The organism is Micromonospora sp. LOL_021, from assembly GCF_048060215.1.
GTDB lineage: Bacteria > Actinomycetota > Actinomycetes > Mycobacteriales > Micromonosporaceae > Micromonospora_E.
In genome coordinates, this window is record NZ_JBHMIN010000021.1 from 56,280 (window position 1) to 100,871 (window position 44,592).

Genomic DNA, 44,592 nt, shown 5'->3' on the forward strand with positions numbered 1-44,592 from the left:
TCGGCATCGCCACCACGGTCACTACCCCGGTGCTGATCGCGGTGCTCGCCACCATCGCCGGCGTGCTGATCGTCGGTGTCGGCGGTGGCCTGGTCCGACCCATGCAGCAACGGTGGGAGGGCTGGCTTACCCGGATGGCGGAGGAGTCGCAGGCGATGCGGGACAGTGCCCAGGCGTACCAGGCCGGCCGGGACGACGCCGGTGGCCGGACGAACGAACCGACGCAGGTGATCCCGCAGACTCAGCAGGCACCGGCGATGTCCGGTGGTCGGGAGGCGGCCAGCGGCCGGGGCACGGCCGGGCCGGGTGCCAACCGGCCCGGTGGCATGACCGGGCCGGGCGGGACGTCCCGCGGCTGATCCGTCCGGTCAGTTCGGGGAAGCCGCCAGTACGGGGCCGGGGTCAGCGCGGGGCCGCGCCGCTGATCCCGGCCAGCTGGCAGACGGCGACCAGCCGCAATGTCACCCAGTCGACCGTCGTCCACTGGGTGGCTGGCCCGACCACCGGGGGGCACCAGCCGGCCTCGGTGGCCGCGTCGCGTACCCCGTCGGCGTATCGGGCCAACGTCACCGGGCTGAGCGGACGCAGATCCGCGAACAGTCGGTCCCGGACCGCGGCGGCGTGCTGATCGAGCTCAGCCAGCAGGCCGGGCAGAACTGCGGCGGCGGCCAGGCCGGCGGCGCCGAGCGAGGCGTACAGATCGGCCAACGAGGTCTGCGCCGCTCTGCGTGCGGCCGGGGCGGCCAGCAGGCCGTGCGGGGCGGCGGGGAACGGACTCATGTGCGGTGCCTGCCCGGCTACTCGACGCGTCGGTTATCGGCCGGAGCCGGGCGGCGGCGGGCCGCGTCATCGGCGATGATCACGGTGGCCACCATCAGCGCCACGCAGACGCTGAACAACCAGGAGTCGTCCGGCAGCAGGTAGGCGGATACCGGCGCCTGGATCGCGGTCAGCAGGAAGCCGAGCCAGGCCCAGCGTCGCTGGCGCGGCGTGAGGAATCCGGAGGCGGTGGGGCGCATCCGAAAAGTCTCGCTCGGATGATCCCCACCGCCGTCAGCCGATCGGACGAGGATGGCTGACCGATGCGTCAGCGACCGAACTGGTCCGGTCCACCGTCAGTGCGGACCGGTCCGGCCGGTGGTCGATGGCCGGTACGGCCGCTCGGGGTCCGTCGTCGCCGGTCCGCCTGGGCGGCCTGCGGTACGGTCCACCGCTTCAGCGCCGTGGCCGAATTCCTCCTCGGCTGCGGCGTCGTTGCCGGTCATGTCGTCGACCTCACCGTCGCCCGCCGGTGCGGCGACAGCCCGCTCCAGCTCACGGACCGGCAGCCGGTCCTCGTCGCGCCAGACATCGTCCGCGGAATCAGTCATGTCGGTCGTTTTACCCGCCCGAGCCGCCGCCAAACAGAGACCTGCCGCCGAACGCGGCGTGGGGCCGAACGGTCCCCGGGCCGCGGCCGCGGCCCGGGGCGGGTGGGCCGAAACCGGCCCACCCGCCCCGGCCGTCAGGCCCACCGGTCGGCCGGCTCGGGAGGATTCACCGCCGGCCGGTGGGCGCTGTTCGAGATGCGGTGGTCGATCGAATCGTCACGGCTGCGGTCGGGGGACCTCGCCACGCCAGGCGCCGGTCTCTACGCCGTGCCGGCTCTCGATAAAGTCCTTGAAACGCTTCATGTCGCCCTTCACCCGGCGGTCCACGATGCCGAGCTTGTCGCCGGCCTGCTCCGCTGCCCCTTCCGGGTCGAACTCCAACTGCGCGGTCACCCGGGTGTGGTGGTCGTCCAGGCGGTGGAACGTGATCACACCGGCCTGCTTCACCCCACCGGTCGCGGTCCAGGCGACCCGCTCGTCCGGAATCTGCTCGGTGATCTTCGCGTCGAACTCGCGCGACACCCCGGCGATCTCGGTCGTCCAGTGCGTCAGCGTGTCAGACACCTGGGTCACCTCGGAGACGCCCTCCATGAACTGGGGGAACTCCTCGAACTGCGTCCACTGGTTGTACGCGGCGCGTACCGGCACCGCGACGTCGACGTACTCGGTCACTGCTCCCATCTGAGTCCCTCCTCTACTTCCGCTGGGCCACGGGCGGCGCGGTCACCAGCGGGTCGTCTCGTTGGCATGGCCGAGCTCGGCCCACACCTCGGACACCGTCTGGAACGTGCGACCCGGCGGCAGTTGATCGATCTCGTCGAGCACGTCGTCGGGCGCCTCGTTCTCCAGCGCGCTGTTGCGCAGCGTGCTGCGGTCCCCGGGCAGCGCCGAGAGGTTGATGTAGCGGCCCAGCCTGCTCCGCTGCTCAACCTCCTCGCTGGTCATGCCCTGCGGCGTACCGGAGCGGTTGTCGCCGGCCGGAACCGCGGCCGGCTCCGGCTGGTCCTCGCCCGGGGGCTCCGCCTCGTGCCACTCCTCGGCCCGGCCTCCGGTGGTGCCCTGCGTGGTCCCACGGGTGTCGTGGGCCATGCTGTCGTCCACCCGGGGACTGTGCTTGCTGTTGCCGCGTTCCATAGCTGTTCGACTACCCGTGACCGGCGTGGCTAAACCGGCGTCCGGGGCGGCAGCACCGGGTCGGCCGGTTCCGACTCACCGGCCTGGGCGGCCCGGCCGCGCTGTACCTCCGCGTTGATCTCGACGCCCAGCATCACTGCCAGGTTGGTCAGGTAGAGCCAGACCAGGAACGCGATCACCGCGCCGAGGCTGCCGTAGGTCACGTCGTATGAACCGAAGTACGCGACGTAGGTGCCGAACCCGGCGGAAGCCAGCGCCGCCAGCAGCAGGGTCACCACACCGCCGATGGCCAGCCAGCGGAGCTCCGGTTGGCGAACGTTGGGAGCGAACCAGTACAGAAGAGACAAGAGCGCCGTGACGATAGCGATCAGCACCGGCCACTTGAGCAGGCTCCAGGCGGTACGCGGGGCCTGGCCCAGGCCGAGGAGGTCACCGAGCGCGTCGGTGACCGGGCCGCTGACGATCAGCATCACGGCGACCAGCGCGAGCAGTACCAGCCCGGCGGCGGTCAGCCCGAGCTGCTGCGGCTGCAACCGGTAGAACGGGCGACCTTCGGCCACCCCATAGATGGCGTTCGCAGCTCGGGTGAACGCCCGTATGTAGCCCGACGCCGACCACAGCGCGGCCACCAGACCGAAGCTGAGCAGCACACCGGCGGAACTGCGCTGGTCGACCACCCCGTCGATGATGTCGACGAGACCCTCGTCGCCCACCACCGCCCCGGCTCCGAGCTCCTCGGCCAGGCCGACCACGGTGTCCACCGTGCGCTCACCGTCGGAGACCAGACCGACCAGCGCGACGACCACGATCAACGAGGGGAAGAGCGCGAGTACGCCGTAGTAGGTCAACGCGGCGGCCCAGTCCACGCAGTTGTCCCGGACGAACCGGCGTCCGCTGCCGACCAGCACGGTACGCCACGTCGTCCACCGGATCTCGCGTAACCGCGCCGGCCGGGCCGGACTGTTCACCAGCGGCCGTCCGGTCCGCCCGGAGCCTGCAGATGCAACACCTTGACGACGGTCATCTCGTCGAGTAGCTCCGGTCCGAATCCGAGGCCCTCCCCACTGCCGCGCCGGGGGTGTGCGGCACCGCCCGGCGCTCCGCCGAACACCGAGTTGATCTTCACTGTGCCCACCGGCAGTTCACGCCAGGCCCGCTGCGCGTGACCCATCGACCGGGTCAGCACGGTCGCCGACAGGCCGTACGGGGAAGCCGCCGCCCGGGACAGCGCCTCGTCGAACGACCCCACCGTCATCACCGGGGCGACCGGGCCGAACGTCTCCTGCCGCATCACCGCCATGTCGTCGGTGCACCCGGTCAGCACCGTCGGCGGATAGAAGGCACCGGGCCCGTCCGGGATCCGGCCCCCGCACCGCGCCGTCGCCCCGGCCGCCAGCGCCGCCGAGACCTGGGCATGCACGTGATCGCGGTGCCGGCGGTCCACCAACGGACCCAGCTCGGTGTACGGGTCACGGGCCGGCCCCAACCGCATCCCCGAGCAGCGCCCGGTGAGCGCCTCGACGAACGGCTCCGCCACCGTGCTGTGCACGTAGATCCGCTCCACGCTGACACACACCTGGCCCGAGTTGGCCAACGCGCCGGCCGCCGCCTGCTGCGCGGCCCACCGCGGGTCGACGCCCTCGTCGACGATCAACGCGTCGCTGCCGCCGTTCTCCCGCAGCACCTTGGCCCCGGTCCGCGCACACGCCTCGGCGACCGCCCGCCCGGCCTCGGTCGACCCGACATGGGCGACCAGGTCCACCCCGTCGGAGGCGGCGATCCGGGCGCCGACGCCCCCGTCTCCGGTCAGCAGGGCGAAGACCCCGTCGGGAACCTCGTCGGCGACTATCCGGGCGAGCAACGCGCCCGTCGCCGGGCAGCGTTCACTCGGCTTGTGCACCACCGTGTTTCCGGTGACCAGCGCCGCGCCGAGCAGCCCGCAGGCCACCGCCACCGGGTCGTTCCACGGGGTCAGCACCGCCACCACCCCACGCGGCACGTACGCCATCAGATCCAGCGCGGCGGGGTCGCCGGCCAGCGCCTGACCCCGGTGCACCGGACCCAGTTCGGCGTACTGCCGCAGGGTCGCGACGCCGGCGGCGATCCCGGCCCGCGCCCCGGCCAACGGCTTGCCCATCTCCGCGCTCTGCGCCTCGGCCACCTGGTCGGTGGCACCGGCCAGAGCGTCTGCGATCCGCCGCAGCGCGGCGGCCCGGTCCGCCGCCGGTGTCGCAGCCCACCCCGGTGCCGCCTCGCGGGCCGACTTCACCGCAGTGCCGATGTTCGCCTCGGTGGCGACCGGACTGCGGCTGACCGGGGTGCCCTCGGACGGGTCCTCGACGACGATCTCGGCACCGTCGCCGAACCGCCCCCACACGCCGTCGATGAACTGCTCCACGTCGTACATCCGGCAGTCGTTCCCGAAGGCCGCGCCGGTAAACGTTTGACCGCGCCCGGCCGGGGTAGCCGCCCGGAGATGGCAGAAACGGATGTGGAGACGGCGGACGCGGTCGTCATCGGCGCCGGACACAACGGCCTGGTCGCCGCCAACCTGCTCGCCGACGCCGGCTGGGACGTGCTGGTGCTGGAGGCGACCGGGGCGCCGGGCGGTGCGGTCCGGTCCGCCGAGGTGACCGCTCCCGGGTACCTGAGCGACCTGTACAGCTCGTTCTACCCCCTCGGATTCGCCTCGCCGGTGCTGCGGGAGCTGCGGCTGGCCGAGTTCGGGCTGCGCTGGCGGCACGCCCCGGACGTCTTCGCCCATCTGCTGCCGGACGACCGCGCGGCAGTGGTCAACCTGGACCCCCGGCGGACCGCCGAGTCGTTGGAGACGTTCGCCGACGGCGACGGCGAACGCTGGCTGTCGGCGTACGCCGAGTGGCGGGCCGTGTCGGCGCCGCTGATCGACGCGCTGTTCACCCCGTTCCCGCCGGTGCGGGCCGGCGCCGCGCTGCTGCGCCGGCTCCGGACCGCCGGATCACTGCGGCTGGCCCGGCGCCTGGTGCTGCCGGTCCGCCAGCTCGGCCGGGAGACCTTCGCCGGCGCCGGCGGTCCGGCGCTGCTCGCCGGTTGCGCGCTGCACACCGACCTGGCCCCCGACGATGTCGCGTCCGGCGTGTACGGCTGGCTGCTGACCATGCTCGGTCAGGAGATCGGCTGGCCGGTGCCGGCGGGCGGCGCGCAACGAATCACCGACGCGCTGGTCGGCCGGCTGCGTTCCCGGGGCGGCCGGTTGGTCACCGGTGCCGCCGTCGACCGGGTGCTGATCGCCCGCAGCCGGGCGGTCGGGGCGCGTACCGTCGACGGCCGGCTGTGGCAGGCCCGGCGGGCGGTGCTCGCCGACGTTCCCGCTCCGGCGCTGCTGCTCGACCTGGTCGGCGACCGGTGGCTGCCCACCAGGATGGTCGACGACCTGCGGCGGTTCCGGTGGGACGGGTCGACGGTGAAGGTCGACTGGGCGCTCGCCGGCCCGATGCCGTGGCGCAATCCGGCGGTCGCCGGGGCCGGTACCGTGCACCTCGGGGCCGACCTGGACGGCCTGACCCGGTACGCCGCCGCGCTGGCCTGCGACGAGGTGCCCCGCGATCCGTTCCTGCTGCTCGGTCAGCTCACCGCCGCCGATCCGCAGCGGTCACCGGCGGGCACCGAGTCGCTGTGGGCGTACACGCACCTGCCGCACCGTACCCGGTGGCACCCCGAAGAGATCGTCGAACACGTCGCGCGGATGGAGGCGGTGCTGCACCGGCAGGCGCCGGGCTTCGGCGCCCTGGTCCAAGCCCGGCACGTGGCCGGTCCGGTGGACCTGCAGGAGCACAATCCGAGCCTGGTCGGGGGAGCGGTCGGTGGCGGCACCTCGGCCGCGTACCAGCAGCTGTTCTTCCGGCCGGTGCCCGGCCTGGGCCGCGCGGACACCCCGGTCGACCGGCTCTTTCTCGCCTCGGCGTCGGCGCACCCCGGCGGTGGGGTGCACGGCGCGCCCGGGTCGAACGCCGCGCGGGCGGCGCTGGCCCGCGACCGCGCGGCGACCGGGCGGATGTACGGGGCCGTGGTGTCGGCGGCGCAGCGCGCGGTCTTCCGCTGAGCCGGTGGCCGGACCGGGTCGCCGGACCGATCAGTCGATGACCATCCGGGCCCGTCGACGCCGGGGCGGTTGTGCCGGCACCGGTGGGGGACCGGGTGGGGCCGGTGCCGGCGGTACCGGGTCGACCGAGCCGGGCAGCAGACCCCACCCGGTGGTGTCCTGCTCCGCGGCGGCGCTCTGCCGGATCGACAGGTGGACGTGCCCGGTGTGCGGGTTGCTCCCGGTGTACGGCCGACGGCTCCAACCGGTGGCCCGGTTGGCGATCAACCGATCGAAGATCCAATACTGGGCGGCGGGGTGTGCCTGGAACGCGGCCAGCAGCGTCGGTACGTCGATGCCGTCGCGGTCGACGTCGATCGCGTCGACACTGCCCCGTGCGTTGGGATTGTGGTCCGAGGTGCGGGCCGCGTGCGCGGCGTCGCCGATCCAGCCGTCGGATCGGCGGTCCCGGTCCGGCCACCGAGCGTCGATCTCACTCCGCAGTACCCGCAGCGACGGTGCCAGGTAGTACGCCATCTGACCTCCCGCTCACCGGCGGTCGGTGGGGCCGACCCCCGTCCGTGTCTAACTACTCAGAGTAACTGTGATGGTTGCCCTGCGCGACACGGACAGGTCCCGGGACGGGTGTCGGATCTCCGGCTGGAACCGCCGGGTCACTGGCCGGGGGGACGCGGCCAGGACTCTTCGACCGGCGTCGGTGCCGGCGGCTGGGCGGCCGGCGTCGCCCGTGTCGCCGGTGGTGGTGGCGGTGGTGGCGGTGGCGATTCTGCTGCTGTTGTCGGTGCCGGTGGGGCTGTTGTCGTCGGTGGCGTCGGCGGCAGTGACGCCGGATCGGTCACCGGTGCGACAGCGGGCGTGGCGGAATGGCCCCTATCGGTCGGCGCGCCATCGGTAGTCGGCGCGACCCACAGCGGGGCCTTTGGCAGCAGCGACCGGAAGTCGAACGAGCACTTGCTGCAGGACCGCAGCGCTGACTCCGTACGCCGGTCGCCGCACTGCCGGCAGAAGGTCACCACCGACTCGTCGGCCGACAGCCCCTGGCAGCGTGGGCAGGCGAAGGCCGGACCCTTGGTCTGGGCCAGCCGCCCGGCCAGCACGAACGGGCTGATCACCGCGCTCACCGTGGTCGCCAGGTCGCGGGTACGGCGGTTGCGTTCCTGCAGTCGCTCCAGCTCAGGGTTGACGATCTTCTCCAGCTTGCAGGTCGTGCAGATCAACAGCGTCCGAACCGGCAGCATCTCCCGTAGCTGGGCCTGCTGATGCAGGAACGTCACCACCGGTACGTCGGCCGGGTCCACGGTGAATCGGAACGGCGTCGACGTGCCGGCCGGGGCGGCTGCCGCCGCGATGTACTCCTCGACCCGGTACACCAGCCCCTGGATCTGGGTGACCAGGTTCGGCGGCATCTGTCCGGGCCGGCTGGTGATCAGAGTGCCGACGGTGAGCATCCCGTCGGCGAGCTGGGTCGGCACCTCGGCGACCGTATCCGCAGCCACGAAGGTGAACGTGCCCGCCCCGGTCCGGCTCACCGGGGCACCCTTTGCCGGGTCGGATCCGTCGAGGAGCCGGGTGGTGTGGCGGGAAATCAACGAGCCGGCCTGGGCCGCCCACCCGGCGGCGTTCTGCATGGCGGCGACGTCTCCGGTCCCGGTGTTGCGCCACCAGCCGGCGAAGCCGGCGGCCGCCGCCGGGTCGAGCCGGGCCAGAGCGGCGTCGACGGCGGCCAGGACGGACCCGAAGACGTCCTGGTAGACACTGGTCGCGCCCCAGTTACGGCCGACCTTGGCCGGCCAGCGGTCGCTCACCTGGACGGTGACCCGGCAGGCGGCCGGGTCGGCCTCAAGACCGATCTGCAACTGCACCGGCATCCGGGCGGGTTGCAGGGTGACCGCGCCGAGCTTGGAACCGCGTACCGCCTGGATGACGGTGAGCTGCTCGGCGGTGAGCTGGAAACCCAGGTTCCGTACGGCGGCGATTAGATGCTGCCGCACGACGGTGAGTGGAGCGGCGACGGTCCGCTCCGCTCCGGCGGCGAGCTGACCTGCCTGCCGATCCTCACCGGTGCCGATGCCGTTGGCCGGCGCCCTGCCGTTGCCGTCTGCCCAGGTCATTCCGCGCCGAATCCGGTGTCGAAGCTGCTGCCGGTGTCGTAACCGCTGGTACTGTCGTACGCGCTGATCTCGGCGGCCGCGGCGTCGACGCTGTAATCCGTGGCGGCCGCGTAGTCACTCGCCGTGCCGGCCTCGTCGGCGGCCAGCGAGTACTGCCGGTCGGCCGCCTCGAGCGAGGCGGCCGGGTCGAAGCCGGCGGCGACGCTGTCCGCCGCGTCCTGCAGGTGACCGTCAGCGGACTGGGTCCACGAGTCGCTCACGTCGCCGTGCCAGTCCGACCATTCCTGGTCGGCCACGGCCTGGTCCAGATGGGTTTCCACCGCGTCGGCGACCGGCTCGGGCAGGGTGGTCGAGCTACCCGCGAAATCCGTCGTGCCGGCGTCGGCGCTGGTGTCGCTGGTCAGGTAGTCGTCCCAGCTCGAATCGGTTGTCATCGACCGCCACCTCCTGGTCGGGGCGCGACGGTCGCCGCCGCCCCCATGATCGTCATCTGCGGTCGATGATGCATTGGTGGGCGGGTGGGCTGTATCCCCCTTGTGTGCCACGGCCGCCGGTTCGACGGCGGCGACCGGCGGCCCAACGGCGGCGGTGGTGTCAGACGGTCACGCCGCCCGCCCGACCGGTCGACGGACCGCTGCCCGCAGCCGGGCCGGCCCGTTGCCGACCATCGCCCGGGCGGTGCCGAGCGCGGCGGCCAGGACCGCGGCGGTGGCGGTCTGCTTGTGCGTCACGGCCCACAGCGCCAGCGACCGCCGACGTGCCTGGTCGTCGAAGGCGCCGTGCGCGCCGTGATCGACCTCGGCATCGACCGGAGCGTCCACGTTGTCCCGCCAGTGGGTCCGGTCGATGACCTCGTCGGTCTGCTGGGAGTCGAAGCCGACCTGCCGGATCGCCAGCAGCCGGTCGAGCAGCCCGGGCGCGATGACGTCGGCGAGCCGAGCCCGAAGGGTGGGGCCACCGACGTTGACCTCCCGCTTGCCGTTGTCGGCGGCCCAGCAGATCGCCGCCGCGGCTACCTCGGGCTGGAAGATCGGCGGTACCGGCTGCGGGTGTCGGGGCAGGTGGGTGCGCACCCAGGAGAACTGTGGCGTGTTCACCGCCGGCAGTTGGACCATCGACAGCTTGATCTCGGGGCTGGCCTGGAGCAACTCGGCCCGTAGCGAGTCGTTGAATCCCTGGATGGCGTGCTTGCTGGCACAGTACGCCGATTGCAGCGGAATGCCCCGGTACGCCAGCGCCGACCCGACCTGCACGATCGTGCCGATCCCGGCCGGGCGCATCTGTCGCAGCGCCGCCAGCGTGCCGTGCACGGTGCCGAGGTAGTTGACCTCGGTGACCCGTCGGAACTCGTCGGCGCTGATCTCCCAGGTCGGGGCGAAGACCGACACCATCGCGTTGTTGATCCACACGTCCAGGCCGCCGTTGCGTCGGTGCAGGTCGTCGGCGGCCTCGTCGACCGCTGCGGCGTCGGCGACGTCCACCTGGTACGTGGCCACCGCCTCGGCACCCAGCTCACGGCACTGCGCGGCGGCTGCGGCCAGGCCGGCCGCTCCCCGGGCGAGCAACCCGAGCCGGGCGCCACGGCGTGCGTACCGCTGGGCGGTGGCGCGTCCGATGCCGGCGCTCGCGCCAGTGATCATCACGGTCTGGCTCATCCCGATCACCTCCCTGCGGGTGCCGTCCGGCACCCGTCCACTGACCTGCCCTGACTGGGTCTGCCCCGACTGGACCCTGCTGCCGTGGGCCCGTCCCTCGGTCCCGGGCCGTGGCGTGCCGGCGTCACCCGACGGTCTGCCGGGTGGCGATGTCGGACAGCCGGCGCAGCGTCTCCCGGTTGCGGTGGTGCAGGACCAGATCGTCGAGCTTCGTACGGATCCAGTGCAGCGGCCCTCCGGTGAACGACTCGGCGATGGTGACCCGGGTGCCGTTGCCCGGGGTCGACGCGAGCCGGAACACGATCGTCGCCTCGCCGAGCGGCCACAGTCCGGCCCGTAACGTCAGCTCGTCATCCGGCCGGCAGGAAATCACCGTGGTGGTGTCGGACAACGACAGCGGCCAGGGACCGGCCGTGTGGTGCAGCCGGGCCCCGGGCTGCGGCCAGTGCTCGTCGACGTCGCGGATGTGCACGGTGCCGACCACCCAGTCGCTGTACGACCAGCCGTTCGCCAGCACGGCGAACACCTGGTCCGGCGGGGCGGGGATCACCCGCTGCACGACAGCCACGATCAGCTGGGTACCCCGCGGGCGGCACGCTAACCCGACTGCTGGCGAAATGGTGCGGACCGGACGAACGCCGTGGTTGGTTTACTCGCCCCGCACCCGGGAAACGGAGCCAGGTGCGAAGCGAACTGATCAGTCGGGGCCGCGGGCTGTTCGACGCGGTGCTCTTCGACCGTGACGGGACGCTCGTGCACGACGTGCCGTACAACGGCGACCCGGACCTGGTCCGCCCGGTGCGCGGTGCCCGCGCCGCGCTTGACCGGCTCCGCGCCGCCGGCCTGCGGCTCGGTGTCGTCACCAACCAGTCCGGCCTGGCCCGCGGCCACTTCACCGCCCACGACATGCGTCGGGTGCACGACCGGATCGAAGAACTGCTCGGCCCGTTCGACACCTGGCAGATCTGCCCGCATGACGACGGCGACGGCTGCCGTTGCCGCAAACCGGCACCGGGCATGGTCCTGGCCGCCGCCGGGGAACTGGGCACTACCGCCGCGCGGTGCGTCGTGGTCGGCGATATCGGCCGGGACATCGTCGCCGCCGGCGCCGCCGGCGCCGCCGGCATCCTGGTGCCCACCGAGACGACCCGGCCGCAGGAGACGGCCGCCGCTCCCGCCGTCGCCGGCGACCTGGCCAGCGCCGCCGATCTCATCCTGCGTCGCCACCGGGCGACCGCCCCTGACGGGCCCGGCCCGCGCGGCGGCCGGGTCCTGGTAGCACGCTCCGACTCGGTCGGCGACGTGCTGGTCACCGGGCCGGCGATCCGCGCCGTGGCGGCCGGGGCGGACGAGGTGGTCATGCTCTGTGGGCCGCGGGGTCGGGCCGCCGCCGAACTGCTGCCCGGCGTCGGAGAGCTGATCGAGTGGCCACTGCCGTGGATCGACCCGAATCCCGGTCCGGTGGATCCGGCCGATCTGACCCGGTTGACGGACCGGCTGGCCGAGGTCGGTGCCGACGAGGCGATCATCTTCACCTCCTTCCACCAGTCGCCGCTGCCGCTGGCGCTGCTCCTGCGGCAGGCCGGGGTGGACCGGATCGCGGCGATCAGCGACGACTACCCTGGCTCCCTGCTCGATGTGCGCCACCGCGTGCCAGCCGGCGTACCGGAGCCGGAACGCGCGTTGTCGCTGGCCGCCGCCGCCGGGTTCGCGCTGCCCGGCGACGACGAACCGGTGCTGCGGCTACACCCGGGCTGTCTGCGGCCGGCCGCCGGGCCCGCACCGCTGGAGTCCGACGCGGGTGTTCGCCACCGGAGGCTGGAGCCGGACCGGGCCGGACCACCGGGCTATGTCGTCGTGCACCCGGGATCCTCCGTCGAGTCCCGCGCCTGCCCGCCGGAGCAGTGCGCCGCGTTCGTCGACGCGCTGCACGCCGCCGGGTACCGGGTGGTGGTCACCGGCGGCCCCGGTGAGCAGGCGCTGAGCCGCCGGGTCGCCGGCCGGTCCGGTGTGGACCTCGGCGGTCAGACCTCGCTGGCCCGGCTCGCCGCGATCATCGCGCAGGCCGGCGCGCTGGTCGTCGGCAACACCGGGCCGGCACACCTCGCGGCGGCGGTCGGCACCCCCGTGGTCAGCCTGTTCGCGCCGACGGTGCCGTTCGGCCAGTGGGGCCCCTACCGGGTGCCCTGGGTCCGGCTCGGCGACCCGGTCGCCGGGTGCCGCAACACCCGGGCCGCCCGCTGCCCGGTGCCGGGCCATCCGTGTCTGTCGACGGTCTCCCCGGACAGCGTGGTCGAGGCCGTCGACCTGATCTGTGGGACGGCCGGATGAACATCTTCCTCTGGCACGTCCACGGATCGTGGACCACCGCGTTCGTCCACGGCAAGCATCACTACCTGGTACCGGTCACCCCGGACCGGGGACCGTACGGGCTGGGCCGGGCGCGCACCTACCCGTGGCCGGACGGCGTCACCGAGATCCGCCCCGGGCAGCTCGCCGCCGCCGAGGTCGACCTGGTGATCCTGCAACGCCCCGAGGAGCTCGACCTGGCCACCAGCTGGCTCGGCCGTACCGTCGGTCGGGACGTGCCGGCGGTCTACGTCGAGCACAACACGCCGAAGGGCGACGTGCCGACCAGCCGGCACCCGATGGCCGACCGCGACGACCTTACCGTGGTCCACGTCACCCACTTCAACGATCTGTTCTGGGACACCGGCGGCACCCGGACCCGGGTGATCGAGCACGGCATCGTCGCACCGGCCGCCCGCTACAGCGGCGAACTCGACCGGCTCGCCGTGGTCGCCAACGAGCCGGTACGCCGCCGCCGGGTCACCGGCACCGACCTGATGCCCCGGTTCGCCCGGGTCGCCCCGCTGGACGTGTACGGGATGGGGGTCGCCGGGCTGCCCGAGGCGCTCGGCGGGCCGGCTGCCGGGCAGTTGGCCGTCCACGACGACGTGCCGCAGTCGGCGATGCACGCCGAGGTGGCCCGCCGCCGCGCGTACCTGCACCTGTGCCGGTGGACCTCGCTCGGCCTGAGCCTGATCGAGGCGATGGCGATGGGCATGCCGGTGATCGTCCTCGGCACCACCGAGGCGGTCGCCGCGGTACCGCCGTCGGCCGGGGTGCTCGCCACCCGGGTGCAGACCCTGGTCGACGCCGCCCAGTGGCTGATCGACGAGCCGGACGCGGCCCGCCGGCTCGGTGCCGGCGCGCGGCGCGCGGCGCAGGACCGATACGGACTGGACCGGTTCCTCGCGGACTGGGACGAGCTGCTGGAGGAGGCGCTATGCGCATCGCGATGATCTCGGAGCACGCCAGCCCGCTCGCCGCGCTCGGCGGGGTGGACGCCGGCGGCCAGAACACGCACGTCGCGGAGCTGTCCACCGCGCTCGCCGCCGACGGCCACGAGGTCCGGGTGTTCACCCGCCGGGACGCCGCGGACCTGCCGGAACTGGTGCAGCTGGACAACGGGGTGGCGGTGGTGCACGTGCCGGCCGGACCGGCCGAGCACATCGCGAAGGACGACCTGCTGCCGCACATGGCGGAATTCAGCCAGTGGCTGGCCGGGCAGTGGAGCCACGACTGGACCCCGGCGGTCGCCCACGCGCATTTCTGGATGAGCGGGCTGGCCGCCGTGCACGCCGGCCGGCTGACCGGGGTGCCGGTGGTGCAGACCTACCATGCGCTGGGCACGGTGAAGCGTCGCCACCAGGGCGCGATGGACACCAGTCCGCCCCGGCGCATCGGCTACGAGCGGGCGTTGGGCCGCAGCGTCGACCGGGTGGTCGCGCAGTCCCAGGACGAGGTCGCCGAGCTGATCCGGATGGGGGTGCCCCGGGGCCGGCTGTCGGTGGTGCCGTCCGGCGTCAACGAGCAGACCTTCGCTCCCGACGGACCGGCCGTGCCGCGCGACGAGAGCCGGCCGCGGGTGCTGACCGTCGGCCGGCTGGTCGCCCGCAAGGGTTTCCAGGACGTCGTACGGGCCATGCAACTCGTTCCGAACGCGGAGTGCGTCGTCGTGGGCGGCCCGCCGTCGGCCGAACTGGACACTGACCCGCAGGCCCGGCAGCTGCGCCAGCTGGCCGAGTCGTGCGGGGTGGGCGACCGCGTCCGGCTGGTCGGCGGGGTGCCCCGGGAACAGATGCCGTCCTGGTACCGGTCGGCCGATGTGCTGGTCGCCGCCCCGTGGTACGAGCCGTTCGGGCTCACTCCGCTGGAGGCGATGGCCTGCGGCGTGCCGGTGGTCGGCACCGCCGTGGGCGGACTGACCGACACTGTCGTCGACGGACTTACCGGCGATCTGGTGCCGCCCCGGGACCCACGGGCGCTCGGCATGGCGCTGCGCCGGTTGCTCAACGACCGGGTCCGGCGGTTCGCCTACGCCACCGCCGCGCTGGACCGGGCGCGGCAGTGCTACTCGTGGCAGCGCGCCGCGGCGCAGCTGACCGCGATCTACGGCACCGTCAGCGGGGTGCGGCAGCCGAGCCGGGTGGTGGCCTGAGATGTCCGACGTGAACTCGATGTCCGACGTGACCTCGCTCATCGACATCCACCTCGCCGGGCTGGCTGAGGCGCTGCTGCCGTACCGCCAGGTGGCCACCCGGCTGGGTCGTTGGGGCGCCGAGCTGGCCTGGACGCTCGGTCACGGCGGCCGGCTGCTGATCGCCGGCAACGGCGGCAGCGCCGCCGAGGCCCAGCACCTCGCCGCTGAGCTGGTCGGCAAGCTGCGCGACGACCGCACCCCGCTGTCCGCGATCGCGTTGACCGCCGAAACCTCCTCGCTCACCGCGATCAGCAACGACTTCGGCTTCGAAGAGGTCTTCGCCCGGCAGGTACGGGCCCACGGCCGCCCGGGCGACATCCTGCTGCTGCTGTCCACGAGTGGACGTAGCGGCAACCTGCTCGCCGCAGCCCGGGCCGGCCGTGACGTCGGGCTGCGCTGCTGGGCCTGCACCGGCCCGGCGCCGAACCCGCTGGCCGAGGCGTGCGCCGAGGTGCTGGCGGTGCCGGCGGCCGATCCGCAGGTGGTGCAGGAGCTGCACCTGGTCACCGCGCACCTGCTGTGCGGCTACGTCGACCAGACGCTGCCCGGCGTGCTCGGTCTCGCCGGTGCGGTCGACGCCGTCGCCGGTGCGGTCGACGTCCCCGCCGGTGCGGTCGGTGCCGCCGCCGGTGCGTCCACGGCGCCCGCCGTGACAGACAGTCTGCCGGTAGTGGATGTCCGCGGCGGTGTCCGGTGACCGCCGGCCCGATCGTGGTGGTCGGCGACACCCTGCTCGACCGGGACGTCGACGGCGCGGTGACCCGGGTCTGCCCGGACGCCGCCGCGCCAGTGCTCGACGAGCGGTACGTCACCGACCGGCCCGGTGGCGCCGGGCTGGCCGCGGCGCTCGCCGCCGGGCAGGGACACCCGGTGGTACTGGTCAGCGCACTCGCCGCCGACCCGGCCGGTTGCCGGCTCGCGGCGCTGCTCGCCGCGGCCGGCGTGGACCTGCATCCGCTGCCGTTGGGTGGCGCGACCGCCGAGAAGATCCGGCTGCGGACCCGCGGGCAGGTGCTGCTGCGGCTGGACCGGGGCGGGGACGGCCGGGTGCACGGCGATCTGCCGCCGGCCACCGCCGAGGTGCTCGCGGCGGCTGCGGCGGTGGTGGTCAGCGACTACGGCCGGGGAGTGGCGCGAATGCCGGGCTTGCGGGCGGCACTGGCGGCGACCGGCGCACCGGTGGTGTGGGATCCGCACCCGCGCGGCCCGGCGGCGGTCGCCGGTGCCCGGCTGATCACCCCCAACGAGGCCGAGGTCCGCCAGTTGACCGGGCAGCCGGTCGGGGACACCCGGGTGGCCACCGCCGCGCGAGGCGCAGACGAGCTGCGGCGCCGCTGGCGGGCCGGGGCGGTCGCGGTGACGATGGGCGGCGACGGCGCGCTACTGTGCCACGCCGGGAGCGTGCCGCTGATGGTGCCGACGCCGATCAGCACCGACGGGGACACCTGCGGTGCGGGGGACCGGTTCGCCACCGCCGCGGCGACGGCGCTGGCCGCCGGAGCGGTGGTGTCCGAGGCGGTCCAGGCGGCGGTCGCCGAGGCGTCCCGGTACGTCGCCGACGGCGGCACGGCCGGGCTGCGGCGGCTGCTGGCTGGGCCCGATCAGGCCCCGGTGCCGGTGGAGACCGGGGCACTGCCTGCGGCGTCGGTGGAACAGGTCGGTCCGCGCGCCGCCGGGGCGCTGGCCGCCCGGGTACGGTCCGCCGGGGGCACCGTGGTGGCCACCGGCGGCTGCTTCGACCTGCTGCATGCCGGGCACGTGTCGGCGCTGCAGGCCGCCCGGCAGCTGGGTGACTGCCTGATCGTCTGCGTCAACTCCGACGCCAGCGTGGCCCGACTGAAAGGGCCGCAGCGGCCGGTGGTCGGCGAGCACGACCGGGCCCGGCTGCTCGTGGCGCTGGGCTGCGTGGACGCGGTGGTCGTCTTTGACGAGGACACCCCACACGCGGTGCTCAACTGGCTGCGGCCGGACATCTGGGTCAAAGGTGGCGACTACGCCGGTGACGGCACCGCCGAGCCGGACCTGCCCGAGGCCGAGGTGGTACGCCGATGGGGCGGGCAGACGGCGATCGTGCCGTACCTCGACGGCCGCTCCACCACCGGCATGATCGCCGCCGCCCGGGCCGGGCGGCCCGTCCCGTCGACCACCACTGTGGAGGAATCATCGTGACGAATCATCCCGGCAGCCCGGCGGTGCTGGTCACCGGCGGCGCGAGTGGTCTCGGGGCAGCCGTCGTCGACCTGCTGGCCAAGTCCGGCTACCGACCATGCGTCATCGACCGGCAGCCGCCAGCGGACGGGGTGCCCTGGCTCGACTGCGACTTGGCCGACACCCGGGCCGCCGAGGCCGCCACCCAGCGGCTCGCCGAGCAGACCGGCGGGCTGAGCGCGGTCGTCACCGCGGCCGGGATGGACGCGCCGGGCCGGCTCGCCGACACCCCCGCGCAGCTGTGGGAACGGGTCGTCACGGTCGACCTGCTGGCCACCGCGGCGGTGATCCGGGCGGCGCTGCCCTGGCTGACCTCGGCCGGCGGTTCGGTGGTGACGATCGCCTCCACCCTGGGAATGAAGGCGGTCGGTGACGCCACCGCGTACTGCGCGGCCAAGTTCGGGGTGGTCGGGTTCACCCGGGCGTTGGCGGCCGAACTCGCCGGCACCGTCGGCGTCACCCTGCTGGTGCCCGGCGGGATGCGGACCGCATTTTTCGATGAGCGCGAGGCGCAGTACCGGCCGGCGGCCGACGCCGCGCTCAACGACCCCGGCAACGTGGCGGCGGCGGTGCTGTTCGCGTTGCAGCAGCCGGCCGGGTGCGCGGTGCGCGAGATGGTGATCTGCGCGGACCGGGAGACGTCCTACCCGTGATCCTGGTGCTGCGGGCTCTCGGTATCGGTGACCTGGCCACCGCCGTGCCGGCGCTGCGTGGGCTGCGGGCCGCCTACCCGGCCGAGACGATCGCCCTGGCCGCGCCGACCTGGCTCGCCCCGCTGGCCGGCCTGACCGGCGCGGTGGACCGGCTGGTGCCGCTGTCCGGGCTCGACGCGGTGCCGCTGCTCGACAGCGGCCCGGACTGGGCGGTCAACCTGCACGGACGTGGCCCGCAGTCGCACCGGCTGCTCGCCGCGACGCGGCCGGGCCGGTTGTGGGCTTACCGGTGTCCGGCGGCAGCACACCACGATGGCCCGTCGTGGCGTGACGACGAGCACGAGGTGGCGCGGTGGTGCCGGCTGCTCACCTGGTACGGCGTCGACTGTGACCCCACTGACCTGCTGCTGTCCCGTCCGGTACCGGACCGGGTGCCGGTCGGGGTGACCGTCCTGCACCCCGGCGCGGCGGCTCCACGCCGCCGGTGGCCGGTCGACCGATTCGCCGAGTTGGCCGGTCGCCTGACCGCCGCCGGACACCGGGTGGTGGTGACCGGGTCGGCACCCGAGCGCCCGCTGGCTGAGGCGGTCGCCGCCGGTGCCGGGCTGCCCGGCACCGCCGTCTGCGCCGGACGGATGGACCTTTACCAGTTCGCCGCCCTGCTGGCGCACGCCCGTCTGCTGGTCGCCGCCGACACCGGCGCGGGGCACCTGGCAACGGCGTTCGGCGTACCGTCGGTCCTGCTGTTCGGTCCCACGTCGCCGACCCGCTGGGGCCCGCCGGTGCACCGGCGGCGGCACCGGGTGATCCACTACCCGCTGCTGTCCGCCGGGGCCGAGGAGCCGGCAGCCGTCCCCGGAGCCGCCGACTTCGCAGCCGGTGACCCGCCGGCTGTCGATGGACCGGCGGTCGACTGGCACCCGGCGATGGTCGCCATCTGCGTCGACGAGGTGCTCGCCGCGATGGGCGAGGTGGAACGCGATGCGGTTGCGGCGCAGTGAGCTGCACCGGCCGGGATACCGGCGTCGTCGCCGGGGCCGGGGGACCGCCTTCCTCGACACCCGGGGCCAGCCGGTCACCGACCCGGCGGAGCTGAAGCGGCTGCGTGAGCTGGTGATCCCACCCGCCTGGCGGGACGTGTGGATCTGTCCGCACCCGTGCGGTCACATCCAGGCCGTCGGTGTGGATGCGGCCGGCCGGCGGCAGTACCTCTACCACCCCCAGTGGCGGGTCCGTCGGGACGTCGCCAAGTTCCAGCACGTGCGGCGGGTCGCGGACCGGCTGCCCCGGCTGCGGAACCGGGTCGACGCCGACCTGCGTGGCCGGGGTCTGGGCCGGCAACGGGTGCTGGCCGCCCTGGTGCGCCTGCTGGATCTGGGGATGTTCCGGATCGGCAACGACCAGTACGCCGCCGGCGACGAACCCACCTTCGGGGTGGCGACGCTGCGGCCCGGACACGCCCGGCTGCAGCGAGGCTGTGTGATTCTCGAGTTCCCGGCGAAGGGCGGCGTCGCCCAGGTCCGGCGGATCGACGACGCGCAGGTGTGTGCCGTGCTGCGGGCGCTGCGTCGTCGCCGGCACGACGGGCAGCGGCTGTTCTGCTACTGGGACGGCCGGCGCTGGCGGGACGTGCACAGCGACGAGATCAACGAGTACCTGCGTCAGGCCAGCGGCACCGAGATGACGGCCAAGGACTTCCGTACCTGGCATGCCACCGTGCTCGCCGCGACCCGGCTGGCGGCCGCCGGCGTGCCGCGTTCGGCGGCGGCCCGGCGGCGGACGGTGGCTGCGGTGATGCGGGAGGTCGCAGAACTGCTCGGCAACACCCCCACCGTGGCCCGCGCCTCCTACGTCGACCCCCGGGTGGTCGAGTCGTTCCACCGGGGTCGGGTGGTCCGGCTCGCCGCCGCCGAGCCCAGTCGGACGGCCGCCGAACAGGCGGTCCGTCGACTGTTGCCGTTACGCTGAGTCGGTCCGGTCGGTGCTGTCCGTGCCGCCGACGGCCGCCGGCTGCTCCTTGACGAACGTCGGGTGCAGGCTGACCGGTACCGCCCCCTGTTTGCGCGACCGTAGCCGCAGGTTGAGGAACTCCACGAAGACGGAGAACGCGATCGGCCCGTACACGTACCCCTTGGGGATGTGGTGGCCGAGTCCTTCGGCGATCAGGCTGCCGCCGATCAGCAGCAGGAACGACAGGGCCAGCATCTTCACCGTCGGATGCTGGTTGACGAACCTGCTGACCGCCCCGGCCGACACCAGCATGATCACCATTGCGACCACCACGGCGGCGACCATGATGAACAGTTGGTCGACCATGCCTACCGCGGTGATCACCGAGTCGAGCGAGAACACCACGTCGAGCACCAGGATCTGGGCGATCACCGCGGCGAACGACGCGGTCTTGCCGCTACGGCCGTGGTCCGCGCCCTCCAGATGCTCGTGGATCTCGTAGGTCGCCTTGGCCAGCAGGAAGCCTCCGCCGAGCAGCAGGATCAGGTCGCGACCGGATATCTCCTGGCCGAAGACCTCGAACAACGGCGCGGTCAACCCGATCACCCAGGACAACGACGCGAGCAGTAGCAGTCGGGTGATCAGGGCCAGCGACAGCCCGATGGTGCGGGCCTTGGCCTGCTGGTGCTCGGGCAGCCGACCGGCGAGGATCGAGATGAACACGACGTTGTCGATGCCCAGCACGACTTCCAGCAGCAGCAGGGTCGCGAACGCGATCCACAGCTCGGGGCTGGTCAGAAGCTCCATCGATGCTCCCGGGAGAGGGGTGTCCACCGGGCCGGTGCGGCCCGCGATCCCAGACCGTACTGGCGGCGGTCAACCGGCCGCACACCGGGAGCCCCTGCGGCTCAGTCGTTGAGCACGTGGGCGAGCCGGTCGCGGAACCGCCGCTCCGACTCGGTCACCGACTCGCCGCCGATACCCAGCACCCCGCCGGTGGTCGCGGCGCCGACCACCTGTTCGGCGATGCCGACCAGCCAGTGCTTGTACGCCCCAGCCTCACCGTCGTCCACCCGGTCGGCGAGCAGTCGGGCCGCCGCCCCCGCCCGGTCCAGCACGTCGGCGATCAGCGCCTGGGGGTCGGCCGGTTCGATCACCGGCAGCTCCTCGCCGGTCTCCGGATCGCCGACCCGGCTGACCAGTTCCCCAGCGACGGCGGTGACCAGCGGGCTGGCCGACTCCCGGCCGGCGCTGATCGTCTCCAGCCCGGCGGCGTTCTCCGCCCGGGTCCGCCGTCCACCGTCGGACTCGGCCGCGCTGGCCGCGTTCAGCACCGCCTGCGGCAGCCCGACCAGCAGTCCCCATTCCTCGTCGGAGAACCCGAGTTCGGTGTACACCGGCAGTTCCGTCACGCTCTTGCCCCTCTCAACCCGCTGCCCGCCGGACCAGGTGTCCGACGGAGGCGATCCTCAACGCTGCTCGGCGGCCAGCAGACCCTGGTCGCTGACCACCGGCACCGACAACGTCTTGTAGCCGACACCGTCGAAGAGGACCGTCATCCGGTCCTGTTCGTACCCGAGCACCAGGCCGGCCCCCCATTCCGCGTGTCGCACCATACTGTGTACCGGGAACGGTTCAGCGGCGCCGTCGTCGGCGGTGCTGGTCCCGGCGTGGCAACTGTCGCAATGACCGCAGACGTCCGTCACATGCTCCCCGAAGTAGGCAAGCAGCGCCCGGGTGCGGCAACCCGTCGCCTCGGCGAAGGCCCGCATCATGTCGGTGCGGGAGCGCTGCACGGTCTGGCGACGTCCGGCCGCCGCCACCGCGTCGGCGGCGGCCCGCGCCGGGTCCGGCGCGTAGAAGGGACGGACGGTCTGGGTGCCGGCTACGGTACGGGCCGCGCCCACCTCCTCCAGCAGGGCGAGCAGCTGGCTCAGCTTGCGGGCCCCGAGCCCGGTGCGGCGGCGCAGCTCGGCGCGGGTGGCCGGGTTGGTGTCCAGCACCTCGGCGACGTCACGCAACTCGTCCTGGTCGGGCGGGCTGGTGGTGAAGTAGCGCTGCAGACCGATGTCCTCGGCCCGCCACAACAGCAGCGCCCGGGCCGGCCGGCCGTCCCGGCCACCACGACCGATCTCCTGCAGATAGCTGTCGGGCGAGTCCGGCAGCGCGGTGTGCGCCACCCACCGTACGTCCGGTTTGTCGATGCCCATGCCGAACGCGGACGTCGCCACCATCACCGGCACCTGCCCGGCGAGGAACTCGTCGTGCAACTGCTGCCGGGCGGTGGCCGACATGCCCGCGTGGTAGCAGCGGGCCGGGTAGCCGGCGGCGGCGAGCTGACCGGCCAGGTCCGTCGCGGCCCGCCGAGTCGGCACGTAGACGATGCCGGGCGGCTGTTCCACGTCGAGCAGGGCGACCAGCCGGCGCCACCGGTAGTCCTCGGTCGGGCAGTGGGCCACCTCGAGGAACAGATTGTTCCGGTCGAGTCCGGCACCACCAGGTGCGGGTCGGTCAGCCCGAGCCGGTGGACGATGTCGTCGCGGACCGGCGGCGAGGCGGTGGCGGTCAGCGCCACCACCGGGGGGCGGCCCAGCTGCTCCACCAGGTGGCCGACGGCCAGGTAGTCGGGTCGGAAGTCGTGCCCCCAGGCTGAGACGCAGTGCGCCTCGTCGACCGCGACGAGCGCCGGGGACAGCCCCCGTACCTCGGCCAGCCGGTCCGGGTCGCACAGCTGCTCCGGGGTGGTGAACAGGAACCGGGCCCGGCCTTGGCAGACGTCATCGAGCGCCGCCCGTCGCTGGGCCGGGCTCTCCGCGGAGCTGATCCGTACCGCCCGCAGCTCGGCCTGGCCGCGCTGGTTGAGTGCGGCGATCTGGTCCTGCTGCAACGCGAGCAGCGGGGAGATCACCACGGTCGGGCCGGGCAGCATGGTGGCCGGGATCTGGTACACGGCCGATTTCCCGGCGCCGGTGGGTAGCACCACCAGGGCGTCGCGGCCCTTCAGCAGGGCCCGCATCGCGCCGAGTTGGCCGGGCCGCAACGCCGACCAGCCGAAGCGTTGGCGTGCCGCGCTGCGCAGTCGGGGTGAGTGCAGGGGCAGCTTCATCGGAAAGCGTGGTTACCCGGTGGTGACCACCGCCAAACGGGCCGGGCGTCCCGGGGACCGTGCCGACCGTCGGCCGACCCGGCCTCACCGTCTCCGCTCACCGCCCCTTGCCGAACATCGCCCGTAGCGCGGCCAGCAGGAGCAGGATGCCGAGGACGGCGCCGACCACCTGGACACCGGGGATGTCCTGCCAGCTGGTTTCCTCGGCGGCGTACTGGACGAACGGAACCACTCACGCACTGTGCCACACCGGGGCTGTCCGGCGACAGACCGTGCCGTACGGCGGGACCGGCGCCGTCGCCGCGGCGCGGGTCCCGGTTAATAGGAAGGTTTATTGACTAAAACTATCCGTGATGTGAACATGAGCCGCATGGTCGATTCCAGTCCCAGTGTGCGGCGGATGGCGGCCACCGTGCTGCAGCCCGGGTTCATCGGCACCGGCCCACCGGACTGGGTGCGCCGGTGGGTCGCCGACGGGCTGGGCGCGGTGGTGTTGTTCGCCCGCAACGTCCGCGACCCCGAACAGGTCGCCGCGCTCACCGCCGCGCTGCGCGCCGAACGGCCGGACGTGCTGGTCGCCATCGACGAGGAAGCGGGTGACGTGACCCGGATCGAATCCGGGCACGGCAGCTCCCGCCCCGGCAACCTGGCCCTCGGCGCGGTCGACGACCCGGAACTGACCCGCCGGGTGGCTCACGATCTCGGCCTGGAGCTGGCCGGCGCGGGAGTCACCGTCAACTACGCCCCGGTCGCCGACGTCAACTCCAATCCGGACAACCCGGTGATCGGGGTACGCGCGTTCGGCGACGACCCGCACCTGGTGGCCCGGCACACGGCCGCCTGGATTGGCGGGCTGCAGGACGCCGGAGTCGCCGCCTGCGCCAAGCACTTCCCCGGACACGGCGACACCAACGTGGACTCGCACGCCGCCGTACCCCGCATCGACGCCGACCGGGTCCGGCTGGACGCGGTGGAGCTGGCCCCGTTCCGGGCCGCCATCGCCGCCGGCACCCGGACGATCATGACCGGACACCTGCTCGTCCCGGCGATCGACCCGGCCAATCTCGCCACCCTCAGCCGTGCGGTCCTGGTCGACCTGCTGCGGGACCGACTCGGGTTCACCGGTGCCGTGATCACCGACGGAATCGAGATGCGGGCGGTGACCCGGCGCTTCGGTCTGGCCGGCGCGACCGTCCGGGCGCTCGCCGCCGGGGTCGACGCGGTCTGCGTCGGCGGCGAACACGCCGACGAGGAGACCGTCCGGCGACTGACCGACGCGATCGTCGACGCGGTCGTCACCGGACAACTGCCAGCGCAGCGGCTGGCCGAGGCGGCGGAGCGGATCCGGCAACTGGCGGAGTGGTCGGTGCGGCACCGCCGACCGGGCCGCAACGGGCCCGTACCGGGTGGCAGCGGGTCCGACACGCTGGCGTCCGCCGGCCCGCCGACCGGCCCGGTGCGGTCCGCCGTCGGACTCGCCGCCGCCCGGCGCGCGCTGCGGACACGGGCCGCGGCCCGGCTGCCGCTGACCCGACCCGCGTACGTGGTGGAGTTCGCGCCGCCGCACAACATCGCGATCGGGGCTGAGACCCCGTGGGGCATTGGCCAGGCCCTGGCCACGCTGCGGCCCGGGACGCTCACCGTCCGACTGACCGAACGGGATCTCGACGCGTCGGCGGGCCCGTCGGTGGCGGCCGGCGTGCCTGCTCGACCAGTTGAGCCGTTGGACACCGCGCTGCTCGCCGCCCGTCACCACGCCCTTGTCCTGGTGGTCCGCGACCTGCACCGGCATCGGTGGATGTCGGTGGCGGTCGACCGTGCGCTCGCCGCGCGGCCCGACGCCGTCGTGGTCGAGATGGGGGTACCGATCCGGGTCACCGGTGACGTCCACCTGTCGACCTACGGGGCGAGCTGGGCGAACAGTCGGGCCGCCGCCGAGCGGCTGGCCGGTTGGCAGACGCCGGTGGCCAGCACCGGCACGCCCGGCCCGACCGGGCCGGACCCTACGGCGGACCGGTCAGCCGCGGATCCGCAGGATCCGGTCGTCGTCGCCGGTGGGTGAACCGCGGCCGTCCCGGTTCGAGGTGAGCACCCACAGGCTGCCGTCCGGCGCCACCGCCACGTGCCGCAGCCGGCCGTACTCGCCGCTGAGCAGCGTCTCGGCGCCGGTGCCGTCCGGAGCGACCCGATACAGCCGCTGGCCACGTAGGCACGCCAGCCACAGCCGGCCCTGGTGGTGGGCGAGACCACTGGGCGAGGCGTCCCGGGGTGCCCAGGTCGCCACCGGATCGACGAACTCCGCCCGGTCGGCCACCCCCTCGATCTCCGGCCAGCCGTAGTTGCCGCCGGCCTCGATCCGGTTCAGCTCGTCGTGCCGGTTCTGCCCGAATTCGCTGGCGTACAGCTGCCCGTCCGGATCCCAGGCCAGTCCCTGCACGTTGCGGTGGCCGAGGCTGAACACCGGTGACCCCGCAAGCGGGTTGTCCGCCGGGACGGTGCCGTCCGGCCGCACCCGTAGGATCTTGCCGGCCAGCCCGGTCGGGTCCTGCGCGGCTCCTCGCTCGCCGGCGTCGCCGGTGCCGACGTACAGCATCCCGTCCGGACCGAAGGCGATCCGGCCACCGTTGTGGGTCGGCGCCCGGGGAATCCCGGTCAGCACCGGCTCGGGGGCCGTCGTCGGGCCGTCGGGCCCGAACCGGAACCGAACGACCCGGTTGTCCTCGGCACCGGTGTAGTAGAGGTAGACCCAGCCGTCGGCGGCGTGTTGCGGGGACACCGCCACGCCGAGCAGACCGCCCTCCCCGTCCGGGACCACCCCGTCGACCTCGGTGATCTCCCGGGTGCTGCCCTGCGCGTCCACGGTCAGCAACCGCGCGGTGTCCCGCTCGGTCACCAGGGCGGTGCCGTCCGGTAGGAAGGCGAGGTCCCACGGTGCGGCGAGCCCGGTCGCGACGACCTCGACGTCGGCCGACGCCTCGGGCGCGTCGGAGATCGTCGGATCGCTGAACCAGCCGAGCCAGCCGCCCGCCGCCACCACCGTGGCCGCCAGCACGAGTACGCCGGCCACCGCGACCGCCGTCCGTGCCATGCCGGGCCGGCGCCGCTCATCAGTCACCGGCGACCAGCTCGGCGAACTCGGGATGCCGACCGATGTAGGCGGCGATGAACGGGCATTGGGGCACCACCCGCTCACCGCGGTCGCGGATCTGACTGAGTAGCCCGTGGGCGAGGGCGTCACCGGCACCCCGTCCCCGGTACGCGGGATCGATCTCGGTGTGCGTCACGGTCACCGGCGCCGGACCCGGCCGGTAGCTGGCGAACCCGGCCAGGCCGTCGTCGATCAGGATCTCGAACCGGTTCCGCGCCGGGTTGTCCTCCACCAGCACTGTCACGGTCGGACACCTCCTCGGTCAAAGGCCGACTCGGTATAGGCCCACTCGGTCAAGGCCGACGGTCGGCAGGCCGGCACGGTTTCGAGCCTAACCGTCGGCCCGCCGCCTCGCCGGCCGGTGCGGCGGCTGGCGAGTGCTCCGGGCGCCGTCACGAGCGCCAAGTACGCTTGTCCGGTGACCATCGCACCCCTGCTGCCATCCGCCTCCCGATTCACCAGATCCGGCCGGCGGGCCGGTGCCGCCTCCCGTATCGCCGGTCTGGCCGCCGGGCTGCTGCTCGGCGCGGCGTTGCTCGCCGGTTGCAGCTCCGAGGGCGCCAGCACCGACTGCGGACTGGACGCCTGTACGGTGACTTTCTCCCGGGGAGTCGAGGCCAGCGCGAGCTTTCTCGGCGTCGAGGCCCGGTTGATCGGCGCCGAGGGCGACCGGGTCACCGTCGAGGTGGCTGGCGAGCAGGTCACCCTGACCGTCGGCGAGCAGGCCACCGAGGTCGGCGGGTTCGACGTGACCCTCGAGCGGGTCACCGACTCGGAGGTGGCGATCCGGGTCGCCCGGCAGCTGGGCTGACCACCGGTCGGGCACGTTTGGTGGCGGCGCTGACCGGTCATATGGAGCGCCATGCCGAACACCAGGGATGCGCGGCGCACCGCCCACCAGGTTGGTAACAGTCGATCGTTGAAGCTACTCGCCAGAGCCGGCTTCGTTGGGTACGGCCTGGTGCACCTGCTGGTGGCCTGGCTGGCACTGCAGATCGCTTTCGGCCGTTCGGCCGCCGACGGGGACCAGTCCGGCGCGCTGCGTACCCTCGCCGCGCAGCCGCTCGGCGGGGTGCTGCTGATCGCCGTCGCGGTCGGGTTGGCCGCGATGGCGGTGTGGCAGGGCATCGAAGCCGCCGTCGGGCACCGTACCGAGCAGGGCAACAAGCGGACGGTCGAACGGGTCGTCTCGGTCGGTCGGACCGTGGTCTACCTGTCCTTCGCCTGGACCGCCGTCCAGGTGTTCCGCAACGCCAACGCCGACACCGCCGACCAGCAGCAGGCGATGAGCGAACGGGTGATGTCCGCCCCCGGCGGCCGGTGGCTGGTCGGGTTCGCCGGCTTGGTGGTGATCGGCATCGGGGCCGGGATGGTCGTCAACGGCGTCACCCGGCGGTTCGCCGAACACCTGCGGACCGGGGCGATGAGCGCCCGGGCGCGGACCGTCGTCTGCCGGCTGGGTACGGCCGGCTACGTCGCCAAGGGAGTCGCCTACGGCACCGCCGGGGCACTGGTGGTGACCGCCGCCGTCCAGTTTGAGCCGGAGCAGGCCCGGGGCCTGGACGCAGCCCTGCACACCCTGCGCGAGCAGGCGTTCGGGTCTGTCCTGTTGGCACTGGTGGCGGCCGGCTTCGCGGCCTTCGGCGCCTACTGCTTCGCTCAGTCCCGCTACCGGAAGGTGTGACCCACCGCCCATGGCAGGACCCACCTTCGCCCGGCATCATTGACCTTTTGTCCCTGTTGATGGCGATGTGAAGGAGGATTCTTTCGTGCATCCGGTTGTCTGGACGGTGCTCGTCACGGTCGCGGCGGCGTTACTCGCGGTGACCGTGGTGGCGATCGGCCAGCGCGTCGTCCGGCGTCTCGGCCGACGTTCCGTCCTGCTCGCCGAGGTCTCGACCCACGCCCACCGGGCGACGCTGGTGGCCGCGACAGTGACGGCCATTCAGCTCGCGGTCCGTTTCTCGACCGGTTACGCGGTCGGTGAGCCGTGGCGGCGTACCACCTTGCACCTGCTGGTCCTCGCGATGATCGCGGCGTGTGCCTGGTTGGTCGGCGCACTGCTGCTGGCCATGGAGGACACCACGCTGGCCCGGTTCCGCACCGACGTGCCGGACAATCGGCACGCCCGCCGGCTGCACACCCAGGTGGTGATGCTGCGCCGGGTCACCATCGCAGTGATCGTCATCCTCACCGTCGGGGTGATGCTGATGACCTTCCCGGCCGTACGCGGTGTCGGCGCCAGCCTGCTCGCCTCCGCAGGGGTGATCGGTGTGGTCGGCGCGCTGGCCGCGCAGAGCCTGCTGAGCAACGTCATCGCCGGACTGCAGTTGGCCTTCAGCGACGCGGTGCGCATCGACGACGTCGTGGTGGTCGAGGGCGAGTGGGGCCGGATCGAGGAGTTGACGCTCAGCTACGTGGTGGTGCACATCTGGGACGACCGGCGGCTGATCCTGCCCACCTCGTACTTCACCACCACTCCGTTCCAGAACTGGACCCGCACCAAGGCCGCGGTGCTCGGCACCGCCGAGTTCGACCTGGACTGGTCGGTCCCGGTCCAGGCAATGCGGGAGGAACTGCGCCGGCTGGTGGGGGGCACCGAACTGTGGGACGGCCGGGTGTGTGTGCTGCAGGTGACCGACGCGACCGGCGGTACGGTCCGGCTGCGGGCACTGGTCAGCGCCGCCGACTCGCCGAGTCTGTGGGATCTGCGGTGTCAGGTCCGCGAACACCTGGTCAGCTGGGTACGCGACCAGCGACCGACCGCCCTGCCCCGGTGGCGGGCCGAGGTCGGCGACGGGGACAGCCTGCTGGACTGGCTGGACCTGCGGCACCGGTCGGTCACCGGTGGGCAGCCCAACGGCCGGCACCCGTCCGGACCGGTCACGGCCACCACCGTCGGCGGACACGAGGTACCCGACGACGCCCGGCTGTTCGGCGGTGACGCCGAGGGCGACGCCCGCGCGTCGGTCTTCGTCGGACCAGAGGAACCCGCCGCTGCTGATCGTCGCTAGCAGGATTGACCGAGGTCCGGGCCGGGCATACAGCGGCGAACAGCGGGAAAGGAGGCACCATGGCCGACACTTTGCACCGGCCGCCCGCCGAGCGGTCCACCACGGAACTCGTGCAGCAGGCCGGTGAGCAGATATCGCGACTGGTGCGCGACGAACTCGCGCTCGCCCGTGCCGAACTGACCGAAAAGGGCAAACATGCCGGGCTGGGTATCGGGCTGTTCGGCGGCGGCGGGGTCGTCGCGCTCTACGGCCTCGGTGTGCTGATCGCCGCCGGCGTGCTGCTGCTCGCCCAGGCCTGGCCGCCCTGGCTGGCAGCCCTGGCCGTCGCGGTGCTGCTGTTCCTGGTCGCGGGCGTACTGGCGCTCGCCGGGCGACGACAGGTCCGTCAGGCGGCGCCGCCGGTGCCGACGGCGGCGGCGGACAGCGTACGGGCGGACGTGACGGTGGTCGGCGCGGCGATGAAACGGGGGCGGCAGTCGTGACGTCACACAACGGCAGGTCCGGCAACGGCACCGGCGATCTCGACCTGCTCCGGACCGAGATCCGGCAGACCCGGGCCGAACTGGGCCAGACGGTGCAGGCGCTGGCTGCGAAGACCGACGTGAAGAGCCGGGTGCGGCTAGGGGCCGACCGTGCCCGGCTGCGGCTGCGGGATTCGGCCCGCCAGGCGGCGGCCACGGCGCGCCGGCCGGACCGGCGTACCGTCGCGGTCCCGGCCCTGGTGGTGGCCGGCACCGTGGTGACGGTGGTACTGGTGTGGTTGACGAGGAGGGGGAGGCGCGGGTGAGCAAACCGGTCAACAAGTTGGCCTATCGGCCGGTCGGCCTGGTGCTCGGCCTGGCGGCGGGTGCCCTGGCCGGGGCGATATTCCGGCAGGTGTGGAAGCTCGCCGCCGGCGACGACGAGGCGCCCAACGCCATCGACGAGGAGCGTGGTTGGGGCGAGGTGCTGGCCGCGGCCGCACTGCAGGGGGCGATCTTCTCAGTCGTTCGGGCCGCTGTGGATCGCGGCGGCGCGACCGGGGTGCGCCGGCTCACCGGCCGTTGGCCGTCGTGAGCGCCGCCGCTGGTCAGGCGTGCGACGGCCCGGCCGTACCGGGCCCGGGTGACGACCAGATTCGGGCACGCCACGAGGGCGTGAACGGCGTCTCAGGTCACATGTCGGAGACGTTCGTCAGGTAGGCTGTGCGAAGTTTTTGCGTACGTGGTTTGCTGTCCACGCTGTTGCGAGACAGCGTGGGTTGAGAGAAGTCCTCCTTCACCGGGGGCCACCTCAGGCGCCGCTGCTCGAAAACGGCCAACCGGCCGCACGGCGTGCTTGGCCGCCAGTTTCAGAAGGAGATACACATGGCGCAGGGAACCGTGAAGTGGTTCAACGCAGACAAGGGCTTCGGCTTCATCACCGTCGACGGCGGGGGTGCTGACGTGTTCGTCCACTTCTCGGCCATCCAGACCAGCGGCTACCGCACGCTGGAGGAGAACCAGCGGGTCGAGTTCGAGATCGCCCAGGGCCAGAAGGGTCCGCAGGCTGAGCAGGTCCGCCCGATCTGACCTCGGTCACCGGTGCCGTCCGGCGGTCGGGCTGGCACCGACCCGCGAAGGTCGTGACGAGGGCCCCGTTGTTCCGGCCGGGACAGCGGGGCCCTTGCTTGTGCGCAGCGAACCCCTTGCCCGTGCGCAGCGCTGGGCGGCGGGTCACCACCGGTGGTGCACCTGCGGCCGGATCAGGTCGTCGTAGACCTCCCGCACCGCCCGCTGGGTGGCGTCGTCCAGCGGGCTGAGCTCTGCGGCTGCCGCGTTCGCTCTTGCCTGGGCGGGGTTGCGGGCACCGGGGATCGCCACCGTCACCCCGGGCTGGTCGAGGATCCAGCGCAGTGCGAACTGGGCCATGGTGGCCGGGGGTGGCACCAGCGGGGCGAGCCGACGCACGGCGGCCAGCCCGGTGTGGAAATCAACCCCGGAGAACGTTTCGCCGACGTCGAACGCCGAGCCGTCCCGGTTGAAGGTCCGATGATCGTCGGCGGCGAACCGGGTGTTCTCGTCGTACCGGCCGGAGAGCAGGCCACTGGCCAGCGGCACCCGGGCGATGATCCCGACCCCGGCGGCCGCAGCGGCCGGCAGCACCTGTTCCAGCGGCTTGAGCCGCAACGCGTTGAGGATGATCTGCACGCTGGCCACGCCCGGCCGGGCGATCGCGGCCAGTGCCTCGTCGGCCGTCTCGACACTCACGCCGTACGCGGCGATCCGCTGCTCGGCGACGAGGGTGTCCAGCGCGTCGTAGACCGCGTCGGTGCGCAGCACCTCGGTCGGTGGGCAGTGCAGCTGGACCAGGTCGAGGCGGTCGACGCCGAGGTTCGCCCGAGACCGGTCGGTCCAGGCCCGGAAATTGTCCAGCACGTACGCCGACGGGTGCTGCGCCACCCGGCGCCCCATCTTGGTGGCCACGACGAGGTCGTCGCCACCGGACTCCCGCAGAAACCGGCCGATTATCCGTTCGCTGCGCCCGTCGCCGTACACGTCGGCGGTGTCCAGGAAGGTGGTGCCGGCCTCGACGGCGGCGTTGAGCGTCGCCGCCGCCTCGTCCTCGCTGACCGTCCCCCAGTCGGCGCCGAGCTGCCAGGCACCCAGACCGATTGCCCCTACCGTGCGGCCGAGCCGCGGAAACGTGCGCTTGTCCACCGGGCGAGCCTAGACGACCGCCCGAACGGTACGCTCGGCGCAGCCGGGCCCCCGTCGGGGATGTCCGTTTTCCCAGAGGAGGTCGAACGCCAGGTGAGCCAGCAACCGTCGACTCCACCCGTGCTGTCGGAGCCCCCGCCCGCGCTGTCGGATTTCATCGCCGGGCTGCCGAAGGTCGAGTTGCACGTGCACCATGTCGGGTCGGCATCGCCGCGGATCGTCGCCGAGCTGGCCCAGCGGCACGAGGGGCGGTCCCCGGTTCCCGCCGACGAGGACGCGTTGGCCGACTACTTCGTGTTCCGCGACTTCGCCCACTTCGTCGACATCTACCTGAGCGTGGTCGATCTGATCCGCGACGACGAGGACGTCTGGGTGCTCACTCACGAGGTGGCCCGTGAGTTGGCCGCCCAGCAGGTCCGGTACGCCGAGCTGACGGTGACGCCGTACTCGCACGTACGGCGCGGCATTCCCGCGCCCGCGTTCTGCGCGGCGATCGAGGACGCCCGGCAACGGGCCCGCGCCGACTTCGGTATCGAGCTGCGCTGGTGCTTCGACATACCGGGGGAGGCGGGGCTGCCGGCGGCCGAGGAGACACTGCGGATCTGCCTCGAAGAGGCCCCGGACGGTCTGATCAGTTTCGGTCTGGGCGGGCCGGAGATCGGCGTCCCCCGGCCCCAGTTCAAGCCGTACTTCGACCAGGCCCGGGCGGCCGGGCTGCATTCGGTGCCGCACGCCGGGGAAACCACCGGGCCGGAGACGGTCTGGGACGCGCTGCGCGAGCTGGGCGCCGAGCGGATCGGCCACGGCACCTCCAGCGTGCGGGACCCGGAGCTGGTGGCGTTCCTGGCGGAGCGGCGGATTCCGCTGGAGGTGTGCCCGACGTCCAACGTGCGGACCGGTGCGGTGCCGCAGCTGGCCGCGCACCCGCTTGCCGACATGGTCGCCGCCGGCCTGCTGGTGACGATCAACTCCGACGACCCACCGATGTTCGGCACCAGCCTCAACCAGGAGTACGCGGTGGCCGCGTCCCTGCTGCAGGCCGGCCCGCAGCAACTCGCCGGCCTGGCCCGCGACGCGGTGACCGCCTCGTTCCTGCCCGCCACCGAGCAGCGGCGGCTGCGGGACGAGATCGACGGCTACCTGGCGTCGGCCGGCTGAGCCGGGCTATCTACTGGCGCAGGTCGCGTAGCCCGGGTCCTGCCAGCAGGCGAGGACCGCGACCACCAGCGCGCCGATCACCGTCACCCAGCGCAGCACCTGCCGCGCGGTGATCGGGGCGGCTCCGTCCTCGTCGACGGTGGGTGACCCAGCTGGCGGTGACCCGACGGCGTACGTACCCGACGGTGGCTCAGCGGCCGGCGGTGGCGCAGCGGCTGACGGTGACACGTCGACCTGCCTCTGTCCAGGGTGGGCGCGCGGCGGGACATCGGTGTTGGGGGACTGGGCCCCGCCGCGCGCAAGCGTCCCTGGACTGGGATTTGGGACGGTACTGCGGGTGAGTCGTCCAGGAACGCGGATGGGTTCGGAGCAGATGCTGCCATCCTGCGCGGGGCGTGCGGAACGACGTTAATCCAGACCTAAGGAATACTTGTGCCGGCGAAGACCCGGCCGTGATCTGCCGGTCAGCGCGGCGTCGGCCGGCGACGGGGGCGGCCCCGCTCCCGGTCCCGGTCGCGTTCCCTGGCTAGCCGGCCGACCAGCCCGAACCGGCTCACCGGGCGGGGCGGGGCGGCCTCGGCGTCGGCGAGCAGCATCACCACGCTCGCCCCGCCGAGCCGAGCCCGGTCCAGGCTGACCGACCCGTTCGCCTGCAACGCCACCCGGCGGGCGATGTCCAAGCCGAGTCCGGTGGAGCCCTGGTCGCTGGCCCCGCGCCGCAGTGCCCGGTCCGGGTTGGCGATGCCCGGCCCGGCGTCGTCGACCCGGATCGCCACGTACCCGTCCCGGCGGGACACCGCCACCTCGAACGCGGTGCCCTGCGGCGTGTAACGGAACACGTTACCGAGCACCGCGTCGAGCGCGGCCGCCAGCTCGGCCCGGGGCACCGGCACCGGGGTCCGCAGCTGCGCGCCTATCACGTTGTACGGCCGGTTCTGGTCGCCGGCCAACGCCGACCAGAAGACCATCCGGTCGCGGACCACCTCGGCGACGTCGCAGCTGCCTTGGCCGACCTCCTGGGTGACCGTCTTCCGGGTCGTGTTGATCAGAACGTCGACCTCGCCCTCCAGGGTGACGATCGCCTGACGGATCCGGCGGATCGTCCGCCGCCGGTCCAGCTCGGCCTCGCTGAACGAGCCGACGCTGGTGTCGTCGGAGTCGAGCGCGTCGGCGTCCAGCCGCAGCACGGTCAGCGGGGTGCGTAGCCGGTGGGACAGATCGGCGACGAGTTCACGTTCGTCGGTGCGGGAGGTGACCAGCCGGTCCGCCATCCGGTTGAACGCGTACCCGGCCTCGGCCAGCTCGCGCGGTCCGTCCGGCTGGATGCGGACCGCCAGATCCCCGTCACCGACCGCCATCGCCGCGTCGACCAGCCCTTTCGCGGCGGCGACGGCGCGCGCGGCGATCCGGTCCACGACGATGACCGAGCAGACGACCAGACCTGCGGCGATGCCGACCAGCAGCAGCCAGGTGCCGGCCGCACCCCGGTTGAGCTCGCCGTCGGCGACGAAGACCTCGACGACGGTGACCGCGTCACCGACCGTGACCGGCTCCAGGTGCAGCACCCCGCCGTCGGTCGCCACCACCGTCGGCCCGGTGCCGGCAGCGGCCTCGGTGACCTGCTGGCCGGTCGCCCGTACGGTGCCGGCCAGGTCGAGCCCGTGCACTACCGGCTGCCGGTCGGTGCTCTCGCCGAGACCGGCCACGGCCCGACGGACCCCTTCCGGGTCGTTGCTGACCGCCAACGCGCCGCGCACCACCGCGGCACGCCGGGCCGCGTCGGCCAGTGCCTGCTCGCGGGTCTCCCGCTGCAGCTGCAGGCCGAGCGGGATCAGGAAGACCAACGCGATGATCGATGCCATGCCGGCCCCGAGGTAGGCCAGCGCCAATCTCAGTCCGGTACCACCAGCCGGAAGCCGACCCCCCGCACGGTGCGCAGGTAGCGCGGCTTCGCTGCGGATTCGCCCATTTTGCGGCGAAGCCAGTAAAGATGCACGTCGATGGTCTGGTCCTCGCCGACCGACGGCTGCCGCCATACCTCCTCCAACAGCTCCCGGCGGGACACTACCCGACCTGGGCGGGCGGCCAGATAGGCCAGCAGGTCGAACTCCTTGCGGGTCAGCGCCAGGGCCTCGCCGTCCAGGGTGGCGCTGCGTTCGCCGACGTCGACCCGCAGCCCACCCACCTGGTGCACGGCGGGCGGCACGGACCGGCTCGCCCGGCCGGCCCGGCGCAGCACCGTGGTGATCCGGGCGTCCAGGTGCGCACCGGTGAACGGTTTGACCATGTAGTCGTCGGCCCCGGCCCGCAGCAGCCGGACGATCGCCTGCTCGTCGTCGCGGGCGGTGGCGATGATGATCGGCACGTCGGTGATGCCGCGCAGCATCCGCAACGCGTCCGACCCGTCCAGGTCCGGCAGACCCAGGTCGAGAACCACCAGGTCGGGAGTTTCCGCAGCGACCCGGCGTAACGCGTCGAGGGCGGTGCCGACCGCATGGACCGCGTGCCCGCGGTCGGCCAGCGAGCGCAACATGGCGCCGCGCACAACGTGGTCGTCTTCGACCAGGAGCACCGTAGCCACCTCACGACCGTACTGCCCCTGGCAAGTCGGTGGTGACCGCGGTCACCGCGCACGGCGGCGCCGCCCGACGTACGTCGCGGCCCCGGTCGACGCCGACCGCTGGGTCTGTCGCCGCCGACGATGGCTCAGGGCAGCCGCAACACCCAGCGGTACGCCTGCACCAGCCCGGTGTCGAAGCCGGCCGCCGACCCCCACAGGAAGATCCGGAACCGCCGGTACATCGGCTCACCCCAGCGCTGCACCACCTCGTCCCGGGCGGCGTCCAGCCGCCGGGCCCACTCCCGGCAGGTCAGGTAGTAGTTGTGCCGGTCGTCGGCGATGCTGCACAGCTCGAACGGGGAGCGGGCGACGTGCCGCAGGTACTGGTGCAGCAGCAGCGGCGCGGACCGGCCCGGATAGATGTAGCGCTTCATGAACGCCGACGCGACGTGCTTGCGCCGCATCGCCAGCGCGTCGAGGTAGACGCGCCCGCCCGGCCTGAGCAGCTCCGCGTACTTGCGCAGGCTGCGGCGGTAGTCCGGCAGGTGCTCGGTCACCCCCATGTTGACGATCGCGTCGTAGCGACGATCGTCGGTGAAGCCGAAGATGTGCTGACGCACCACCCGTACGTCGAGCTGTTCCCGCTCGAACAGGTCGACGAGGTAGCGTTCCGACTCCCGCGACAGCGTCGTGGTGGTCACCTCGATGCCGTGCCGGGCCGCGTGCTCGGCGAACGCACCCCAGCCGCCGCCCACCTCCAGCACCCGGTCACCCGGCTTGACCCCGATCGCCTCCAGAGCCAGGTCCATCTTGCGGGTCATCGCGTCCTCGAGCGGCTCGTCGTCGGCGGCGAACACGCCCTCCGTGTAGCAGCGGTGGCGGTTGTCGAGGAAGGTCAGGAAGAACTCCGACTCCGAGTCGTAGTGGTGGGAGATCGCCCGCCGGTCGTCCTCCCGCCGGCCGCGCAGCAGCCCGGCGAACACGCCGGAGAACCGGGCCACCGGATGCAGATCAGTGAAGAACGCCCGCATCCGCAGCGCGGCGGACAGGTCACCCTCGACGTCCAGCCAACCCTGCAGGTACGCCACGGCGACCGCGAACTGGTCCAACGCGGCCAGCGCCCGGGCACCACGGGGGTGATGTACGGCGATGGTGAACTGCGGATCGCCCGGGCCGAAGCGGTGCTCGGTGCCGGCGACGTCCAGTACGGCGAACGGCACCGGCCGCCGGCTGGCGAAAAATGAGTCGTACCGGCGCCGCAGAGCGCCGACCATGTCGGTGGCAGCCACGGCGTCAATCTAACGCCGGAACCGGGTCGACGTCAGGGCGTTGCAACAGGACCGACACCCGGTCACGCCGACGGGGGGCGATAGCATCAGGGCCGGCCGGGCCCGCCCCGGCCACCGGAACACCGTCGCCGGCCCGTGCCGGACCATCGTACGCACCGATTGACCGTACGCACCGATCCACCGACCGTGAGGAGCCCGTCGTGTCCGCAAGCGCAGCCAGTCCCCAGGCCGAACCCGTCGTGGTCCCGGCCGGGACCACGGCCGCGGACGCGATCGCCGCCGCCGGCCTGCCGGTGAACGGCCCGAAGGCGATCGTCGTGGTCCGGGACCCCGAGGGCATGCTGCGGGACCTGGACTGGTCACCGGAGGCCGACGTACGGGTAGAGCCGGTCGCCATCGACTCCCCGGACGGGCTCGCCGTGCTGCGCCACTCCACCGCGCACGTGCTCGCCCAGGCGGTGCAGGACCTGTTCCCGGAAGCCAAACTCGGCATCGGCCCGCCGATCACCAACGGCTTCTACTACGACTTCGACGTCGCCCGGCCATTCCAGCCCGAGGACCTCGACAAGCTGGAAAAGCGGATGCAGGAGATCATCAAGTCCGGGCAACGGTTCCGGCGGCGGCGGTTCGCCGACCTCGACGCCGCCCGGGCGGAACTCGCCGATGAGCCGTACAAGCTGGAGCTGGTCGACGTCAAGGGCACCGCCGACTTCGACGCCAGCGAGGTGATGGAGGTCGGCGGCGGTGAGTTGACCATCTACGACAACCTCGACCCGACCTCGGGCAAGACCTGCTGGTCGGACCTGTGCCGGGGCCCGCACCTGCCGTCCACCCGGCTGATCGGCGCGGTCAAGTTGATGCGCAGCGCGGCGGCGTACTGGCGGGGATCCGAGCGCAACCCGCAGCTGCAGCGGATCTACGGCACCGCCTGGCCCACCCGGGACGCGCTTAAGGCGTACCTGAAACTGCTCGACGAGGCCGCCCGCCGCGACCACCGCAAGCTCGGCGCGGACCTCGACCTGTTCAGCTTCCCGGACGAGATCGGCTCCGGACTGGCGGTGTTCCACCCCAAGGGCGGCATCATCCGCCGGGAGCTGGAGGACTACTCGCGCCGCCGGCACGAGCAGGCCGGGTACGAGTTCGTCTACTCCCCGCACATCAGCAAGTCCCAGCTGTTCGAGACCTCGGGGCACCTGCCGTACTACTCCGACACCATGTTCCCGCCGGCGGAGATGGAGGGCGCGCAGTACTACCTCAAGGCGATGAACTGCCCGATGCACAACCTGATCTTCCGGTCGCGCGGGCGGTCGTACCGGGAGCTGCCGCTGCGGCTGTTCGAGTTCGGCACCGTCTACCGCTACGAAAAGTCCGGCGTGGTGCACGGGCTGACCCGGGTGCGCGGGCTGACCATGGACGACTCGCACATCTACTGCACCCGGGAGCAGATGCCCGGTGAGCTGCGCTCGCTGCTCGCCTTCGTGCTCGACCTGCTGCGGGACTACGGCCTCGACGACTTCTACCTGGAGCTGTCCACCCGCGACGACTCGGACAAGTTCATCGGCGACCCGGCCGAGTGGGCCGACGCCACCGAGACCTTGCGGCAGGCGGCGGTCGACTCGGGGCTGGAGCTGGTCCCCGACCCGGGCGGCGCGGCCTTTTACGGCCCGAAGATCTCGGTGCAGGCCCGTGACGCGATCGGCCGGACCTGGCAGATGTCCACCATCCAGCTGGACTTCAACCAGCCGAAGCGGTTCGGCCTGGAGTACCAGGCCGCCGACGGCACCCGGCAGCAGCCGATGATGATCCATCGGGCGTTGTTCGGCTCGATCGAGCGGTTCTTCGGCATCCTCACCGAGCACTACGCCGGCGCGTTCCCGGCCTGGCTGGCCCCGGTGCAGGTGATCGGCATCCCGATCCGCACCGACCACGGCGACTACCTGGCCGAGTTCGTCGCCATGCTGCGGGCCGAGGGCATCCGGGCCGAGGTGGACTTCTCCGACGACCGGATGCAGAAGAAAATTCGCACCGCCCAGCAGCAGAAGGTGCCGTTCATGGCGATCGCCGGTGACGCCGATGTGTCGGCCGGGACCGTCTCCTTCCGCTACCGTGACGGTTCGCAGCGTAACGGGGTGCCGCTGGCCGAGGCGGTGGCCCATGTCGTCGACGTGGTGCGGTCCCGGACCAACGTCAACCCGACCGCGACCGTTCCCGACAGTCAGGCGGTGTCCGACGGTCCGACGGGGCCCGCCGGGCAGTGAGCCGGGTCGCCGTCGGGTGAGTCCGGTCGTGCCGAGCCCGTACGATCACGGGGTGACTGGCACGACCGGACAACCCGGGCCGGATGGCCTGGAACGACTCTGGACTCCGCACCGGATGGCGTACATCTCCGGTGCGGACCGGCCCGACGGCGGCTACGACTCGCCGACCGGCTGCCCGTTCTGCCTGGCCCCGGGCCGGCCGGCCGAGCAGAGTCTGGTGGTGGCCCGGGGCGAGCGGGTCTTCGCCGTGCTCAACCTCTACCCGTACAACCCCGGTCACCTGCTGGTCTGCCCGTACCGGCACGTCGCGGACTACCCGGAGCTGGACCGGGCCGAGACCGCCGAGCTGGCCGAGTTCACCCAGACCGCGATGCGGGTGATCCGCGCCGTGAGCAGCGCGCACGGCTTCAACATCGGGATGAACCAGGGTGGGGTGGCCGGTGCCGGCATCGCCGCCCACCTGCACCAGCACGTGGTGCCCCGGTGGGGCGGGGACGCCAACTTCATGCCGGTGATCGGCCGCACCAAGGTGCTGCCGCAGCTGCTCGCCGACACCCGCGACCTGTTCAGCGGGGCGTGGCCGGCGACCTGACAGGGGTGTCCCCGTTAGCGAAAACTAGTTGTCGAAAACTTGATTTCGGTAGCTGGTTTTCGTAGTCTCGGTTGGGGCGAGGAGGTGACGGTGTCGGAAACGCAGGCCAGACCGCGTCGCAGCCGGCTCTCGGCGGAGCGCGAGCAGGAGCTGCTGACGGTCGCACTGGCGATGGTGCGCGAGCGCGGCTACGACGCGGTCACCATCGACGACATCGCGGCTGCGGCAAAGGCCAGCACCGCTACGTTGTACCGGCGCTGGGAGAGCAAGCCGATGCTGGTCATTCGGGCTCTGCAGGCGCAGAAGCCCGCTCCGGCGATCGAAATCGACACCGGCTCCCTCCGCGGCGACCTGCTGGCACTGGCGACGGTAGCCAGCGACGCGGCCCGAATCAGGGACTCGCACGACGCGGCCATGACGGGTCTGGCCCGGGACGTGTTGCTCAATCCCGAGCTGATGCTCGCTCTCCGCGAGCTCATGATCGAGCCGCAGATCCAGGCGATGCGTCGGATGCTGCAGCGACACGTCGACGCCGGGCGGATCGGCCCGGACAACCCGGTCCTCGACCTGGTGGACCAGATCCTCCTCGGGCCGTTGCTGGCCGGCCAACTCTACCTCGGTCACCGGCCCGGCCTGGCCGCCCGAATCGTCGATGACGTCCTTCTGCCGCTGCTGAGCGTGACGCGCGGCTGAGGCAGCTCCCTCGCCGCCTGATCCAGGTCATCCGACGAGCTCGTTCCTTGCCCGGAGCGATCACGATCCGTGATTGCTGGTTCGCGCTGTCAAGATTGGGGAACCTCGATGTCAGCAAACCGTATCCTGGTCACCGGTGGCACCGGATTCGTCGCCTCGTACGTGATCCAAAGTGCCCTGGCCCGCAACTTCCAGGTCCGGACAACCGTGCGCTCGCCGGCCCGGACCGCCGAGCTACGCCGCACCGTCGGCGACGGCTCCATCGAGGTGGTGACCGCCGACCTCACCGAGGACGCCGGCTGGGACGCCGCCGTACAGGGCTGTCGCTACGTCCTGCACATCGCCTCCCCGTTCCCCGGAACCCGACCGGCCAACGAAAACGATCTGGTCGTGCCGGCCCGTGACGGCACGCTCAGAGTGCTGCGGGCCGCCCGCGACGCCGGAGTACACCGAGTGGTGATGACGTCGTCCTTTGGGGCAGTCGGCTACGGCGAGCAACCGCTGGACCGTCCCTTCACCGAACAGGACTGGACGGATCCCGACGCGCCGGGTATCGACCCGTACATCAAGTCCAAGACCGTCGCCGAGCGGGCGGCATGGGACTTCGTCGAGCGAACCGACGGAGGTATGGAGTTGGTGGTCCTCAACCCCACCGGAATCTTCGGGCCGGTCCTCAGCAGCGACCCTCCCTCCTCGGTCGGCATCATCCAGGCGATGCTGTCCGGCCGGATGCCGCGCGTTCCCGACCTGTGGGTGTCCCCGGTCGATGTGCGGGACCTCGCCGACCTGCAGATGGCCGCCATGCTGACGCCGGAGGCCGCCGGGCACCGCTACCTCGCCGCCAGCGGCGACCTGCTGTCGTTGCGCGACATCGCCGCGATCCTGCGCCGCCGGCTCGGCGCGGACGCGGCGAAGGTCTCCATCCGGGCGATGCCATCGACACTGGTGCGGATTCTGGCCCCGTTCGTCCCGCAACTGCGGGCAATGGTCGGCAACCTGGGCATCCGCCGCCCAATCTGCACCGACGCCGCCCGCGAGACCTTCGGCTGGACACCGCGGCCGGCAGAGGACACCGTCGTCGACACCGGACGCAGCCTCGTCCACAGCAGCCGGACCGGAAGCTGAGGGTCAACTGGGCGATACGCGCTCGTAGCGGGCGAACGCCCGACGGAACGTGCCGGCACCTCCGGTGATCGAGCGCAGCTCCACCGCGTACCGCAGCAGTTCGGTCGCCGGCACCTCGGCGCGGATCACCGTCCGGTCGCCGGCGTCGTCGTCGCCGGTGGTGGTGCCGAGCACTCGGGCGCGCCGGCCCGCCAGGTCGCCGAGCACCGCGCCGACCGCACCGTTCGGCACCCGGACCGTGATCTCGTCGACCGGTTCCAGCAACGTCGGCCGACCGGCGGTGGCCGCGTCCCGCAGGGCCAGCGCCCCGGCGGTCTGAAACGCCGCGTCCGACGAGTCCACCGGATGTGCCTTGCCGTCCACCAGGGTCACCCGCAGGTCGACCACCGGATGTCCGCTGACCACGCCCCGGCACATCTGGGCCCGTACCCCCTTCTCCACCGACGGGATGTAGTTGTGCGGCACAGCTCCGCCGACCACCCGGTCGACGAACTCGCAGCCGCTGCCCTCCGGCAGCGGCTCCACCTCGATGTCGCACACCGCGTACTGTCCGTGCCCGCCGGACTGCTTCACGTGCCGCCCGTGCCCCCGGGCCGGCGCGGTGAACGTCTCCCGCAGCGACACCCGCACCGGCTCGACGTCCACCTCGACGCCGCCCGAGCGCAGCCGATCCAACAGCACGTCGGCGTGCGCCTCACCCATGCACCAGAGCACCAGTTGGCGGGTCTCGGCGTTGCGCTCCAGCCGCAGCGTCGGATCACCGGCGACCAGCCGGCCCAGGTTGCGGGCCATCGCGTCCTCATCCGACCGGGTACGGGCGACGACCGCCACCGGCAGCAGTGGTTCGGGCATCTCCCACGGCTCGACCAGCAGCGGATCCGTGGCCGCCGAGATGGTGTCACCGGTCTCCGCGCTGCCCGACTTGGTCAACGCGCAGATGTCGCCGGCGACGCAGACCTCGACCTCCCGCAGCTGGGCACCGAGCGGGCTGTAGATGTGCGCCACCCGTTCGTCGGCGTCGTGGTCCGGGTGGCCCCGCTGGCTGAGGCCGTGCCCGGCCACATGCACCGTACGGTCGGTGCGCAGCGTGCCGGAGAAGACCCGGACCAGCGACACCCGGCCGACGTGCCGGTCGGCGGTGGTCCGGACCACCTCGGCGACCAGCGGGCCGGCCGGGTCACAGCCCAGCGGCGGCCGGGGCGTGCCGTCCAGCCCGGTCACCGCCGGCAGGGTGTGCTCGGGCGGTGCCGGGAACGCGGCGGTCAACAGCCACAGCAGCGCGTCGAGCCCGACCCCGGTGTGGGCGCAGACCGGCAGCACCGGATGGAAGTGGCCCCGGGCCACCGCCGTCTCCAGGTCGTCGACCAGCATCTTCGGGTCGAGCTGCTCACCGGCGAGGTACCGGTCGAGCAGGGTCTCGTCCTCGCTCTCGGCGATGATCCCCTCGATCAGTTCGTCGCGTGCCTCGGCGATCGCCGGCAGATGCTCCGGGTCCGGCTCCCGCACCTGCGGGGGATGGCCGGTCGAGTAGTCCAGGACCTGGCGGGCGAGCAGGTCCAGCAGCCCGACGATGCCCACCCCGTCGTCGGCGAGCATCGGCAGGTGCAGCGGCAGCACGTTGTCGCCGAAGACCCGCTGACACAACGCGACGGTCTCGTCGACGTCGGCGCGTGGATGGTCGAGCCGGGTGAGCGCCACCGCCCGGGGCATGCCGACCGCCGCGCACTCCTCCCACAGCGCGGCGGTGGCCGCGTCCATCCCGTCCGCCGCGCAGACCACGAACAGCGCGGCGTCGGCGGCGCGTAGCCCGGCCCGCAGCTCACCGACGAAGTCCGCGTACCCCGGGGTGTCCAACAGGTTGACCTTGACGTCGCGGTGGAACAGCGGCGCGCAGGTCAACGCGATCGAGCGTTGCTGGCGTACCGCGGCCGGGTCGTGGTCGCAGACCGTCGTGCCGTCCGGGACCTGCCCCGCCCGGCTGATCGTCCCGGTGGCGGCCAGCAGCGCCTCGATCAACGTGGTCTTGCCGGCACCGGAGTGCCCGACCAGCACCACGTTGCGGATCCGTTCGGGATCGGTGACCACCGCAACGGACCCGGCGGGCCCCCTGTCGTGGTTCTTCTGCGCCATGACTGCGCACCTCCTGGCTGCCTGACTGGGTGGGGCGACCGCGCTGCGGACCAGGCCGGGCTCCGGTCCGGACCGGAACGGCCGGCCGGGACCGCAGAGGATGACCGCGGGGTGAATCCGCGGCGACATCTTCAGGCGGGCGGGACCTGCTCGGTAACGTGAACCGTGCCCGGGTGAGCTCGCTCACGTTCACGTGTCGATCCCACATCCGCGACGCGCCGTACACAAGTCCGGCGCGCGAGGTGACCGCCACCGGCTCACGTTCGTGGCCACCGTGCCGACCCTTTCCGTCGACCGTTATCGTGGGACCGCCATGGCGAAGATCTTCAGAGTGTCCGTCCGCGCGGGCATGACCCGGGTGATCGAGCCGGTAGCCCGCGGACTGCTCGGCGCAGGGATATCGCCGAACGCGGTCACGGTCGCCGGCACCGTCGGTGTGCTCGTCGGGGCGATCGGTTTCGGCGCCCGCGGCCACCTGATCACCGGTCTGGTGATCGTCACGCTGTCCGCCCTGACCGACGTGCTGGACGGCACGATGGCCCGGCTACGCGGCGGATCGAGCACCTTCGGCGCCTTCCTCGATTCGAGCATGGACCGGATCGCCGACGGGGCGATCTTCGGCTCGGTGGCGTACTGGCTCGCGGTCAGCGGCAACCGGGCGGGTGCGGTCGCGGCGCTGATCTGCCTGGTCGCCGGCGGCATCGTGTCCTACGTGAAGGCGCGCGCCGAAGGGCTCGGGATGACCTGCAACGTCGGCGTCGCCGAACGGGCCGAGCGGCTGATCCTGGTCGGCGTCGGCGGCCTGCTCAGCGGCCTCGGTGTCGGCTGGGGGCTGCCGGCCGCGCTCTGGCTGCTCGCCGCGCTGTCGCTGGTGACGATCTGGCAGCGGATCGCTCACGTCCACCAGCAGACCGCCGCCGCAGCGGGCCCTCGGCAGGCGGCGCAGGGCGTGGACGCGTGACCCCGGTCGAGCTCGGCTACGCGGCGGCCTGGCGGCTGATCCGGACGCTGCCCCGGCCGGCCGCCGCCGCACTGTTCCGCGCAGGTGCCGACCGGGCGCACCGACGCGGCGCGCGACGGCGAGCCGGTGCCGGACCTGGAGCCGTATCTCGGCTCGTACGGCCACCTCGTCG

Annotated in this window: 47 protein-coding genes and 1 pseudogene (1 of these 48 cut by a window edge); 24 read left to right on the forward strand and 24 right to left on the reverse strand. The window is 72.7% G+C overall.

The annotated features are described in order from the left end of the window. A protein-coding gene (locus ACFHWT_RS15860; RefSeq protein WP_416595372.1) for a mechanosensitive ion channel family protein crosses the window boundary here: on the forward strand, positions 1-359 show its final stretch. 529 nt of this gene lie to the left of the window's left edge; only the last 359 of its 888 coding nucleotides appear in the window; the start codon falls outside the window, past its left edge; its stop codon occupies positions 357-359. A 43-nt stretch (positions 360-402) separates the two neighbouring features. Here ACFHWT_RS15860 and ACFHWT_RS15865 read toward each other — a convergent pair whose 3' ends face one another. The 7 genes from ACFHWT_RS15865 to ACFHWT_RS15895 form a co-directional block, all read right to left on the reverse strand. Continuing rightward, positions 403-780 (reverse strand): DUF6401 family natural product biosynthesis protein, encoded by a 378-nt coding sequence (locus tag ACFHWT_RS15865; protein WP_416595373.1) that lies wholly within the window; start codon positions 778-780, stop codon positions 403-405. A 17-nt stretch (positions 781-797) separates the two neighbouring features. After that, on the reverse strand, positions 798-1,019 hold the full coding sequence (locus ACFHWT_RS15870) for a hypothetical protein (protein WP_416595374.1): 222 nt from the start codon (positions 1,017-1,019) through the stop codon (positions 798-800). A gap of 96 nt (positions 1,020-1,115) precedes the next feature. Further along, complete coding sequence (locus ACFHWT_RS15875; RefSeq protein ID WP_123601070.1) at positions 1,116-1,370, reverse strand: hypothetical protein; 255 nt, start codon at positions 1,368-1,370, stop codon at positions 1,116-1,118. Between the two features lie 216 nt (positions 1,371-1,586). Beyond that, entirely contained in the window at positions 1,587-2,051 is a 465-nt protein-coding gene (locus ACFHWT_RS15880; RefSeq protein ID WP_416595376.1) for an SRPBCC family protein, read from the reverse strand. 42 nt (positions 2,052-2,093) lie between these two features. Then, positions 2,094-2,504, reverse strand: coding sequence for a DUF2795 domain-containing protein (locus ACFHWT_RS15885; RefSeq protein ID WP_416595377.1), 411 nt, complete (start codon positions 2,502-2,504; stop codon positions 2,094-2,096). A gap of 29 nt (positions 2,505-2,533) precedes the next feature. Further along, positions 2,534-3,472 carry a YihY/virulence factor BrkB family protein gene (locus ACFHWT_RS15890; RefSeq protein ID WP_416595378.1) on the reverse strand — a complete coding sequence of 313 codons (939 nt, stop codon included), beginning with the start codon at positions 3,470-3,472 and terminating at the stop codon, positions 2,534-2,536. Beyond that, positions 3,469-4,911 carry an aldehyde dehydrogenase family protein gene (locus ACFHWT_RS15895; protein ID WP_416595379.1) on the reverse strand — a complete coding sequence of 481 codons (1,443 nt, stop codon included), beginning with the start codon at positions 4,909-4,911 and terminating at the stop codon, positions 3,469-3,471. Before ACFHWT_RS15895 ends, ACFHWT_RS15890 begins: the two co-directional genes overlap by 4 nt. A gap of 69 nt (positions 4,912-4,980) precedes the next feature. On the opposite strand from ACFHWT_RS15895, the gene ACFHWT_RS15900 reads away from it, so the two are divergent. Then, on the forward strand, positions 4,981-6,585 hold the full coding sequence (locus ACFHWT_RS15900) for a phytoene desaturase family protein (protein ID WP_416595380.1): 1,605 nt from the start codon (positions 4,981-4,983) through the stop codon (positions 6,583-6,585). Positions 6,586-6,615: 30 nt separating this feature from the next. On the opposite strand, the gene ACFHWT_RS15905 is transcribed toward ACFHWT_RS15900, so the two are convergent. The 5 genes from ACFHWT_RS15905 to ACFHWT_RS15925 all read right to left on the reverse strand — a co-directional run bounded on the left by ACFHWT_RS15905 (position 6,616) and on the right by ACFHWT_RS15925 (position 10,919). Continuing rightward, positions 6,616-7,101: a hypothetical protein gene (locus ACFHWT_RS15905; protein WP_416595381.1), complete on the reverse strand. Its 486-nt coding sequence runs from the start codon at positions 7,099-7,101 to the stop codon at positions 6,616-6,618. A gap of 137 nt (positions 7,102-7,238) precedes the next feature. Then, complete coding sequence (locus ACFHWT_RS15910; RefSeq protein ID WP_416595383.1) at positions 7,239-8,696, reverse strand: hypothetical protein; 1,458 nt, start codon at positions 8,694-8,696, stop codon at positions 7,239-7,241. Continuing rightward, positions 8,693-9,130, reverse strand: a complete 438-nt coding sequence (locus ACFHWT_RS15915; protein WP_416595384.1) for a hypothetical protein — start codon at positions 9,128-9,130, stop codon at positions 8,693-8,695. Before ACFHWT_RS15915 ends, ACFHWT_RS15910 begins: the two co-directional genes overlap by 4 nt. 168 nt (positions 9,131-9,298) lie before the next feature. Continuing rightward, positions 9,299-10,351, reverse strand: a complete 1,053-nt coding sequence (locus ACFHWT_RS15920) for an SDR family oxidoreductase (protein ID WP_416595385.1) — start codon at positions 10,349-10,351, stop codon at positions 9,299-9,301. 124 nt (positions 10,352-10,475) lie between these two features. Then, positions 10,476-10,919 carry an SRPBCC family protein gene (locus ACFHWT_RS15925; RefSeq protein WP_416595386.1) on the reverse strand — a complete coding sequence of 148 codons (444 nt, stop codon included), beginning with the start codon at positions 10,917-10,919 and terminating at the stop codon, positions 10,476-10,478. Positions 10,920-11,032: 113 nt separating this feature from the next. Here ACFHWT_RS15925 and ACFHWT_RS15930 point away from each other — a divergent pair, with 113 nt between their 5' ends. Genes ACFHWT_RS15930 through ACFHWT_RS15965 form a run of 8 tightly spaced genes read left to right on the forward strand, consistent with a single transcriptional unit; the run spans position 11,033 to position 19,726 of the window. After that, complete coding sequence (locus ACFHWT_RS15930) at positions 11,033-12,682, forward strand: HAD-IIIA family hydrolase (protein WP_416595387.1); 1,650 nt, start codon at positions 11,033-11,035, stop codon at positions 12,680-12,682. Continuing rightward, a complete protein-coding gene (locus ACFHWT_RS15935; RefSeq protein ID WP_416595389.1) occupies positions 12,679-13,656 on the forward strand; it encodes a glycosyltransferase in 978 nt (325 codons plus the stop codon). The genes ACFHWT_RS15930 and ACFHWT_RS15935 overlap by 4 nt, the downstream gene beginning before the upstream one ends. After that, positions 13,641-14,855: a glycosyltransferase gene (locus ACFHWT_RS15940; RefSeq protein ID WP_416595391.1), complete on the forward strand. Its 1,215-nt coding sequence runs from the start codon at positions 13,641-13,643 to the stop codon at positions 14,853-14,855. Before ACFHWT_RS15935 ends, ACFHWT_RS15940 begins: the two co-directional genes overlap by 16 nt. Before the next feature lie 19 nt (positions 14,856-14,874). Next, positions 14,875-15,594 carry a D-sedoheptulose-7-phosphate isomerase gene (locus ACFHWT_RS15945; protein WP_416595432.1) on the forward strand — a complete coding sequence of 240 codons (720 nt, stop codon included), beginning with the start codon at positions 14,875-14,877 and terminating at the stop codon, positions 15,592-15,594. A 14-nt stretch (positions 15,595-15,608) separates the two neighbouring features. Next, entirely contained in the window at positions 15,609-17,066 is a 1,458-nt protein-coding gene (locus ACFHWT_RS15950; RefSeq protein ID WP_416595434.1) for a PfkB family carbohydrate kinase, read from the forward strand. Further along, positions 17,063-17,758, forward strand: coding sequence for an SDR family oxidoreductase (locus ACFHWT_RS15955; RefSeq protein WP_416595393.1), 696 nt, complete (start codon positions 17,063-17,065; stop codon positions 17,756-17,758). Before ACFHWT_RS15950 ends, ACFHWT_RS15955 begins: the two co-directional genes overlap by 4 nt. Continuing rightward, entirely contained in the window at positions 17,755-18,759 is a 1,005-nt protein-coding gene (locus tag ACFHWT_RS15960; RefSeq protein ID WP_416595395.1) for a glycosyltransferase family 9 protein, read from the forward strand. The genes ACFHWT_RS15955 and ACFHWT_RS15960 overlap by 4 nt, the downstream gene beginning before the upstream one ends. After that, entirely contained in the window at positions 18,740-19,726 is a 987-nt protein-coding gene (locus tag ACFHWT_RS15965; RefSeq protein ID WP_416595397.1) for a DNA topoisomerase IB, read from the forward strand. Before ACFHWT_RS15960 ends, ACFHWT_RS15965 begins: the two co-directional genes overlap by 20 nt. Here the strand turns inward: ACFHWT_RS15965 and ACFHWT_RS15970 are convergent. From ACFHWT_RS15970 to ACFHWT_RS15985, 4 genes and pseudogenes are all read right to left on the reverse strand, one after another. Next, positions 19,718-20,515 (reverse strand): TerC family protein, encoded by a 798-nt coding sequence (locus ACFHWT_RS15970; RefSeq protein ID WP_416595400.1) that lies wholly within the window; start codon positions 20,513-20,515, stop codon positions 19,718-19,720. The genes ACFHWT_RS15965 and ACFHWT_RS15970 overlap by 9 nt on opposite strands. Positions 20,516-20,616: 101 nt before the next feature. Then, positions 20,617-21,120, reverse strand: a complete 504-nt coding sequence (locus tag ACFHWT_RS15975) for a hypothetical protein (protein ID WP_416595401.1) — start codon at positions 21,118-21,120, stop codon at positions 20,617-20,619. A gap of 57 nt (positions 21,121-21,177) precedes the next feature. Further along, a pseudogene (locus ACFHWT_RS15980) lies at positions 21,178-22,814 on the reverse strand (RecQ family ATP-dependent DNA helicase). A 97-nt stretch (positions 22,815-22,911) separates the two neighbouring features. After that, the gene (locus tag ACFHWT_RS15985) at positions 22,912-23,046 is read right to left on the reverse strand and encodes a hypothetical protein (protein WP_282230358.1); all 135 of its coding nucleotides are present in this window, start codon (positions 23,044-23,046) and stop codon (positions 22,912-22,914) included. A 138-nt stretch (positions 23,047-23,184) separates the two neighbouring features. Between ACFHWT_RS15985 and ACFHWT_RS15990 the strand changes: the two genes are divergently transcribed. After that, positions 23,185-24,876: a glycoside hydrolase family 3 protein gene (locus tag ACFHWT_RS15990; protein WP_416595403.1), complete on the forward strand. Its 1,692-nt coding sequence runs from the start codon at positions 23,185-23,187 to the stop codon at positions 24,874-24,876. Here ACFHWT_RS15990 and ACFHWT_RS15995 read toward each other — a convergent pair. Together ACFHWT_RS15995 and ACFHWT_RS16000 are read right to left on the reverse strand one after the other, a co-directional pair. Beyond that, a complete protein-coding gene (locus ACFHWT_RS15995) occupies positions 24,832-25,929 on the reverse strand; it encodes a PQQ-dependent sugar dehydrogenase (protein WP_416595404.1) in 1,098 nt (365 codons plus the stop codon). The genes ACFHWT_RS15990 and ACFHWT_RS15995 overlap by 45 nt on opposite strands. Next, positions 25,922-26,206: a GNAT family N-acetyltransferase gene (locus tag ACFHWT_RS16000; RefSeq protein ID WP_416595406.1), complete on the reverse strand. Its 285-nt coding sequence runs from the start codon at positions 26,204-26,206 to the stop codon at positions 25,922-25,924. The genes ACFHWT_RS15995 and ACFHWT_RS16000 overlap by 8 nt, the downstream gene beginning before the upstream one ends. Before the next feature lie 192 nt (positions 26,207-26,398). Between ACFHWT_RS16000 and ACFHWT_RS16005 the strand changes: the two genes are divergently transcribed. From ACFHWT_RS16005 to ACFHWT_RS16035, 7 genes are all read left to right on the forward strand, one after another. Continuing rightward, on the forward strand, positions 26,399-26,773 hold the full coding sequence (locus tag ACFHWT_RS16005) for a hypothetical protein (RefSeq protein ID WP_416595435.1): 375 nt from the start codon (positions 26,399-26,401) through the stop codon (positions 26,771-26,773). Between the two features lie 108 nt (positions 26,774-26,881). After that, positions 26,882-27,646, forward strand: coding sequence for a DUF1206 domain-containing protein (locus tag ACFHWT_RS16010; RefSeq protein WP_416595407.1), 765 nt, complete (start codon positions 26,882-26,884; stop codon positions 27,644-27,646). Between the two features lie 85 nt (positions 27,647-27,731). Beyond that, on the forward strand, positions 27,732-28,976 hold the full coding sequence (locus tag ACFHWT_RS16015) for a mechanosensitive ion channel family protein (RefSeq protein ID WP_416595409.1): 1,245 nt from the start codon (positions 27,732-27,734) through the stop codon (positions 28,974-28,976). A 59-nt stretch (positions 28,977-29,035) separates the two neighbouring features. Further along, a complete protein-coding gene (locus ACFHWT_RS16020; protein WP_416595412.1) occupies positions 29,036-29,458 on the forward strand; it encodes a phage holin family protein in 423 nt (140 codons plus the stop codon). Further along, positions 29,455-29,763, forward strand: a complete 309-nt coding sequence (locus ACFHWT_RS16025; RefSeq protein ID WP_416595415.1) for a DUF3618 domain-containing protein — start codon at positions 29,455-29,457, stop codon at positions 29,761-29,763. Before ACFHWT_RS16020 ends, ACFHWT_RS16025 begins: the two co-directional genes overlap by 4 nt. Then, positions 29,760-30,032: a DUF4235 domain-containing protein gene (locus tag ACFHWT_RS16030; RefSeq protein WP_123601092.1), complete on the forward strand. Its 273-nt coding sequence runs from the start codon at positions 29,760-29,762 to the stop codon at positions 30,030-30,032. Before ACFHWT_RS16025 ends, ACFHWT_RS16030 begins: the two co-directional genes overlap by 4 nt. Before the next feature lie 290 nt (positions 30,033-30,322). Further along, on the forward strand, positions 30,323-30,526 hold the full coding sequence (locus tag ACFHWT_RS16035) for a cold-shock protein (protein ID WP_007075740.1): 204 nt from the start codon (positions 30,323-30,325) through the stop codon (positions 30,524-30,526). Between the two features lie 144 nt (positions 30,527-30,670). Here the strand turns inward: ACFHWT_RS16035 and ACFHWT_RS16040 are convergent, their stop codons facing one another. After that, complete coding sequence (locus ACFHWT_RS16040; protein ID WP_416595417.1) at positions 30,671-31,654, reverse strand: aldo/keto reductase; 984 nt, start codon at positions 31,652-31,654, stop codon at positions 30,671-30,673. A 144-nt stretch (positions 31,655-31,798) separates the two neighbouring features. On the opposite strand from ACFHWT_RS16040, the gene ACFHWT_RS16045 reads away from it, so the two are divergent. Further along, positions 31,799-32,812: an adenosine deaminase gene (locus ACFHWT_RS16045; RefSeq protein WP_416595437.1), complete on the forward strand. Its 1,014-nt coding sequence runs from the start codon at positions 31,799-31,801 to the stop codon at positions 32,810-32,812. A 6-nt stretch (positions 32,813-32,818) separates the two neighbouring features. On the opposite strand, the gene ACFHWT_RS16050 is transcribed toward ACFHWT_RS16045, so the two are convergent. The 4 genes from ACFHWT_RS16050 to ACFHWT_RS16065 all read right to left on the reverse strand — a co-directional run bounded on the left by ACFHWT_RS16050 (position 32,819) and on the right by ACFHWT_RS16065 (position 36,661). After that, positions 32,819-33,040, reverse strand: a complete 222-nt coding sequence (locus tag ACFHWT_RS16050) for a hypothetical protein (RefSeq protein ID WP_416595418.1) — start codon at positions 33,038-33,040, stop codon at positions 32,819-32,821. Between the two features lie 236 nt (positions 33,041-33,276). Continuing rightward, positions 33,277-34,674 carry a HAMP domain-containing sensor histidine kinase gene (locus tag ACFHWT_RS16055; protein ID WP_416595420.1) on the reverse strand — a complete coding sequence of 466 codons (1,398 nt, stop codon included), beginning with the start codon at positions 34,672-34,674 and terminating at the stop codon, positions 33,277-33,279. A 29-nt stretch (positions 34,675-34,703) separates the two neighbouring features. After that, complete coding sequence (locus ACFHWT_RS16060) at positions 34,704-35,393, reverse strand: response regulator transcription factor (RefSeq protein WP_123601096.1); 690 nt, start codon at positions 35,391-35,393, stop codon at positions 34,704-34,706. A gap of 125 nt (positions 35,394-35,518) precedes the next feature. Beyond that, on the reverse strand, positions 35,519-36,661 hold the full coding sequence (locus ACFHWT_RS16065; protein ID WP_416595422.1) for a class I SAM-dependent methyltransferase: 1,143 nt from the start codon (positions 36,659-36,661) through the stop codon (positions 35,519-35,521). Between the two features lie 200 nt (positions 36,662-36,861). Between ACFHWT_RS16065 and thrS the strand changes: the two genes are divergently transcribed. The 4 genes from thrS (at position 36,862) to ACFHWT_RS16085 (ending at position 41,329) form a co-directional block, all read left to right on the forward strand. Beyond that, on the forward strand, positions 36,862-38,919 hold the full coding sequence (gene thrS / locus ACFHWT_RS16070; protein WP_416595423.1) for a threonine--tRNA ligase: 2,058 nt from the start codon (positions 36,862-36,864) through the stop codon (positions 38,917-38,919). Positions 38,920-39,034: 115 nt separating this feature from the next. After that, positions 39,035-39,511: an HIT family protein gene (locus ACFHWT_RS16075; RefSeq protein WP_416595439.1), complete on the forward strand. Its 477-nt coding sequence runs from the start codon at positions 39,035-39,037 to the stop codon at positions 39,509-39,511. Between the two features lie 90 nt (positions 39,512-39,601). After that, positions 39,602-40,204 (forward strand): TetR-like C-terminal domain-containing protein, encoded by a 603-nt coding sequence (locus ACFHWT_RS16080; protein ID WP_416595424.1) that lies wholly within the window; start codon positions 39,602-39,604, stop codon positions 40,202-40,204. 108 nt (positions 40,205-40,312) lie between these two features. Beyond that, complete coding sequence (locus tag ACFHWT_RS16085; protein ID WP_416595426.1) at positions 40,313-41,329, forward strand: SDR family oxidoreductase; 1,017 nt, start codon at positions 40,313-40,315, stop codon at positions 41,327-41,329. A gap of 3 nt (positions 41,330-41,332) precedes the next feature. On the opposite strand, the gene ACFHWT_RS16090 is transcribed toward ACFHWT_RS16085, so the two are convergent. Further along, positions 41,333-43,459: an elongation factor G-like protein EF-G2 gene (locus tag ACFHWT_RS16090; RefSeq protein ID WP_416595427.1), complete on the reverse strand. Its 2,127-nt coding sequence runs from the start codon at positions 43,457-43,459 to the stop codon at positions 41,333-41,335. 313 nt (positions 43,460-43,772) lie between these two features. Here ACFHWT_RS16090 and pgsA point away from each other — a divergent pair, with 313 nt between their 5' ends. Next, a complete protein-coding gene (pgsA, locus tag ACFHWT_RS16095; RefSeq protein WP_416595429.1) occupies positions 43,773-44,420 on the forward strand; it encodes a phosphatidylinositol phosphate synthase in 648 nt (215 codons plus the stop codon). Positions 44,421-44,592: the final 172 nt, after the last annotated feature.

Coding starts and splice junctions, on each gene's coding strand:
- ACFHWT_RS15865 (WP_416595373.1), bottom strand. CDS start 780: ATGAGTCCGTTCCCCGCCGCCCCGCACGGCCTGCTGGCCGCCCCGGCC.
- ACFHWT_RS15870 (WP_416595374.1), bottom strand. CDS start 1,019: ATGCGCCCCACCGCCTCCGGATTCCTCACGCCGCGCCAGCGACGCTGG.
- ACFHWT_RS15875 (WP_123601070.1), bottom strand. CDS start 1,370: ATGACTGATTCCGCGGACGATGTCTGGCGCGACGAGGACCGGCTGCCG.
- ACFHWT_RS15880 (WP_416595376.1), bottom strand. CDS start 2,051: ATGGGAGCAGTGACCGAGTACGTCGACGTCGCGGTGCCGGTACGCGCC.
- ACFHWT_RS15885 (WP_416595377.1), bottom strand. CDS start 2,504: ATGGAACGCGGCAACAGCAAGCACAGTCCCCGGGTGGACGACAGCATG.
- ACFHWT_RS15895 (WP_416595379.1), bottom strand. CDS start 4,911: ATGTACGACGTGGAGCAGTTCATCGACGGCGTGTGGGGGCGGTTCGGC.
- ACFHWT_RS15900 (WP_416595380.1), top strand. CDS start 4,981: ATGGCAGAAACGGATGTGGAGACGGCGGACGCGGTCGTCATCGGCGCC.
- ACFHWT_RS15905 (WP_416595381.1), bottom strand. CDS start 7,101: ATGGCGTACTACCTGGCACCGTCGCTGCGGGTACTGCGGAGTGAGATC.
- ACFHWT_RS15910 (WP_416595383.1), bottom strand. CDS start 8,696: ATGACCTGGGCAGACGGCAACGGCAGGGCGCCGGCCAACGGCATCGGC.
- ACFHWT_RS15915 (WP_416595384.1), bottom strand. CDS start 9,130: ATGACAACCGATTCGAGCTGGGACGACTACCTGACCAGCGACACCAGC.
- ACFHWT_RS15920 (WP_416595385.1), bottom strand. CDS start 10,351: ATGAGCCAGACCGTGATGATCACTGGCGCGAGCGCCGGCATCGGACGC.
- ACFHWT_RS15935 (WP_416595389.1), top strand. CDS start 12,679: ATGAACATCTTCCTCTGGCACGTCCACGGATCGTGGACCACCGCGTTC.
- ACFHWT_RS15940 (WP_416595391.1), top strand. CDS start 13,641: ATGCGCATCGCGATGATCTCGGAGCACGCCAGCCCGCTCGCCGCGCTC.
- ACFHWT_RS15945 (WP_416595432.1), top strand. CDS start 14,875: ATGTCCGACGTGACCTCGCTCATCGACATCCACCTCGCCGGGCTGGCT.
- ACFHWT_RS15965 (WP_416595397.1), top strand. CDS start 18,740: ATGCGGTTGCGGCGCAGTGAGCTGCACCGGCCGGGATACCGGCGTCGT.
- ACFHWT_RS15970 (WP_416595400.1), bottom strand. CDS start 20,515: ATGGAGCTTCTGACCAGCCCCGAGCTGTGGATCGCGTTCGCGACCCTG.
- ACFHWT_RS15990 (WP_416595403.1), top strand. CDS start 23,185: ATGGTCGATTCCAGTCCCAGTGTGCGGCGGATGGCGGCCACCGTGCTG.
- ACFHWT_RS16020 (WP_416595412.1), top strand. CDS start 29,036: ATGGCCGACACTTTGCACCGGCCGCCCGCCGAGCGGTCCACCACGGAA.
- ACFHWT_RS16035 (WP_007075740.1), top strand. CDS start 30,323: ATGGCGCAGGGAACCGTGAAGTGGTTCAACGCAGACAAGGGCTTCGGC.
- ACFHWT_RS16055 (WP_416595420.1), bottom strand. CDS start 34,674: ATGGCATCGATCATCGCGTTGGTCTTCCTGATCCCGCTCGGCCTGCAG.
- ACFHWT_RS16075 (WP_416595439.1), top strand. CDS start 39,035: ATGGCGTACATCTCCGGTGCGGACCGGCCCGACGGCGGCTACGACTCG.
- ACFHWT_RS16085 (WP_416595426.1), top strand. CDS start 40,313: ATGTCAGCAAACCGTATCCTGGTCACCGGTGGCACCGGATTCGTCGCC.
- ACFHWT_RS16090 (WP_416595427.1), bottom strand. CDS start 43,459: ATGGCGCAGAAGAACCACGACAGGGGGCCCGCCGGGTCCGTTGCGGTG.
- pgsA (WP_416595429.1), top strand. CDS start 43,773: ATGGCGAAGATCTTCAGAGTGTCCGTCCGCGCGGGCATGACCCGGGTG.